Annotated in this window: 54 protein-coding genes, 1 tRNA gene and 1 pseudogene (2 of these 56 cut by a window edge); 30 read left to right on the forward strand and 26 right to left on the reverse strand. The window is 67.7% G+C overall.

Annotated features, from left to right (window positions below; translation table 11 throughout):
• Positions 1 to 570: the 5' portion of an ankyrin repeat domain-containing protein gene (locus tag OMW55_RS08015; protein WP_264882252.1), read on the reverse strand. The gene continues 36 nt to the left of window position 1, outside the view; only the first 570 of its 606 coding nucleotides appear in the window; its start codon is at positions 568 to 570; its stop codon lies off the left edge, out of view.
• A gap of 86 nt (positions 571 to 656) precedes the next feature.
• Here OMW55_RS08015 and OMW55_RS08020 point away from each other — a divergent pair, with 86 nt between their 5' ends.
• Together OMW55_RS08020 and OMW55_RS08025 are read left to right on the forward strand one after the other, a co-directional pair.
• Positions 657 to 1100 (forward strand): YcgN family cysteine cluster protein, encoded by a 444-nt coding sequence (locus OMW55_RS08020; protein WP_264882253.1) that lies wholly within the window; start codon positions 657 to 659, stop codon positions 1098 to 1100.
• Complete coding sequence (locus OMW55_RS08025) at positions 1081 to 1779, forward strand: M48 family metallopeptidase (protein WP_264882255.1); 699 nt, start codon at positions 1081 to 1083, stop codon at positions 1777 to 1779. The genes OMW55_RS08020 and OMW55_RS08025 overlap by 20 nt, the downstream gene beginning before the upstream one ends.
• On the opposite strand, the gene OMW55_RS08030 is transcribed toward OMW55_RS08025, so the two are convergent.
• Both OMW55_RS08030 and msrB read right to left on the reverse strand, forming a co-directional pair.
• The gene (locus OMW55_RS08030; protein ID WP_407822129.1) at positions 1732 to 3897 is read right to left on the reverse strand and encodes a transglycosylase domain-containing protein; all 2166 of its coding nucleotides are present in this window, start codon (positions 3895 to 3897) and stop codon (positions 1732 to 1734) included. The two genes, OMW55_RS08025 and OMW55_RS08030, sit on opposite strands and share 48 nt — an antisense overlap.
• A 44-nt stretch (positions 3898 to 3941) precedes the next feature.
• Positions 3942 to 4355, reverse strand: a complete 414-nt coding sequence (gene msrB / locus OMW55_RS08035) for a peptide-methionine (R)-S-oxide reductase MsrB (protein ID WP_264882256.1) — start codon at positions 4353 to 4355, stop codon at positions 3942 to 3944.
• A 93-nt stretch (positions 4356 to 4448) separates the two neighbouring features.
• On the opposite strand from msrB, the gene OMW55_RS08040 reads away from it, so the two are divergent.
• Both OMW55_RS08040 and OMW55_RS08045 read left to right on the forward strand, forming a co-directional pair.
• On the forward strand, positions 4449 to 5930 hold the full coding sequence (locus OMW55_RS08040; protein ID WP_264882258.1) for a DUF2868 domain-containing protein: 1482 nt from the start codon (positions 4449 to 4451) through the stop codon (positions 5928 to 5930).
• Positions 5927 to 7429: a GTPase domain-containing protein gene (locus tag OMW55_RS08045; protein WP_264882260.1), complete on the forward strand. Its 1503-nt coding sequence runs from the start codon at positions 5927 to 5929 to the stop codon at positions 7427 to 7429. Before OMW55_RS08040 ends, OMW55_RS08045 begins: the two co-directional genes overlap by 4 nt.
• Positions 7430 to 7503: 74 nt before the next feature.
• On the opposite strand, the gene OMW55_RS08050 is transcribed toward OMW55_RS08045, so the two are convergent.
• Together OMW55_RS08050 and OMW55_RS08055 are read right to left on the reverse strand one after the other, a co-directional pair.
• Positions 7504 to 7590 (reverse strand) — tRNA-Leu (locus OMW55_RS08050).
• Between the two features lie 53 nt (positions 7591 to 7643).
• The gene (locus OMW55_RS08055; RefSeq protein ID WP_264882262.1) at positions 7644 to 8660 is read right to left on the reverse strand and encodes a zinc-ribbon domain-containing protein; all 1017 of its coding nucleotides are present in this window, start codon (positions 8658 to 8660) and stop codon (positions 7644 to 7646) included.
• A 117-nt stretch (positions 8661 to 8777) separates the two neighbouring features.
• Here OMW55_RS08055 and ftsE point away from each other — a divergent pair, with 117 nt between their 5' ends.
• From ftsE to OMW55_RS08075, 4 genes are read left to right on the forward strand one after another with little or no spacing between them, the layout of a single operon-like run.
• Positions 8778 to 9500, forward strand: coding sequence for a cell division ATP-binding protein FtsE (ftsE, locus tag OMW55_RS08060; protein ID WP_264882264.1), 723 nt, complete (start codon positions 8778 to 8780; stop codon positions 9498 to 9500).
• The gene (locus OMW55_RS08065; protein WP_264882265.1) at positions 9500 to 10366 is read left to right on the forward strand and encodes a cell division FtsX domain-containing protein; all 867 of its coding nucleotides are present in this window, start codon (positions 9500 to 9502) and stop codon (positions 10364 to 10366) included. Before ftsE ends, OMW55_RS08065 begins: the two co-directional genes overlap by 1 nt.
• Entirely contained in the window at positions 10363 to 10896 is a 534-nt protein-coding gene (locus OMW55_RS08070) for a YdcF family protein (protein WP_264882267.1), read from the forward strand. Before OMW55_RS08065 ends, OMW55_RS08070 begins: the two co-directional genes overlap by 4 nt.
• A 2-nt stretch (positions 10897 to 10898) precedes the next feature.
• Complete coding sequence (locus tag OMW55_RS08075) at positions 10899 to 11621, forward strand: lysophospholipid acyltransferase family protein (protein ID WP_264882268.1); 723 nt, start codon at positions 10899 to 10901, stop codon at positions 11619 to 11621.
• On the opposite strand, the gene pheT is transcribed toward OMW55_RS08075, so the two are convergent.
• The 3 genes from pheT to OMW55_RS08090 are packed head-to-tail and all read right to left on the reverse strand — an operon-like array spanning position 11583 to position 16484.
• Positions 11583 to 13961, reverse strand: a complete 2379-nt coding sequence (pheT, locus tag OMW55_RS08080) for a phenylalanine--tRNA ligase subunit beta (RefSeq protein WP_264882270.1) — start codon at positions 13959 to 13961, stop codon at positions 11583 to 11585. The two genes, OMW55_RS08075 and pheT, sit on opposite strands and share 39 nt — an antisense overlap.
• Positions 13958 to 15022: a phenylalanine--tRNA ligase subunit alpha gene (gene pheS / locus OMW55_RS08085; RefSeq protein WP_264882272.1), complete on the reverse strand. Its 1065-nt coding sequence runs from the start codon at positions 15020 to 15022 to the stop codon at positions 13958 to 13960. The genes pheT and pheS overlap by 4 nt, the downstream gene beginning before the upstream one ends.
• A 46-nt stretch (positions 15023 to 15068) precedes the next feature.
• Positions 15069 to 16484, reverse strand: coding sequence for a helix-turn-helix domain-containing protein (locus tag OMW55_RS08090; protein ID WP_264882273.1), 1416 nt, complete (start codon positions 16482 to 16484; stop codon positions 15069 to 15071).
• A gap of 129 nt (positions 16485 to 16613) precedes the next feature.
• Between OMW55_RS08090 and aceA the strand changes: the two genes are divergently transcribed.
• The 3 genes from aceA to aceB are packed head-to-tail and all read left to right on the forward strand — an operon-like array spanning position 16614 to position 19682.
• The gene (gene aceA / locus OMW55_RS08095; RefSeq protein WP_264882275.1) at positions 16614 to 17894 is read left to right on the forward strand and encodes an isocitrate lyase; all 1281 of its coding nucleotides are present in this window, start codon (positions 16614 to 16616) and stop codon (positions 17892 to 17894) included.
• Positions 17895 to 17919: 25 nt separating this feature from the next.
• Entirely contained in the window at positions 17920 to 18117 is a 198-nt protein-coding gene (locus OMW55_RS08100) for a DUF4170 domain-containing protein (RefSeq protein WP_264882276.1), read from the forward strand.
• Entirely contained in the window at positions 18114 to 19682 is a 1569-nt protein-coding gene (gene aceB, locus OMW55_RS08105; RefSeq protein WP_264882278.1) for a malate synthase A, read from the forward strand. The genes OMW55_RS08100 and aceB overlap by 4 nt, the downstream gene beginning before the upstream one ends.
• Here aceB and OMW55_RS08110 read toward each other — a convergent pair whose 3' ends face one another.
• The 4 genes from OMW55_RS08110 to hemC all read right to left on the reverse strand — a co-directional run bounded on the left by OMW55_RS08110 (position 19683) and on the right by hemC (position 23202).
• Entirely contained in the window at positions 19683 to 20738 is a 1056-nt protein-coding gene (locus OMW55_RS08110) for a serine hydrolase (RefSeq protein WP_264882279.1), read from the reverse strand.
• 90 nt (positions 20739 to 20828) lie between these two features.
• Positions 20829 to 21629 carry a hypothetical protein gene (locus OMW55_RS08115; protein WP_264882280.1) on the reverse strand — a complete coding sequence of 267 codons (801 nt, stop codon included), beginning with the start codon at positions 21627 to 21629 and terminating at the stop codon, positions 20829 to 20831.
• Positions 21626 to 22279, reverse strand: coding sequence for a uroporphyrinogen-III synthase (locus OMW55_RS08120; RefSeq protein WP_264882281.1), 654 nt, complete (start codon positions 22277 to 22279; stop codon positions 21626 to 21628). Before OMW55_RS08120 ends, OMW55_RS08115 begins: the two co-directional genes overlap by 4 nt.
• An 8-nt stretch (positions 22280 to 22287) precedes the next feature.
• Positions 22288 to 23202 (reverse strand): hydroxymethylbilane synthase, encoded by a 915-nt coding sequence (gene hemC, locus OMW55_RS08125; protein ID WP_264882282.1) that lies wholly within the window; start codon positions 23200 to 23202, stop codon positions 22288 to 22290.
• A gap of 52 nt (positions 23203 to 23254) precedes the next feature.
• On the opposite strand from hemC, the gene tsaD reads away from it, so the two are divergent.
• Both tsaD and OMW55_RS08135 read left to right on the forward strand, forming a co-directional pair.
• A complete protein-coding gene (tsaD, locus tag OMW55_RS08130; protein WP_264882283.1) occupies positions 23255 to 24286 on the forward strand; it encodes a tRNA (adenosine(37)-N6)-threonylcarbamoyltransferase complex transferase subunit TsaD in 1032 nt (343 codons plus the stop codon).
• Positions 24283 to 25263, forward strand: a complete 981-nt coding sequence (locus tag OMW55_RS08135) for an NAD(P)H-dependent glycerol-3-phosphate dehydrogenase (RefSeq protein WP_264882286.1) — start codon at positions 24283 to 24285, stop codon at positions 25261 to 25263. Before tsaD ends, OMW55_RS08135 begins: the two co-directional genes overlap by 4 nt.
• Positions 25264 to 25269: 6 nt before the next feature.
• Here OMW55_RS08135 and OMW55_RS08140 read toward each other — a convergent pair whose 3' ends face one another.
• A complete protein-coding gene (locus tag OMW55_RS08140; RefSeq protein WP_264882287.1) occupies positions 25270 to 25437 on the reverse strand; it encodes a DUF1674 domain-containing protein in 168 nt (55 codons plus the stop codon).
• A gap of 17 nt (positions 25438 to 25454) precedes the next feature.
• Here OMW55_RS08140 and OMW55_RS08145 point away from each other — a divergent pair, with 17 nt between their 5' ends.
• From OMW55_RS08145 to purH, 4 genes are read left to right on the forward strand one after another with little or no spacing between them, the layout of a single operon-like run.
• Entirely contained in the window at positions 25455 to 26702 is a 1248-nt protein-coding gene (locus OMW55_RS08145; protein ID WP_264882290.1) for an RsmB/NOP family class I SAM-dependent RNA methyltransferase, read from the forward strand.
• Between the two features lie 21 nt (positions 26703 to 26723).
• A complete protein-coding gene (rpe, locus tag OMW55_RS08150; protein WP_264882291.1) occupies positions 26724 to 27380 on the forward strand; it encodes a ribulose-phosphate 3-epimerase in 657 nt (218 codons plus the stop codon).
• Positions 27377 to 29011, forward strand: a complete 1635-nt coding sequence (locus OMW55_RS08155; protein WP_264882292.1) for a heparinase II/III family protein — start codon at positions 27377 to 27379, stop codon at positions 29009 to 29011. The genes rpe and OMW55_RS08155 overlap by 4 nt, the downstream gene beginning before the upstream one ends.
• A 12-nt stretch (positions 29012 to 29023) precedes the next feature.
• On the forward strand, positions 29024 to 30616 hold the full coding sequence (gene purH / locus OMW55_RS08160; protein WP_264882293.1) for a bifunctional phosphoribosylaminoimidazolecarboxamide formyltransferase/IMP cyclohydrolase: 1593 nt from the start codon (positions 29024 to 29026) through the stop codon (positions 30614 to 30616).
• Positions 30617 to 30630: 14 nt separating this feature from the next.
• Here the strand turns inward: purH and OMW55_RS08165 are convergent, their stop codons facing one another.
• The gene (locus OMW55_RS08165) at positions 30631 to 32178 is read right to left on the reverse strand and encodes a lipopolysaccharide biosynthesis protein (protein ID WP_264882295.1); all 1548 of its coding nucleotides are present in this window, start codon (positions 32176 to 32178) and stop codon (positions 30631 to 30633) included.
• Entirely contained in the window at positions 32175 to 34958 is a 2784-nt protein-coding gene (gene polA, locus OMW55_RS08170; protein WP_264882297.1) for a DNA polymerase I, read from the reverse strand. Before polA ends, OMW55_RS08165 begins: the two co-directional genes overlap by 4 nt.
• 155 nt (positions 34959 to 35113) lie before the next feature.
• On the opposite strand from polA, the gene OMW55_RS08175 reads away from it, so the two are divergent.
• Complete coding sequence (locus OMW55_RS08175) at positions 35114 to 35560, forward strand: hypothetical protein (protein WP_264882299.1); 447 nt, start codon at positions 35114 to 35116, stop codon at positions 35558 to 35560.
• A 58-nt stretch (positions 35561 to 35618) separates the two neighbouring features.
• Here OMW55_RS08175 and nadB read toward each other — a convergent pair whose 3' ends face one another.
• Both nadB and OMW55_RS08185 read right to left on the reverse strand, forming a co-directional pair.
• A complete protein-coding gene (nadB, locus tag OMW55_RS08180; RefSeq protein WP_264882300.1) occupies positions 35619 to 37199 on the reverse strand; it encodes an L-aspartate oxidase in 1581 nt (526 codons plus the stop codon).
• Complete coding sequence (locus OMW55_RS08185) at positions 37196 to 38113, reverse strand: ABC transporter ATP-binding protein (RefSeq protein ID WP_264882301.1); 918 nt, start codon at positions 38111 to 38113, stop codon at positions 37196 to 37198. Before OMW55_RS08185 ends, nadB begins: the two co-directional genes overlap by 4 nt.
• Before the next feature lie 57 nt (positions 38114 to 38170).
• Between OMW55_RS08185 and OMW55_RS08190 the strand changes: the two genes are divergently transcribed.
• From OMW55_RS08190 to OMW55_RS08200, 3 genes are read left to right on the forward strand one after another with little or no spacing between them, the layout of a single operon-like run.
• The gene (locus OMW55_RS08190; protein WP_264882303.1) at positions 38171 to 38371 is read left to right on the forward strand and encodes a zinc-finger domain-containing protein; all 201 of its coding nucleotides are present in this window, start codon (positions 38171 to 38173) and stop codon (positions 38369 to 38371) included.
• Complete coding sequence (gene tldD / locus OMW55_RS08195; protein ID WP_264882305.1) at positions 38368 to 39792, forward strand: metalloprotease TldD; 1425 nt, start codon at positions 38368 to 38370, stop codon at positions 39790 to 39792. Before OMW55_RS08190 ends, tldD begins: the two co-directional genes overlap by 4 nt.
• A complete protein-coding gene (locus tag OMW55_RS08200) occupies positions 39789 to 40010 on the forward strand; it encodes a DUF2007 domain-containing protein (protein ID WP_264882307.1) in 222 nt (73 codons plus the stop codon). The genes tldD and OMW55_RS08200 overlap by 4 nt, the downstream gene beginning before the upstream one ends.
• Here OMW55_RS08200 and OMW55_RS08205 read toward each other — a convergent pair.
• The 5 genes from OMW55_RS08205 to OMW55_RS08225 are packed head-to-tail and all read right to left on the reverse strand — an operon-like array spanning position 39979 to position 45639.
• Positions 39979 to 40386: a TIGR01244 family sulfur transferase gene (locus OMW55_RS08205; RefSeq protein ID WP_264882309.1), complete on the reverse strand. Its 408-nt coding sequence runs from the start codon at positions 40384 to 40386 to the stop codon at positions 39979 to 39981. The genes OMW55_RS08200 and OMW55_RS08205 overlap by 32 nt on opposite strands.
• Positions 40370 to 41305 carry a sterol desaturase family protein gene (locus OMW55_RS08210; protein ID WP_264882310.1) on the reverse strand — a complete coding sequence of 312 codons (936 nt, stop codon included), beginning with the start codon at positions 41303 to 41305 and terminating at the stop codon, positions 40370 to 40372. Before OMW55_RS08210 ends, OMW55_RS08205 begins: the two co-directional genes overlap by 17 nt.
• 8 nt (positions 41306 to 41313) lie before the next feature.
• Positions 41314 to 41694, reverse strand: coding sequence for a hypothetical protein (locus OMW55_RS08215; protein WP_264882312.1), 381 nt, complete (start codon positions 41692 to 41694; stop codon positions 41314 to 41316).
• Complete coding sequence (gene recQ / locus OMW55_RS08220; protein WP_264882314.1) at positions 41691 to 43451, reverse strand: DNA helicase RecQ; 1761 nt, start codon at positions 43449 to 43451, stop codon at positions 41691 to 41693. Before recQ ends, OMW55_RS08215 begins: the two co-directional genes overlap by 4 nt.
• A gap of 40 nt (positions 43452 to 43491) precedes the next feature.
• Positions 43492 to 45639 (reverse strand): M3 family metallopeptidase, encoded by a 2148-nt coding sequence (locus OMW55_RS08225; protein WP_264882316.1) that lies wholly within the window; start codon positions 45637 to 45639, stop codon positions 43492 to 43494.
• 155 nt (positions 45640 to 45794) lie between these two features.
• Between OMW55_RS08225 and OMW55_RS08230 the strand changes: the two genes are divergently transcribed.
• Positions 45795 to 47237, forward strand: coding sequence for an ATP-binding protein (locus OMW55_RS08230; RefSeq protein ID WP_264882318.1), 1443 nt, complete (start codon positions 45795 to 45797; stop codon positions 47235 to 47237).
• Positions 47234 to 48010, forward strand: coding sequence for a hypothetical protein (locus tag OMW55_RS08235; protein WP_264882320.1), 777 nt, complete (start codon positions 47234 to 47236; stop codon positions 48008 to 48010). The genes OMW55_RS08230 and OMW55_RS08235 overlap by 4 nt, the downstream gene beginning before the upstream one ends.
• A 1-nt stretch (position 48011) precedes the next feature.
• Here OMW55_RS08235 and OMW55_RS08240 read toward each other — a convergent pair whose 3' ends face one another.
• Complete coding sequence (locus tag OMW55_RS08240; protein WP_264882322.1) at positions 48012 to 49820, reverse strand: ABCB family ABC transporter ATP-binding protein/permease; 1809 nt, start codon at positions 49818 to 49820, stop codon at positions 48012 to 48014.
• Between the two features lie 121 nt (positions 49821 to 49941).
• Here OMW55_RS08240 and OMW55_RS08245 point away from each other — a divergent pair, with 121 nt between their 5' ends.
• The 6 genes from OMW55_RS08245 to OMW55_RS08270 all read left to right on the forward strand — a co-directional run bounded on the left by OMW55_RS08245 (position 49942) and on the right by OMW55_RS08270 (position 52601).
• Positions 49942 to 50196, forward strand: a complete 255-nt coding sequence (locus OMW55_RS08245; RefSeq protein WP_264882323.1) for a hypothetical protein — start codon at positions 49942 to 49944, stop codon at positions 50194 to 50196.
• A 34-nt stretch (positions 50197 to 50230) separates the two neighbouring features.
• On the forward strand, positions 50231 to 50449 hold the full coding sequence (locus OMW55_RS08250; RefSeq protein ID WP_264882324.1) for a hypothetical protein: 219 nt from the start codon (positions 50231 to 50233) through the stop codon (positions 50447 to 50449).
• Positions 50450 to 50453: 4 nt separating this feature from the next.
• Positions 50454 to 51311 (forward strand): SDR family oxidoreductase, encoded by an 858-nt coding sequence (locus OMW55_RS08255; RefSeq protein ID WP_264882325.1) that lies wholly within the window; start codon positions 50454 to 50456, stop codon positions 51309 to 51311.
• Between the two features lie 287 nt (positions 51312 to 51598).
• On the forward strand, positions 51599 to 51784 hold the full coding sequence (locus OMW55_RS08260) for a PspC domain-containing protein (RefSeq protein WP_264882327.1): 186 nt from the start codon (positions 51599 to 51601) through the stop codon (positions 51782 to 51784).
• 72 nt (positions 51785 to 51856) lie between these two features.
• Positions 51857 to 52255 (forward strand): hypothetical protein, encoded by a 399-nt coding sequence (locus tag OMW55_RS08265; protein WP_264882328.1) that lies wholly within the window; start codon positions 51857 to 51859, stop codon positions 52253 to 52255.
• A 52-nt stretch (positions 52256 to 52307) separates the two neighbouring features.
• Positions 52308 to 52601: a hypothetical protein gene (locus tag OMW55_RS08270; RefSeq protein WP_264882330.1), complete on the forward strand. Its 294-nt coding sequence runs from the start codon at positions 52308 to 52310 to the stop codon at positions 52599 to 52601.
• 64 nt (positions 52602 to 52665) lie between these two features.
• Here the strand turns inward: OMW55_RS08270 and OMW55_RS08275 are convergent, their stop codons facing one another.
• Entirely contained in the window at positions 52666 to 52965 is a 300-nt protein-coding gene (locus tag OMW55_RS08275; RefSeq protein ID WP_264882331.1) for an SWIB/MDM2 domain-containing protein, read from the reverse strand.
• 135 nt (positions 52966 to 53100) lie between these two features.
• Between OMW55_RS08275 and OMW55_RS08280 the strand changes: the two genes are divergently transcribed.
• Positions 53101 to 53619 carry a peroxiredoxin gene (locus tag OMW55_RS08280; protein ID WP_264882334.1) on the forward strand — a complete coding sequence of 173 codons (519 nt, stop codon included), beginning with the start codon at positions 53101 to 53103 and terminating at the stop codon, positions 53617 to 53619.
• Positions 53620 to 53745: 126 nt separating this feature from the next.
• Here the strand turns inward: OMW55_RS08280 and OMW55_RS08285 are convergent.
• A pseudogene (locus OMW55_RS08285) lies at positions 53746 to 54318 on the reverse strand (HAD family hydrolase); the annotation flags it as partial.
• A gap of 57 nt (positions 54319 to 54375) precedes the next feature.
• Positions 54376 to 54480, reverse strand: the end of a protein-coding gene (locus tag OMW55_RS08290; RefSeq protein WP_264882335.1) for a hypothetical protein. The gene runs 978 nt beyond the window's last position; 105 of the gene's 1083 nt are visible here — the last part of the coding sequence; the start codon falls outside the window, past its right edge; the stop codon is at positions 54376 to 54378.

Genomic DNA, 54480 nt, shown 5'->3' on the forward strand with positions numbered 1-54480 from the left:
GGGCTTGATCGTGTCCATCAGCTGAGTGATCGTCGAACCTGACCGGCTGTCCAGCTTCGCATAATCGCGTGCGCTGCGTCCGCTGGCATTGTCGGTCCGGTTGGGATCAGCCCCAACCTCGAGCAGGCGGCGGATCACCGGCAGTTGCCGGTGCTGCACGGCGACGATCAGAGGCGTTTCGCCCAACCGGTTGGTCGAATCGACCCGTGCGCGCTTGCCGACGAGCAGGTCTACCCCTTCCAGCCATCCATTACGCGCCGCGATGTGCAGTGGTGTGTCGCCGTTCTGGCGATTGGCCAGATTCGGGTCGCCGCCCTGTTGGATGAGGTAGCCCAACCAGGTCAGGTCGCGATTGGAGGTGACCACATGCAGCGCGCTTTCGCCGCTGTCGGTGCGGAAGTTGATCACCGCCGCGCCGTTGGACTGGATGAAGCCGAGCGCCTTGTTGGCGTCCCGGTCGCGCACCGCGGACAGGAACTGATATCCGACGCTGACACTACCCCCGACGCTCGCCGTCTGCGCGTGCCCCGCCGCGGGGAACACCGCGGCCAGCCCAGCGATTACAGCCAACAAGCTCAATTCCTTACGCATTTCATCCTCGACCTTGCCCGTCGCCCTTGAAAGCGTGAACCTAGCAGACCACAGCTGGGTACGCCATGAACACGCCCGCACAGCCGCCCTGGTGGGACAAGCCTCTCTCCGAATTGGACCGCGGGCAGTGGGAAGCGCTGTGCGATGGCTGCGGTCGCTGCTGCCTCCACAAGCTCGAGGACGATGAGACGGGCGAGCTGTTCTCGACCAACGTTGCCTGCAAGCTGCTCGATCGTCGCAGCGGCCTCTGCTCCGACTACAAGCACCGGGCCAGGCACGTCAGCGACTGTGTTCAGCTGTCGCCCGACAAGGCGGAGGAACTGGAATGGCTTCCATCCACCTGCGCCTACCGCCTGCGCGCGGCGGGCGAGCCTTTGCCCGACTGGCATTACCTTAAGACTGGCAGCCGCGAGACGGTGCACGAGGCGGGCATGTCGACCCGGGGATGGACGATCAGCGAAGTGGATGCCGGCGAGCTCGAGTTTCATCTTGTCGACCGCGATCTTTGAGGTGGTCGGGCTGCCGCTGCCGGTTGCAGTGGTGCGCCACCATGCCGCCCGGCGGCTCAGATTGCGGATCGATCACGAACGTGGGCAGCTTCGACTGACCATCCCCCCGCGCGGCTCGGCCCGGGCGGCGTTGCGCTGGGCCGGAGAGCAGCGCGCCTGGGTCGAGGCGCAGCTCTGCAACGCGCCGACCGGCGTTTCCTTTGCCGACCGCGCCATCATGCCCTTTCGGGGTCAACCCGTGACCATCCGAGCGGTCGGAGGCCGCCGCGGGGTTAAGCTTGAGGGCAATGCAATACTGGTCGGCGGGCCAGTCGATTCAATGCGCCGATCGGTCGAGCGCTGGCTTCGCCGCACCGCGGCCGACCAGCTCAGCACGCTTACGGCGGAGGTCGCCCGGTCGGCCGGAGTGAGCGTGCGCTCGGTGTCGGTCGGCGATGCCGCGAGCCGCTGGGGCAGCTGCTCGAGCTCGGGCGCTATCCGCTACAGCTGGCGCCTGATCCTCGCGCCACCCCAGTGCCTGCGCTTCGTGGTCGCCCACGAAGTGGCGCACCGGCTGCACATGGACCATTCGGCTCGCTTCCGGGCGGCCGAGGAGCAGCTGTTCGGCGGGCCGGTCGCGCCGGCCCGCGCCTTATTGCGAGAACTCGGGCCGACCCTCAGGCTGGTCGGCCGGCGCTGACGGGGGCGGCGCCGGCCGCTCCGTCGGACGCGACGGCGGGAAGCGCTCGACTGGAACCGGCGCACCCTCGCGCGGTGGCGGAGTGCCGCCAAATATCCGGTCTAGCTCGGTCTGGTCGGGCGGACCTTGCGGCTGAGCTGGCGCGCCATAGGGCTGCTGCTGGCCGTAGCTGTAGCCTTCGGTCGACTGGCTGGGCAGCGGGTTACCGTCGGCATCCACCAGCGGGGTGTCGCCAGCGAAGGCCTGGTTGGCGTAGGGGTCCTCCTCGGGCGACAGCTGCCAATCGGGCATTGGCACTTCCGTCTCGAACTGCTCCACCGGGCGGTTGGCGACCGCCGCAACCATGAAGTCGTGGAACACGCGCGCTGGGGCAGTGCCGCCCTGCAGTCCGGGGATCGGCCGGGCATCGTCGCGGCCCAGCCATACCCCGGTCGTGATACCGGACGAGAAGCCGATGAACCAACCGTCCTTGTTGCTGGTAGTGGTACCGGTCTTGCCCGCTACTGGCCGCCCGATCTGCGCCGCGCGGCCGGTGCCCGAAAGCACCGCGGTCTGCAGCAGGTCGGTCATCCCGGCCGCCACCCATGGTGCCACCAGGACGCGGTCGTCCGTGCGCTCGTGGCGGTAGAGCAGGCGACCGTCAGCGGTCACGACGCGATTGATGGCATAAGGGAGGACACCCACGCCCTTGTTAGCGACCGCGGCATAGGCCCGAGTCATGTCGATCAACCGCACGTCGGACGTGCCCAGCACCATCGAGGGATAGGTCGAGATCTGGCCGGTGATGCCGAACCGGTGCGCCATGTCGGCGATGGTGGAAAAGCCCAGTTCGGAGCCGATTTTGGCGCTAATCGTGTTGATCGAGCGCGCAAAGGCTTCGCGCAGCGTGACCGGGCCGAGATAGGAGCGGGTCGAGTTGCGCGGCGTCCAGCCCTCGATGGTGATCGGCTCATCGACCAGGGTGGTGGTCGGCTTCATGCCGGATTCCAGCGCGGCCAGGTAGACGAACAGCTTGAATGCCGATCCCGGTTGCCGCTGCGCCTGCGTCGCGCGGTTATAGATGGAGTTCACATAATCGCGGCCGCCGATCATGGCCCGGACGGCCCCGTCGCGGTCCAGCGCGACTAAGGCACCCTGCGCGCCCTTCGGCGCATTGGCGTTGACCGCCCGATCAGCCGCGGCCTGCATCCGGGTGTCGATGGTGGTGTAGACGTCGATCGGGTCGCTGGTCTCGTCGATCAGCGTGTCTAGCTGGGGCAACGCCCAGTCAGTAAAGTAGCGGATGCTGTTCTGCTTCTCGCTTGGCTGGACCACGATCCTCGCGGGGTCGGCGCTGGCGGCCGCGGTCGCGCTGATGAAACCGTTGTCGACCATCGATTTCAGAACCACGTCGGCTCGGCCGCGCGCAGCTTCCACGTCGGCGGTGGGCGAGTAATTGGACGGTGCTTTGACCAGGCCGGCGATGATGGTCGCTTCACCCAGGCCCAGGCGGGTCGCGGAATGGCCGAAGAAGGTGCGGCTGGCGGCATCAATGCCGTAGGCGCCGCCGCCGAAGTACACCCGGTTGAGGTACAGCTCGAGGATCTGGTTCTTGCTGAACTTGCGCTCCAGCGCGAGCGCCAGGATCGCCTCGCGCGCCTTGCGGCCGAAAGTGCGGCTGTTCGTCAGGAAAATGTTGCGGGCGAGCTGCTGGGTGATGGTCGACCCGCCCTGGGTGAAGTGCCCGGTCTGCAGGCGGACCTTGAACGAGCGGGCAATGCCGATCGGATCGACACCCGGATGGCTGCGGAAGCGCTTGTCCTCCACCGCGATCATCGCCGCCCGCATCGGGGCCGGAATCTGCTCGTAGGGGATCCATTGGCCGAAGGTCGGCCCGATGCTGACCAGCAGCCTTCCGTCAGCCGAGCGGACCCGGATCATCTGGCCAAGGTCGTTGCGCCGCGCCAGCTCCCCATAGGACGGCAGCTGGGTCATCGCGACGCCCACGGCCACCGCCAGCGCGATCACGGCCGCGATGCCGGCGATCACCAGCCACTTGAGCAGGGTGACGAACCAGCCGCGCCGCGAGGCGGGCGCCTGGCGGGCGGGTTGAGCGGGTCGGCGAGGAGGCGCAGCCATTGGTGGCCGCAAGGCTTACGGGCTGGACTCCCCGCCCGCAAGCGTCACTCGCGCGTCGCCGAGTCCTCTTGCGGCGCGAAGTCCAGGCTCGCCGAGTTGATGCAGTAGCGCAGGCCCTCCGGGCCCGGCCCATCCGGGAACACGTGGCCCAAGTGGCCTTCGCACTTGGCGCAGCGGACCTCGACCCGGGTCATGCCATGGCTGCGATCCGTGATCTCGGTGACCGCACCCTCGCCGGCCGGGGCGGTGAAGCTCGGCCAGCCCGAACCACTTTCATACTTGGTGTCGCTTTCGAACAGCGGCGCGCCGCAGCCGGCGCAGCGGTATTCGCCCTCGCGCTTGTTCTCGAGCAACTCGCCGGTCCACGGCGCTTCCGTGCCGGCCTGGCGCAGGATGCGATAGCGGTCGGGTCCCAGCTTCTCCCGCCACTCCGCTTCGCTCTTCGGCATGTCGGCCATGTTATGCTCCTTAGTCGTCCTTCTCGCATGTGGGGTCGCGCAAGGCTTGGCGAAAGGGATGCATCCGCTCGGTTGCTCACGGGTTGTTGTGCTGTGCCTCAGCTCCGCCTGCCCGAATCCGCCGCCCGCCAGTTGCTATTGGTTCGCGCCATTGAGAGCGAGGATCGCGAAGGCGCGGTGCTGACCCGGGAGGATCGGCAATATGCCACTTCCGCCGCGCTAGTTGACGGTGCTCCGGACGACGGCGGCCGCCGCGTCGCCAGCTTCCTCCACCGCCGCTCCGCGTTGGCGCTTGACCGGCTGCTGCCCCGCTTTCCCGTGCTCCGCCAGGCTTGCGGCCTGTCGCGCTGGCCGGCGTGGGTGAACTGGGCCGTGCCGCTGGCCGCCCTGGTGCTCGGCTTCGTCAGCCACCGGCTCGACGGCGAGCGCCTGAACATCCTCGCCTTTCCGCTGCTTGGCATGTTGCTGTGGAACGCCGCCGTCTACCTGTGGTCGCTGGTCAGCTGGCTCCGGCCCGGCCGCGAGGGGCACCCGCTGCTTGGAGCGTTGGCGAAGCTTGGTAGTCCGTTCGCGGCGCGCTTGTCGTCCCAGCCGACGCTGGAGCGCGGCGTTGCCCGGTTCGCGCGCGACTGGAGCACCGCCGCCACTCCGCTGACCGCCGCCCGTGCCAAGCGCACGCTGCACCTCGGGGCGGCCCTGTTTGCGCTGGGGATCATTGCCGGCATGCTGATCCGCGCCCGCTACACCGCCGAGTACCGGGCGGGCTGGGCCGGCACCTGGTCCGGCGCGGAGACGGAGATCGGCACCTTTTTGTCGGTCGTGTTTGCCCCGGCTGCGGCGCTGACCGGCCTCCCGCTTCCTACGCCCGAGCGGCTGCGCGCCCTGCGCGGCGGGTCGGAGAATGCCGGCGATTGGCTGCTGCTGTGGGCGACCACCGCCGCCCTGTTCGTGATCATCCCGCGCCTGCTCCTCGCTGCCTGGAGCGCGAGCCGCGCGGCACTGCTCGCCCGTAGTCTCAAGCTGCCAGGGGAGGAGGACTTCTACGTGCGCACCCTGCTCCGGAACGCGCTCGGCCAGCCGGGAACCGCGCGGATCATACCCTACGCCACCACGCCGTCCGTACCCGGCCGCGAGCGGCTTGAGCGACTGCTCGGCCAGGCGCTGGGCGAGAAGGTCCGGGTCGGGTTCGATCCTCCCGTCCCTTACGGCGAGGAGGAACGCTGGCTGGCGAGCGAAGGCGAGCGCCTCGCTCACGCCGACCAGCTCGTCCTGCTGTTCAGCCTCGCCTCCACACCCGAAGCCGAGAACCACGGCGCCTTCGCCCGCGCGGTGGCCACGGCCTTGTCCGGCCGCGGCACCGGCCTGACCTTGCTGGTGGACGACAGTGCCTTCCGCGAGCGCCTTCGTGGCCAGCCGTCGGCCCAGCGCCGTCTTGACGAGCGGACCCAGGCCTGGCGCCAAGTCTTGCTCCCAACCGGGCAGGAGCCGGTGATCCTGTCCCTGGAACTCGGCGAGGAGGAAGTCGGCGCCCGTACGCTCGAAAAGGCGCTGCAGCGCGCACCGGTGCCCGCATGACCGATCCGGTCACCGTCAATCTCAGCCTCGTCAGCCATACCAACGTCGGCAAGACGACGCTGGTTCGCACCTTGCTCAATCAGGACGTTGGCGAAGTCCGTGATGCCGCTCACGTGACCGATGTCGCGACCGGCTACGTCCTGCTCCAGGCCGGTGCCGATACGCTGATGCTGTGGGACACACCCGGTTTTGGCGACACCGCGCGACTGGTCACCCGTCTCAAGCTGACCGGCAATCCGATCGGCTGGCTGCTGACCCAGGTGTGGGACCGCTGGCGCGACCGGCCGCTGTGGTCTAGCCAGCAGGCCGTTCGCAATGCCCGCGACGAGGCCGACGTGATCCTCTACCTCGTCAACGCGCACGAGGATCCGGCCGCCGCCACTTACATCGCGCTCGAAATGGAGGTGCTGGAATGGATCAGGAAGCCGATCCTTATCCTGCTTAACCAGGCCGGCGAGCCGTCTGACCGCACCCGCAGCGAGGAGGAGCGCTGGCGCACCCACCTAGCCGAACGGCCGCTGGTCCGCGGCGTCGTCACGCTCGACGCCTTTGCACGTTGCTGGGTGCAGGAAGGCGAGCTGCTCGAGCGGGTCGCGCCGCTGCTACCGCCTGACAAGCACGCGGCCATGCCGCCGCTGGCGGCCGCGTGGACGACCCGCAACCTCGAACGCTTTCATCGCTCCATGCACGTGCTGGCCGAACAGTTGGCCGAGGCGGTGGTCGACCGCGAGGAGATCCCCGATCGGCGGGTGACCGACCGAATCCGCGGAGCCATCCTCAACCCGGCGGGCGGCGACAACTCGCCCCAGGCCGAGCGCGCCATGGGCAAGCTGGCGGAACGGCTTGATCTGGCCATCCGCCGCTCGACGGACACGCTGATCGAGCTCCATGGCCTGTCGGGCAAGGCGGCCCGCGACGTGCTCAAACGCATGCGCGACGATTATCGCGAAAGCGCCCCGGCGCGCGAAGGCGTGGCGACCCTGCTCGGCGGCATCCTGTCCGGCGCGGCGGGCGGCCTTGCGGCAGATCTGGCGGCGGGCGGACTGACGCTCGGAGGCGGGCTGATCATCGGCTCGGTGTTGGGCGCGGTCGGAGCCAAGGGCGCGGCGCGAGGCTTCAACATGGCGCGGGGCGAGGAGAGCAACTCGGTCCGCTGGTCGGAGGAGTTCATGACCGGCCTCGTCCGCTCGGCCCTGCTCCGTTACCTCGCCGTGGCCCACTTCGGCCGCGGTCGCGGCGAGTGGGAGGAGGGTGAGCATCCGCAGCACTGGCAGGCAGCAGTCGAACGGGCGTTGGAGCCGGAGCGCGGTGCGCTGCGCTCGACGCTGGGGCGCGGCCGCGAGGAAGCCGGACGGGTGACCGGCGAGCTGGAGGACGTGCTGACCCGCGCCGCACGGCGGCTGCTGGTGGGATTGTATCCGGAAGCGGAAGCGATCTTCGCCGCCGAGCCACGGCTGATGGAGCGGGTGGAGTTGCTGGCGCCGCCGGAACGGATTTAAGTCGCGCTGCTCTAATGCCATCCGGCGGAGCAAGCCCGCTGACCTGCCCCCGGCAGGTCAGCTATCCGGCTTGCTGGTGCGGTCGAGAAGACTCGAACTTCCACGCCCTTTCGGGCACAACGACCTCAACGTTGCGCGTCTACCAATTCCGCCACGACCGCATCATGGGGCAGGGCGCGGCCTCTAGCAGCGGCTCCGGGCCCGTGCAACCGGACTATCCGACGCCCTGGCCCGATACATCCGCCGCCTTGCACGGGTCCAGCGGCTTGTTCCGCGTAACCAGCACATCCAGGCAGGCGGCCGACGCCGGAATGTTCAGCTCCGCGCTGTTGAAGCTGGTGCTTCCGCCCGGCTGAAGCGTCGGGGTGGGCGGCGGGATCGTCCACCGGTACACGACCTGCTGGTTCAGGCTGCGCAGCTGCGCCTGCAGTGGCGGCACCGATTGAACCTTGGCGCTCGGATTGATGATCCGCCCGCTGACTTCGAGCAGTTGGTTGCCGCTCGCCAACGTCCGCCGGTTGCGCTCGTCGACCTGCACCAGCAACGGCGTGTCGTTCGCCTCGGCCAGGCCGAGCCGTTCCTTAAGCGTCGTGGGCGCGAAGAACCAGAAAGCCGCCACCAGCACCGCAATCAGCAGCAAAGCGAGTAGCAGGCCGATCAGGCCACGGCCCGACCCCCGTTCCACCGGCCGGCCATTGTCGAAGGCGGCGAAATCGTCCGCGGGCTCGATCGGCTCCGCGCGGACGACGGCTGCGGCAACTGGTTCCGGCGCGTCCTGCGACAATGGATCAAAGCGCTCGGACGGGTCCGACGTGGCTTCGATCGGCGCCTGGTGATCGGATAGCTCGTCCGCGCCGCCCGCCATCGGCGTCGAAGCGCCCGGCATCGGCAGCGGAGCTGCATCCGGGTCCTCGGCCTCCTCGGCGAACCCGTCCCAAGCGGGCTCGTCGGGGTGGGCGTGGTCGGATAGCGCCGCTTCAGCCGGCTTTCCCCCGGGCTCGCCGGCCGGGTGGGTGAACGGCGCCGGGGCGGGAAACTCCTCTGGCGAAGCATGGCCTGCCGACGGGGTTTCCGCTCCGCCTGGCGCCGCCTCGGGGGTACTGACGACCGGTTCCGGATCCTGGTGCCAGCTGTTCTTGCAATTGGCGCAACGGACCTGGCGGCCGCCTGGCGGGATTGCCCCGTCCTTCACGGCATACCGAGTTCCGCACGCCGGACAGGTGAGGATCATCGCGTTGCCCTTTGCCCCTGGTGGTTCATGAAGGCCCGGTAAACCGCACTGTGACTCCATTGGCAAGGCGGCGGGGCCGTGCGAGAGAATCAACGCGGTGAGAAGGGGTGGGCCAAGGTGAGCGGAGCGGACGCCATTGCCGAGTTCGACAGCGTCGGACTGCGCTATGGCACGGGCGCCGAGGTCCTCAAGGACCTCGACTTGCGGTTGTTGCGCGGCGGTTTCACCTACCTCACCGGCGCGTCCGGCGCGGGCAAGACCTCGCTCCTCAAGCTCCTCTATCTGGCGCAGCGGCCGACCCGCGGCCGCATCCGCCTGTTCGGGGAGGAACTGAGCCACGCGCCCCGCGCCGCCCTGCCCGGTTTCCGCCGCCGGATCGGTGTGGTGTTCCAGGATTTCCGGCTGGTCCGCCATCTATCGGCCTTCGATAATGTAGCCCTGCCGCTCAGGATCGCCCGCCGACCGGAAAGCGAGATTGCCGTCAGCGTGCGCGAGCTGCTCGAGTGGGTTGGCTTGGCCGATCGCTCCGCCGCGCACCCGCCGACCCTGTCAGGCGGCGAGCAGCAGCGGGTTGCGATCGCCCGGGCAGTGGTCGGCCATCCCGAACTGCTGGTCGCCGACGAGCCCACCGGCAACGTCGACGCGGACATGGCCAAGCGCCTGCTGCACCTCTTCGAGCGGCTGAACGAACTTGGCACCACCGTGCTGGTGGCCACCCACGACCTATCGCTGATCGCGGCTACCAAGGGAGCACAGTTGATGCGGCTGGACGGCGGCCAATTGGTCGATCCCACCGGCCTGCTGCGCCACCCACCGCCACGCACCCGGGCGGCGGGCTGATGCGCGCGTTCGTGCCCGCGCTAGCCGACCGCCGCCTGCTGCCGCAGGGCGGGACGCGCCTGACGCCGTGGCTGATCGGCGTGCTGATGTTCGTGGCGGTGCTGGTCGGCGCCGCTGGCCTCGCCATCGCCAACGCCGCCGCGACGGTCGCGAGCGGTGCCGAGCAGCGCTGGTCGATTCAGCTGCCCGCGGGCGGCAGGTCGATGGGCGCAGTGGTCGCGGCCGCGGGGCAGGCGCAAGGCGTGGCGGCGGTAAGTCCCGTGCCGGACGAGCAGGTGCGCGGCCTGCTGCAGCGCTGGCTCGGACCCGAGGCCGCCAGCGCCGATCTACCCGTGCCCGGGCTGATCGACGTCGAACTGCGTCCAGGCGCAAATGGGAACGACCTTCAGCGCCGGGTCGCCGTGGTTGCTCCCGGCGCGCGCGTCCAAAGCTTTCCCGAGCAATTGGGGCCGATGCTTCGTGGCCTGCGCACCCTGCAGGGACTGACCTTCGCGCTGCTCGTGCTGCTCGGCGCGGCGATTGCCGCGGCCGTGATGCTGGCCACGCGCGGTGCCTATGACACGCACCGCTCCACGGTGGCCGTGCTGCACGGCATTGGCGCGACCGATCAGCAGCTCGCCGCCTTGTTCCAGCAGCGCATGGCCCGCGAGACGCTGGTCGGCGGCAGCGCCGGCGCGATCGTCGCCCTGGTGCTGGTGCTGCTGATGTTGGCCACTCTCGATGACGGCACGATTGTTGCGGTCGGCGGCTCCCCGCTCAAGCCGCTCGACATCATCCTCCTCGGCGCCCTGCCGTTCGCCACGGCCCTGCTGGCCCTGCTGGTTGCACGCGCGACCATTATCGCGGCATTGCGCGCCGACCCATGATCCTCCGCGCCTCCGCACTGCTGGTGCTGCTCTACGCCCTCGGCTTTGTCCTGTTCAGCGTCACCTTGGGTACGCCGAACGAAGCGACACGGACCCAGGGCATCGTGGTCCTGACTGGCGGTCCGGGACGAATCGAGCGCGGGATCGAGCTGATGCAGCGGCACCAGGCTCAGCGCATGTTGATCGCGGGCGCCGACCCGAGCGTGCGGCCGGCCGATCTCCGCCGGCGCCTAGGCCCGCGAAGCGCGCGTGTGCTGCGTTGCTGCGTCGACCTTGGTTCGGAAAGCGTCGACACCCGCTCCAACGCCGAGGAAGCCGGCCGCTGGATAGGGCGCCGCGGCTACCGCTCCGTGCGGCTGATCACCAGCGACTGGCACATGCGGCGCGCGGAATATGAGTTCCACCATCACCTGGGTAAAGAGGTCACCATCATCCCCGACGCCGTCCCGACCCGCCCTCGCTTTCTGACCCTGTTCGGCGAGTATAACAAATACGTCCTGCGCCGCGCCGCGGTGTGGATGGACATGTGAGAATGGCGATGCAGCGGTTCCGCTCCTTCCTCTACTTTGCCCTCTTCTACCCCGGCACCATCGTCTACTGCATCGCCAGCCTCATCGCCGCCGCATCCAGCCCTCGCGCGCTGCAGCGGGTGGTGCGCGGCTGGTCCGACTTCCACCACCAATTGGTACATCACCTGCTCGGCATTCGCTGGGAACAGGAGGGCGTGGTTCCGCCCGGTCCTTATCTGGTCGCGATCAAGCACCAGGCGATGGTTGAGACGATCGAGTGCCTGCGGCTGGTGGATACCCCCGTGGTCGTGATGAAGCAGCTCTATGTCCAGATGCCGCTGCTCGGTGCCGTCATGCGCCGTTACGGCGTCATCCCTGTCGACCGTGAAGCGGGCGCGAGCGCGTTGCGCGAGATGATGGCCCTGGGCAAGGCGGCCAAGGCGGCGGGACGGCCGATCGTAATCTTTCCCGAAGGCACGCGAGTGCCCGTCGGCCAGGCGCCCGAGCTGCGTCCAGGCTTCGCCGGCTTGTACCGAGCACTCGGTATGCCGGTGGTGCCGGTCGCACTCGACAGCGGCCGGCTATGGCCCAAGGGTCTGCTCAAGCGCGCGGGCACGATTCGCGTGCACATCGGCGAGACGATCCCGCCCGGCCTCAAGCGCGACGAGATTGAACGGCGGGTTCATACGGCCCTGAACCAGTTCGAACTATCCGCGCAGGCGAGCCCCGAGCTTCTCGGCCGCTGACACGATCCGCGCTGAAACCGCGGCGATCTCGTCATCCGTCAGCGTCCGCTCGGTCGGCTGCAGGACAACCTCGACCGCGAGGCTCAACTGACCGCCCTCCGGCTGATAACGGTCGAACACCCGCGCGCCGACGATCAACGCCTTTTCAGCACCGCGCACCGCCCGGACCAGGGCATCCGCGGCAAGCTCGTCTGGAACGATGAACGCGAAGTCGCGGGTGACCGGCTGCAGCGTCGGCGGCGTAAAGGCGGGGCGGGTCCGCGTTGCTCCTCGCGGCGCCGGGATGGCATCGAGGAACAGCTCCGCTGCCTGGGTGCCGGCCGGCACGTCAAACTGGCGCGCCAGCCGCGGATGCAACTCGCCAAAGGCTGCAAGGACTGCTTTGGGACCGAGCCGAACCGTGGCCGAGCGGCCAGGATGCCAGGTCGGACCGGCATCCGGAAACACCTGCAGGTTGGAGACCGGGGCTCCAGCAGCCTCAAGTAGCGCGAGCACCTCCGCTTTGACATCGAACGGCGTGAAGGGCTGCGCCTTGCCGTGCTGCCATCGGCGCGGGGCCGCTTCCCCGGCCAGCACTATGCCCAGCGTCGGACGCTCGGCATCCGCAAGGTAGCGGCGACCGATCTCGAACAGCCGCACGCTTGTCGCGCCCCGGTCGAGGTTGCGACGGGCGGCTGCGAGCAGGCCGGGCAGGAGCGACGGTCGCATGACCTTCAGCTCTTCGCTGATCGGATTGGCGACGATCCAGGCAGCTTCCTGCTGGTCCGGGCCGAACGGCGCGGCCTCGGCCTCGCTCACGAAGCTCCAGGTGATTGCTTCGACGAGGCCGTTGGCGGCGGCGGCGCGTCTGACCCGCCGCTCCAGTCGCTGCGCCGCAGTGGCAGTCGGGCGAGCGACGCCCGCTGGGCGTGGCAGCGGGCTGGACGGAATGCCGTCGAAGCCGTGGATGCGGGCGACTTCCTCGACCAAGTCGGCCTCACCGTCGATGTCGGGACGCCAGCCCGGCGGCAGAACGCCGTCGCCAGTGACCTCGAACCCGAGCCGCTGCAGTATATTGGTCTGCTCGGACGCGGGCAGGTCGAGGCCGGCCAGGTCTGCGGTGCGGTCTGGGCGGAAGCGGACGGTGCGCGGCGCAACGACCTCTCGCCACCGTTCGGTCGTGGCTACTGCAACCTCCGACGCCTCGCCACCGCACAGCTCGACGATCATCGCGGTCGCCGCTTCGGTCATGGCCTCCAGCGCAGTCGGATCGACCCCGCGCTCGAACCGGGCGCGCGCGTCGGAGGTGATGGTGTGCCGCCGGCCGGTCGCGCCAATGCGCTCCGGATCGAACCAAGCGCATTCCAGCAGCAATTCAGTCGTGCGCTCTGAAACGCCGGTCTCCGCGCCACCCATCACCCCGCCAAGGCCGAGCACCGCCTGTTCGTCGGCGATCACGCAATCCTCGCCGGTGACCGCATACTCCTTGTCGTTGAGTGCCAGGAAGCGCTCGCCATTTCGGGCGCGCCGGGCGACGACAGCACCCTTTAGCTTGGCTGCGTCGTATACGTGCAGCGGTCGCGCCTGATCGAGCGAGAAGAAGTTGGTGATATCCACCAGCGCCGAGATCGGCCGCAGCCCGACGGCGATCAGCCGGCGTTTGAGCCATTCAGGCGACGCCCCGTTGCGAACTCCGCGGATCAGCCGCCCGGCGAACGCCTCGCACCCGCTCCCCTCCTCCACGCGGATCGCAATCGGGTTGGGGAACCTCGCCGCAACCGGCCGCACCGGCTGCTCGCGCAGTGTGCCAAGCCCGGCGGCTGCAAGGTCGCGCGCAATGCCGCGCACGCCCAGGCAGTCGGGCCGATTGGGCGTCAGCGCGACGTCGAACACCGGGTCATCGAGCCCCGCATACCTCGCGAAGCTGCTGCCCACCGGCGCGTCGACGGCAAGCTCGATGATGCCGTCGTGCTCTTCGCCCAGCTGAAGTTCGCGCACCGAGCACATCATGCCACGGCTTTCGACGCCGCGAATGGCTGCAACCTTCAAAGTGAGGTCGCTGCCCGGCACATAGGCGCCGGGCGGCCCAAACACGCCCTTCATCCCGGCGCGCGCATTCGGCGCACCGCAGACCACCTGGACCGGACCTTCGCCGGCATCGACACTCAGCACCTGCAGCTTGTCAGCCTGCGGGTGGCGCTCGGCGCTGAGCACCTCGGCCACCCGGAACGGCGCGAGCGCCTCGGCCGGGTTGGTGACCTCCTCGACCTCCAGCCCGATGCGGGTGAGGGTGTCCGCTATCTCGTGGAGAGAGCAGGTGGTGTCGAGGTGGTCGCGGAGCCACGACAGGGTGAACTTCATGCACCCACTCCCTGGGACAAGGTGGGCACGGCTAGGGCGCTGAACCCATAATGCTTCAGCCAGCGGATATCGCCGTCGAAGAACGCCCGCAGGTCGTCCATGCCGTATTTCAGCATCGCCAGCCGATCGACGCCCGTGCCGAAGGCGAAGCCTTGCCATTCGTCAGGATCGAGCCCGGCGGCGGCGATCACCTTGGGGTGGACCATTCCGCTGCCCAGCACCTCCATCCAACCGTCGGAGCCGCCCACGACGCGGCGGCCCTTCTCCTGGCTGTAACCGACGTCGACCTCCGCCGATGGCTCGGTGAACGGGAAGTAGCTTGGCCGCAGGCGCAGTACGATGTCTTCGCGCTCGAAGAACGCCTTCAGGAACGTCTCCAGCGTCCACTTGAGGTGCCCCATGTGGATGGCTCGGTCGATCACCAGTCCCTCGATCTGGTGGAACATCGGCGTGTGCGTCGCATCGCTGTCGGAACGGTAGACCCGTCCGGGCGCGATGATCCGCAACGGTGTCCCGATCGACTGCATCGCCCGGATCTGCACCGGCGAGGTGTGGGTCCTCAGGACCCGGGCGGGCTCCCCGTCGCGCGGCTCGCAGTAAAAGGTGTCGTGCATCGCCCGCGCCGGATGGCTTTCGGGCATGTTGAGAGCGGTAAAGTTGTACCAGTCGGTTTCGATCTCCGGCCCTTCAGCGACTGCGAAGCCCAGGTCGGCGAAGATCTCGGCCAATTCCTCCATCACCTGGCTGACCGGATGCACCGATCCCGTCGGCCGCTCGACAGCGGGCAGGGACAGGTCGACCCGCTCGGTGGCGAGCTTCCGTTCCAGCTCGGCCGCCTCAAGTTGTTCCTTGCGCTCGGCGATCGCCTCGGCGACCCGGCTGCGAATGCCCTGTATTTCGGGGCCGCGGGTCTGCCGCTCCTCAGGGCTCAATTGTCCCAGGGTCTTGAGCAGGGCCGTAACCCAGCCGCTCTTGCCCAGGGCGGCGACGCGGGCGCCATCCAGGGTCTGCAGGTCAACGGCTGCGGCGATCTGCCTCAAGGTGGTATTAAGGTCGCTCATGATGGCCGCGCCTGTAGGCGAAGCGGTCCGGCGCGTCACCCCGCCGCTAATTGGGTACGAACGGGTAGGGCGAGATGGTCTTCCGGTTCTCGTGCACCGCCAAGGCACGGCCCGCCGGCGGAGTCGCGCGGTAGGGACATTGCAGCCGCGGGCAGATGGCGCACGCCGGCCCAACCGGCGTCGCCATACCGCCGCTCAGGTCTAGGCCGTCCGCATAAGCGATGCGCTCGGCATGCCGCACCTCGCAGCCGAGTCCGATGGCGAGCAGTGAGTCATCCCGCAGGTCGGGGCGGATCGGCCGTTCGATGGTGCGGCTTATGGTGAAGAAGCGCTGGCCATCCGGAGTCTCGATGATCTGGCGGATGACCTGCCCCGGCGTCTGGAACGCGGCGTGGAGATGCCACCGTGGGCAGGTGCCGCCGAAGTGGCTGAATGGGAAGTTCTCGCCGGCATAGCGCTTGGAGATGTTCCCAGCCGGATCGACCCGCAGCATGAAGAAGGGCACGCCACGGGCGCTCGGCCGGCCCATGGTGGTCAGGCGGTGCGCCACTTGCTCGACATTGGCGCCGAATTCGGCACACAACCGGTCGATGGCATAGCGATAGCGCTCGGCGGCAGCGAGGAACTTGCCATATGGCATCATGATCGCGCCGGCGGCATAGTTGGCGAAGCTCATGTGCAGCAACCGGCGGCTGCCAGGATCGGGCGGCCGGGCGACCTCGACCATCCGCGCGAGGATCGGGTGAAATTCCAGCAGGGCTAGCTGATAGGCGATGCCGAAGGTCTTGTTTTCGGGCCTCAGCAGCGAGGAAAGCAGCAGCATCCGACGCTGCGGATCGTAGACCTGCGTGGCCTGCTCGAGCTCCTCGGGCGGCGCCACCCGTACCTCGACGCCATACGCTTCCTTGAGCCGGCGGCGCAGCGGCTCCGCCACCGACAGTGCATCGCCAAGGGCGCCGCCCAGCGTTTCGGCACCCTCCTCCAGCTCTGGCCAGTGGTTGCGTTGCGCCTGGATGTAGTCGCGAACCCAGGTCTCCGGCGTGATCAGGACGCGCGGATCGGACCCGCCGGTCGCCGCATCGGGCGGATGCCGGTGCAGTTCGCGTAGCGCCGTGTAAAGCCGGGTCACGCCTTCGGCGAGCGCCGGGCTGTTGTCGGCAAGTTCCACAATCTCCTGGCGGCTGATGCCAAGGTCGCGGAACATGCCGTCGGAGAACACCTCGGCCAGCTGCTCTGCGCCTCCCTGCTCGCCACCCTCGCTCGCGAACTGCCGGATATCGACCTCGAACGCCTCGGCCAGCCGCAACAGGATGCCGGCGGTAACCGGCCGCTGGTTGCGCTCGAGGTGGTTGAGATAACTTGGCGAGATGCCAAGCTCGCCGGCCATGGCGGTCTGCTGCAGCCCTCGATCACGGCGGAGGCGCTTGAGTCGGGCACCAAGGAAGAGCTTACGCTGCGCCATCAGCTGAGAACCTGTCAAGATTTTACAAGTTGCACAAGTCTTTACTTGGCGGCTTCGCACTTTTCACCGAGCCCGACTCGGCGATTCTGCGGTTCTATCGACCTTCAGTTTCCAGTCAGGGGTCAGTTGATGTCCGATTTCAGTCACGTCGTTTCCGCTCCGCCTGGTCGCTTCGATGGGATCGAGCGGCCTTATTCTGTGGAGGACGTGCAGCGCCTTCGCGGGTCGGTTCCGATCGACCACACGCTTGCCCATCGCGGTGCGCTGAAGCTTTGGGAGCTGCTCAATGGCCAGGAAGAGCCGGTCCGCGCGCTCGGCGCCGTCACTGGCAACCAGGCCATGCAGATGGTCCGTGCCGGGCTGCAGGCCATCTACCTGTCAGGCTGGCAGGTCGCGGCGGATGCCAACACCGCCGGCGCCATGTACCCCGACCAGTCGCTCTACCCCGCCAATGCTGGGCCGGAGCTCGCACGCCGCATCAACCGCACGTTGCAGCGTGCCGACCAGATCGAGCATCTTGAGGGCGGGGCTAAGCGAGACTGGTTCGTGCCGATCGTCGCCGATGCCGAGGCCGGCTTCGGGGGTCCGCTGAACTGCTTCGAGATTATGAAGGCCTACATCGAGGCAGGCGCCGCCGGCGTCCACTTCGAAGACCAGCTCGCGTCCGAGAAGAAGTGCGGCCACCTTGGCGGGAAGGTGCTGATCCCGACCCAGGCGGCCGTCCGTAATCTCGACTCGGCGCGGCTCGCGGCCGACATCTGTGGCGTTCCGACCGTGCTGGTCGCCCGCACTGACGCGGAAAGCGCCAAGCTCATCACCTCCGACGTCGACGAGCGCGATCGCCAGTTCATCACCGGCGAGCGGACGCCCGAAGGCTTCTTCCGGCTGCGTGATGGCAGTGGCCTCGACCATTGCATCGCCCGCGGGCTGGCCTTCGCGCCCCATGCCGACCTCCTGTGGTGGGAAACATCGCACCCGGACCTGGACGATGCGCGCAAGTTCGCCGAGGCGGTCAAGAAGGAATATCCAAACAAGCTGCTCGCCTACAATTGCTCGCCGTCGTTCAACTGGGCGGCCAAGTTGGACGCGGACACCATTGCCAAGTTCCAGCGCGAGCTCGGCGCCATGGGTTACAAGTTCCAGTTCGTGACCCTGGCGGGCTTCCATGCGCTGAACCACGGCATGTTCGAGTTGGCGAGCGGCTACCGCGATCGCGGCATGGCGGCTTACTCCGAGCTGCAGCAGGCCGAGTTCGCGTCCGAAAAGGACGGCTACACCGCCACTCGCCACCAGCGCGAAGTCGGCACCGGCTATTTCGACGCGATCGCCACGGCGGTCAGTGCCGGCCAGGCCTCGACGACGGCGCTCGGCGAATCCACCGAAGCCGCCCAGTTCGTGGCTGCCGAATAACTCCGGACCAGTAAGGAGAAGAACCATGGGACAGCGTTTCTGGGTCGTCGGGGGCGAGTATTCGGATTGCGCCTTCAGCCGGCTTGAGCCGGGCAAGAGCAAGGTCAGCGGACCTTTCCAGGACGAGCTTCGCGCGCGCATGGAATGGCAGCGGCTGACGTTCCGTGACGGCTGCGCCGCGACCGAACGCTACGCCATCTGCGCGGAGCCGGCAGCCCAGTGAGCACCGTCCTTGAGCGACCCCGGGTCGCGGTTGCACCATCCGGGGTCGCCGGCGCGGAGGAAATCCTCACCGCCGACGCCCTGGAGTTCCTGACCGAACTCCACGAGCGGTTCGAGGCGCGCCGGCAGTCCCTGCTTGCCGCCCGGGCGGAACGCCAGCGCAAGTTCGACGGTGGCGATCTGCCAGACTTCGCGCAAGCGACTGCCGACATCCGCTCGGGCGAGTGGCGTGTCGGGGAGATCCCCGCCGACCTCCTTGATCGTCGGGTGGAGATCACAGGGCCGACCAATGCCAAGATGGTCATCAACGCGCTGAACAGCGGCGCGCGGGTGTTCATGGCCGACTTCGAGGATGCGACGGCCCCGACGTGGGACGAGCTGCTGCAAGGACAGCTCAATCTTCGGGCACGATGGCAGGGCCGCCTCGGCTTCACGGACCCGGGCACCGGCAAGGACTATCGCCTCGGCGACACACCAGCGGTGCTCAAGGTCCGGCCGCGCGGCTGGCACCTCGACGAGCGTCATCTAACGGTAGATGGCGTGGCCATCAGCGGCGGGCTGTTCGATTTCGGCCTCTACTTCTGGCACAACGCCAGGGCCGCGCTTGCGGCCGGCTCGGGTCCTTATTTCTACTTGCCCAAGCTCGAAAGCCGGTTCGAGGCCGAACTGTGGAGCGAGGTCTTCGCCATCGCGGAGGCCAAGCTCCGCCTGCCGCGCGGCACGATCAAGGCAACCGTCCTGATCGAGACCCTGCCTGCTGCCTTCGAGATGGACGAGATCCTGTTCGCGCTGAAGGAGAACATCGTTGGCCTGAACTGCGGACGCTGGGACTATATCTTCAGCGCTATTAAGCGGCTCGGCAACCGGCCCGATCGGCTGACTCCCGATCGGTCGGCGATGACGATGGATAAGGCGTTCCTCGCGGCCTACTCGCTGCGGCTGATCGATACCTGCCATCGCCGCGGTGCCTTTGCGATGGGGGGCATGTCGGCCTTCATCCCCGTGAAGGGTGACGAAGCGGCCAATCAGGCTGCGATGGACAAGGTGCGGCAGGACAAGTTGCGTGAAGTCGGCAACGGCCATGACGGCACCTGGGTCGCGCACCCGGCGCTGGTGCCCGTTGCCATGGACGCCTTTGCGCAGATGAGCGGCCCCAACCAACTCGACCGGCGGCCGGAACGTGTGCCCGGCCGAGACGAGATGCTGCAGATGCATACCGGCCCGCGGACCGAGGCTGGTGCGCGCGAGAACATCCGCGTCGGCGTTCAGTATATGGCCGCGTGGTTGTCAGGTCGGGGTGCCGTGCCGCTCTACAACCTCATGGAGGATGCGGCGACGGCGGAAATCTGCCGCACCCAGCTGTGGCAGTGGCTGCGGTTCAAGGCGCCTCTCGACGACGGCCGAACCTTCGACCGGGGGTTGTTCGAGCAGCTGTTCGACGAGGAATTGGCCGCCATCCCCGACCAGCCCAACCTGTCCGAAGCGGCCGGCCTGTTCCGCAACATGGTGCTCGATGAGCGCTGCGAGGAGTTCCTGACCCTTCCGGCCTATCCGCTACTGCCGTAACTAGAGCGTGAGGCCACCGCTGTAGGTGGCCTCATGTTGCGCGATCACCGCGCGAACCACGTCGTTCATCAGGTTCATGCGCATGATCAGCGGCGTCGACGTCTTCTTGATCATCACCGCAACAGCGTAGCTGCGGCCATTCGGCGCGGTTAGCACGCCGATGTCGTTGTAGCCGGCCTGCACGCCGCCGAGCTCCTGCCCGGTCCCGGTCTTGTGCGCGAGCGTCCAGCCCGGCTTGAGCCCGCCGCCCAATCGGTTCTTGCCGGTCGAGGTATTGCTCATGATGGTCAGCAGCTTGGCGGTTGACGCTGGTGACAGCAACTCGCCGCGTTTCAGCCGGGCCAACGTGTTGACCAGCGCGGACGGTGCCGCACCGTCATACGGATCGTCGATGTAGCGGTTGAACAGGGCCTGGCGACGGTTCAGCGGCAGGGCGTCGCGGGCCTTGAAAAAGGCGTCGCCGATCGAGTAGCTCGGGTTCCAGTTCAGCCCGGCGATCCGCGACTGGAGAGCGCGCTCGCCGTTGTAGAAGCGGATGGCGCCAAGCCGGCGGCCGGCGATGAAGTCGCGCACCGCATCCGGCCCGCCGGCCAGCCGCATCAGCTTGTCATTGCAGGTGTTGTCGCTCTTCTGCATGGCCTGGGTGAGCAGCGCCTCGACCGTCGTCGTATAGCTGCCGCCATTGCCTAGGATTCGCTCGCGGATCGGCTGGTGGAACACGGTCAAGTCGGCGAGGGTCAGCGTGACCGGCTCGGCCAAGCTACGTCGCCCCTGGTCGACTTGGTTCATGGTGGTCAGCGCCACCATGAACTTGCTGACGCTCTGCTGGGGGTAGAATTCATCCGCCTTCCAGCCGGCCCGCCACCCTTGGTCCACGGACTCGACCGCAATGCCTACCCGGCCCGCGAAGCTGGCCCCAAGTGCCGCGATGCGGGCGGACAGTGCGGCCGGAGCCGTCGCCACCAAGGCATTCGGCGTCGGCTGAGCCCCAGCTGAGCAGCTGGCTGGAGCGAGGGCCAGGCCTAAGGCGGCAATTCGCAGCCCAAGTGACGTCATGACGCTCTTCCCCAATGCACGCGTGGCAAACCGCGCCGAAGTCGCCGTTCGTGGGAGAATCGCAAATCGTCGACGTGCTCGCAAGAGCGCTCAGCGGGCGAGCAGCGCTGCGCTTTCTAGCTCGTCCAGCGCGCGGTGCACCGCGACATAGCGCCGTGCGCGGTCCACCCATGGACCCGTAGCCCCAATGCCCGGCAGCCGCATCGCTTCGGCCAGCGCCTGGTCTACCTGCCCCGCCTGCAGCCGCGCGCGCGCCCGATCATACGTGGCCGACGGTCTCGGGCTGGGGCGGTCGGCGCGACGGATGGCGACCAGCGATCCCAATTCGCGCCGGGTTGCTTCCCAGAAGCCGACGTTCGGACCACCCCCACGGAGTTGCGGTCCGAGGGCGTCGAACTCCACCGTCAGCTGATCCAGCCGCACCGGTGCCCGCGCCCCGGTGATCACGGTCGCCACCGCCTGGCGGTTGCTCCCGCCGAACCGCTGCGCCAGCAGGGGTTCGAGGTAGCCCAGCGGTACGCCCCGATCGACCGCCCGGCGCGCCGCGAAGCTGACCAGCAAGGCGTCGGCCCGGCCGGCCGATCCCGCGACCTGCTGCGTTGCATTTTCCAACCGTGCGACCCGTGCCTCGAGCACCGCATCCCGCGCGGTGTCCACTGTCGCTGCGGCGGTCGGGGCGGGTAGTTCTACGGCAGGCTGAGCCAGGGCAAGCTGCGGCGCCCCACCAGGCGCGCCCGTCACCGCCGGCGCGGCGCCAAGCCCTACGAAACGGGCGACTTCGTTCCAGCGCTTGAGCCCCCACACCGCCGCCGCCGCACCGGCAAGCAACAGGACGACGATCAGCAGCAGCCAACTGGCGGGGCCGAGACGACGGTGAGGCGCGCTGGTCATTTCGGGTCCGACTGTTGGCACAGCCGGGCAGCAAGGGAAAGCAGGGCGGCGTCGGTCGGCTCGGGCGCGGCCTCCAGCGCCGCCCAGCCCGTGCCGCAGGCGTCCGCCGCCGACTTGCTGATCGCGGCGACACGGACGTCCTGCCGCTCGCCGGCCACCTCCGCCAGTCGGCGTCCGGCCCGCGGTGAATGAACCAGCGCGACTGAGCCTGGCAGACGATCCAGCCCAGTCGGAGCGTCGATCGGGGCAGCCCGGTAGACCGGTATGCAATCAACGGACACCGGCGTTGGTTCGGCGGTCCGATCCGCTCCGCACAGGTGGAGCAGCCGCAAGTCCCTTGGTACGCCCGCGAGCAGCTCCTTTACCCCGCCTCTACCGACCTCGACGACGTGCAGGCCCGCGGCGCGAGCCGCAGCCCCCGTCGCTTCGCCGACCGCGTAGACCGGAAGCCCACGCAGCAGGTCCAGCTGCGGACCAGCTTCGCGCGGCGCATTGGCGCTGGTCAGCAGCAAACCGTCGAAGGTACCGGTGGCGGGCGGTTGCCACTCGAGGGGTTCAACCGAGAACAGGTGAATGGCGATCGCCGGCAGCCCCATGCCGGCGGCGCGGGCAAGGGTTGCCGACGCCCCCGGCTGCGGCCGCAGAACCACGACCGTCCTCAAGCGAACAGCGCCCGAACACTGGGCGGCGCCCGGTCCAGCAGGTCGCGGGCAAGCTGTCGCGGGGTTTCGGGAGCATTGTCCGGATCGTAGCGCACCTCGCCCGCGACCTGCTCGCTACCGTCGGTGCTGAGCAGCTCCGCGCGCAGCCACAAACGCCCGTCCGGCCCCGCGATGGCAAGCGCCGCGACAGGCGAATGGCAGGAGCCCCCGACCTCGCGGGCGAAGGCGCGCTCGGCATGGACCGCAGCGCAGGTAGGGAGGTGGTTGATCGCCGCAAGCAGCGCGCGCATGCCCTCATCCTCGCTGCGACACTCGGCACCTACCGCCGCTTGGGCGGGCGCCGGCAGCATAAAGTCCGTCTCGATTGCGCAGCCCTCGCTGATCCCCAGCCGGTCGAGCCCCGCCGCTGCCAGCAAGGTGGCGTCGACCTCCGTCCCGACCTTCCCCAGCCGGGTTGCGACATTGCCGCGGATGGACACGGTCTGCAGGTCTGGCCTCCGCCTTAGCAGCTGTGCAGCGCGCCGAGGCGACGAGGTGCCGACCAAGGCGCCTTGGCTAAGATCGTTGATGGATGATGCCCCCACCACACGGTCGCGGACATCGGCCCGGGGCAGCATGGCGGCAAGGTGCAGTTCCGCCGGCCGTACGCTCTCCACATCCTTCATCGAATGGACGGAAAAATCGGTCTCGCCGGCAATCAGATGTTGGTCGAGCTCCTTGGTCCACAGATATTTGCCGCCGACCTCCGCCAGCGGACGATCCTGGATCCGGTCGCCGCTGGTCCTGACCGTGCGCAGCTGGACGAAACCCGGCTCCCATCCATGCGCCTGCTCCAGCGCCGCCGCGACCATTCGCGCCTGGGCGAGTGCCAGGGGAGAGCCACGGGTGCCGAGGATGGGAGGACGCTGCATGACCTGCCCCCTAGTGCATCGGGGCAGCTTCGGGCAAAGGCTTCGCGCATCGATGACCCTGATCCTTGGCCTTGAGTCCTCCTGCGACGACAGTGCGGCGGCGCTGGTCACGTCCGACCGGCGAATTATTGCTCAGGCGGTGATCGGCCAGAACAGCGCGCATCAGCCCTATGGCGGAGTGGTGCCGGAGATCGCCGCCCGGGCGCATGTCGAGGTGCTGCCCGGGCTTATCGAACAGGTCATGGCCGAAGCCGGCGTCCGGCCCGCTCAACTGGGCGCGGTGGCCGCGACGGCCGGTCCCGGCCTGATCGGCGGCGTGATGGTCGGGCTGCTGGCCGGCAAGGGCCTCGCGCTGGCTACGGGCAAGCCGCTGATAGCTGTCAACCACCTGGAGGGACATGCGCTTTCGCCGCGCCTGACCGATCCGGAGCTCGCCTTCCCCTATCTGCTGCTGCTCGCCAGCGGAGGCCACTGCCAATTGCTCGAGGTTCGCGGCGTCGGCCATTATCGCCGCCTTGCGACCACCATCGACGACGCGGCCGGCGAGGCATTCGACAAGGCGGCCAAGCTGCTTGGTCTGCCCTATCCCGGTGGTCCCGCAATCGAAGCGCTGGCCGCGCAGGGAGATGCCGCGGCGGTACCGTTGCCGCGGCCGCTGGTCGGCTCGGGCGAACCACATTTCTCGTTCGCCGGGCTCAAGAGTGCGGTGCAGCGTGCGGCGGCGTCGGGCGCTCACGAGCCGGCCGATGTCGCAGCCAGCTTCCAGCAGGCGGTGATTGACTGCCTCGTCGACCGAACGCGGCTAGCGCTTGAACGCAGCAACGCGCGTACGCTCGTCGTGGCTGGCGGAGTGGCGGCAAACACGTCGGTCGGCGACGCATTACGCCGGCTCGCCCAGCAGCATGGACGGGCCTTCACCAGCCCGCCGGCTTGGCTGTGCACGGACAACGCCGCCATGATCGCCTGGGCGGGGGCGGAGCGCTTCGCGGCCGGGCTCCGCGATGGGCTGGACGCGCCGGCGAGGGCGCGCTGGCCGCTGGACGACACCGCCGATGCGGTCCGCGGAGCGGGGGTCAAGGCATGAAGGTCGGAGTGATCGGGGGCGGCGCGTGGGGCACGGCTCTCGCCCAGGTTGCCGCGGCCAAGGGTGAGACAGTCCTGCTCTGGGCGCGCGAGGCGGAGGTCGTGGAGTCCATCAATGCCGTCCATGAAAATGCCGCCTTCCTGCCGCGCATCCGCCTCGACCCGCTGGTAAGCGCCACCGGCGACCTCAACGATCTCACCGGCTGCGACGCCTGGCTGGTGGTCACCCCGGCCCAGCACATGCGGGCGGTGCTCGCGGCGGCGCCGGGCGGCGCGCGGCGGCTGATCCTTTGTTCCAAGGGCATCGAAGAGGGCAGCGCGCAGTTGCTCCACGCCGTTGCCCGGCAGGCTTGTCCGGGCGCCGACGTCATGGTCTTGTCCGGGCCGACCTTCGCCCATGAGGTCGCCGCCGGCCTGCCGACCGCGCTTACTTTGGCCGGTGACGATCTTGGCCTTGCGGAGCAGGTGCGCGAGCGCTTGGCGCTGCCGCACTTCCGCTTGTACCTCAGCGACGATGTCGCGGGCGCGGAGGTCGGCGGCGCCGTCAAGAATGTGCTCGCGATCGCCTGTGGCGCGGTGGAAGGGCGTGGCCTGGGTCAGAACGCCCGTGCCGCCCTGATCGCGCGCGGTTTCGCGGAGATGACCCGGTTCGGCCTCGCGATGGGGGCACAGCGCAAGACACTGGCGGGCCTGTGCGGCTTGGGCGACTTGGTGCTGACCTGCTCCTCCAGCAGCAGCCGCAACTTCTCGCTCGGGCTCGGGCTCGGACGCGGACAGGCAGCGGCGGAGCTGATGGCGGACCGCCGGACGGTGGCGGAGGGCGCCTTCACTGCTCCGGTGCTCGACCGCCTCGCGCGGGAGCGTGGCATTGACATGCCGATCGTCGCCGCCGTCGCCGCGTTACTCAGCGGGCAAGCGCGGATCGACGAGGTCCTCGAAGCGCTGCTCAGCCGACCACCGCGGCTGGAGGCGCACTAGGTGACGTCAAAAATCCCAGGCGATGCCGTTCTTCTCCCAGTCCCCATAACGGGTGGGTTCCGGTCGCGGCTTGTCGCCAGCCGGTGGCCCGGCCTGGTGACCCTCATCCGGCGTCGGCACCGGCGGGGACTTGCTGAGGTAGGCGGGCGGGTTGAGGTGCTTGGGCCGTTCCATATCTGGTCAAATGGGCGATGAAGTCGGGCAAGCCAAGAGGGGCGGACGACGGTAGCGGATCCCGGCGGGCGGCTCTTCAGCTACTCGACGCCGTGCTGCGTCGTGGCCAGACCCTCGACGCCGCCGCGCAGCGCTTCACGGGACCCGACCGGGCGCTCGCCCTGGCGATCGCGGGCGAGACGATCCGGCGGCTGCGGGAGATCGACGGGCTGATCGACAGCGTCACGCGGTTGCGACTGGCCGACGATGCCAAGGCACGGATGGTGCTACGGCTAGCGCTGGCGCAGAAGTTGGCGCTGCACGTGCCGGACCATGCAATCGTCACAACGGCCCTCCCGCTCGTGGAAGGAGGACCGCGCCGGCTGGTGCATGGCGTGCTCGGCACCCTGCTGCGTCGCAACCCGACGCCAAGCGAAGCGTCTGCGCTGCCCGCCGCGGTCGAGCATCGCTGGACCTTGGCCTGGGGGGATCAGGTAGTCGCCGCTGCGCGTCGGGCTATCGTTCGTCGTCCCCCACTCGACCTCAGCTTCGTCGACCCGGCCGAGGCGGCAGACTATGCGGCAGGGAACGGTGGAGTGCAGCTCGCCGAGCGCCATGTCCGCCTGAGCGGTGGTCCGGCGGTCACCGACCTGCCTGGTTTCGGCGAAGGGCGCTGGTGGGTGCAGGACCTGGCGGCGTCCCTCCCGGCGCGATTGATCCCGCCGACGGCCGAGCGCGTGCTCGATCTATGCGCCGCCCCAGGCGGCAAGACCATGCAGCTGGCGGCGGCGGGACATCAGGTCACCGCGCTTGATCGCTCCGCAAGTCGTCTCGCACGACTTTCCGACAATCTTGCTCGAACGGGCTTGCGTGCGGAGACGGTCGTCGCCGACGCCGCCGAATGGAACGGCGGCGGTTTCGACGCCATTCTGCTCGACGCGCCTTGCTCGGCCACCGGCACCTTCCGCCGCCACCCGGAAGTTCTCTATCGCGCTTCGCCGCGCATCGTTGCTGAGAGCACCGAACTACAGGCCCGGCTGCTTGCACACGCTGCCAGCCTGCTTCGACCCGGCGGCGTCCTGGTCTATGCAGTTTGTTCTCTCGAACCCGAGGAAGGTGAGCAGATCGTCGCAGCTCAAACCATGCTGGAGCCCGATCCGCCCACCGGCGAGGTGATCCCCGGCATCATGCCCGCTAGCACCGGCGAACTTCGGTTGCTGCCCGGCACCCTTGAAGAACAGGGTGGCCTGGACGGCTTCTTCATCGCGCGGCTTGTCCGCCGCTGATCCCCGCGGCTAATCAGGCTCATGGTCCGCATCGCCCCATCCATCCTTTCCGCCGACTTTGCCAAGCTGGGCGAGGAGGTGCGCGCGATCGACGACGCTGGAGCGGACTGGATTCACATCGACGTTATGGACGGACATTTTGTCCCCAACCTGACGATCGGTCCGGCGGTGGTCAGGGCGCTCCGGCCGCACAGCGCCAAGCCCTTCGACGTCCATCTCATGATTTCGCCGGTGGACCCGTTCCTGGAGGCGTTCGCCGAAGCCGGAGCCGACCTCATCACCGTGCACCCCGAAGCGGGACCGCACCTGCATCGGACGATCCAGCGTATTCGGCAGCTCGGCAAGAAAGCCGGCGTGTCCCTTAATCCCGCGACGCCCGCCAAGGCGCTGGACTATGTGCTGGAGGAAATCGACCTCGTGCTCGTGATGAGCGTCAATCCAGGATTTGGCGGGCAGAAGTTCATCAGTGGCCAGCTTCGGAAGATCGAAGCGATCGCCAAGCGCGTGGCGAAGGAGGGACTTGCGGTCGAAATCGAGGTCGACGGCGGGGTGGACATGACCACCGCGCGGCAGTGCGTGGATGCAGGTGCCACGGTGCTGGTCGCGGGCACCGCAGCCTTTCGCGGGGGACCCGACCATTACGGCGCCAACATCGCGGGGCTGCGGGGAACCGAGTGACCCCGCAGGCGGTCGCCACCCCGGGCCGCGCGCCCCTGCTGAAGCGGCTCCTCGGACGTGGCAAGCGGCCGCTTCGGCTAACCGCCGTGCCGCGCGATCATGTTCAAGGAGACCGCGCCCGCGGCGACCAAATCCTTGCTGGCAAGCTCGTCCGCGGGGCGGAGGTGCTGGACCTGACCGAGATCAACTTCCGGGAAGTCGGCACCACCGGTCCCCTGGCCCAGGAGGCGCAGGCATTTGCCTGGCTGCGCGACCTCGCCGGAACGGCCTCACGCGAACGTGGCGCCCGGGTAGCGGAGGCAGTGGCGGCGCGCTGGCTCGTCGCGCATGGTAACAAGGTCGATACCGCCTGGGCTCCGGCCCTATGGGGAGAACGCCTGCTGTTCTGGGCGGCCTACGCGCCCTACGTCCTTTCCAGCCACGACGCCGCGTACCGGGCGGCCCTGCTCAACACCATGGCCCGCGGGGTACGCCACCTTGGCGCCACGGCCGACCGTGCCGATCCCGGCCTGCAGCGGATCACGGCATGGGCCGGCCTCACCGCAGGTTCGCTGCTGCTGCAAGGCCAAGTGAGTCGGGTCGCGCGGGCCGAGGCGGGCTTGACCCGCGCGTTGGCGACCGGGCAGGCGGACGACGGCGGCCTGCTCTCGCGTTCCCCGGCCGAGCAGGCCTTGCTAGTCGACCGGCTGGGCCTGCTCAGGGCAGCCTATCACGCCGCCAAGCAGACGCTGCCTGAAGCGCTGGAAGGTGCGGCGACGGCGGCGCTGGCCGCCTTGCACGGCGTGATGCTGGGTGACGGCGGCTTGGGCAGCTGGCAGGGCGGCAACCCTGGCGATAGCCTGCGTTTGGCGGCGCTGGTGGAGGGCTGCGGCATGCGGGCCCGGCCGCTGCGGCAGGCCCGTGGCTGGGGCTACCAGCGACTGGATGCGCTCGGGACCGTGCTGGTCATGGATGCAGCGCCGCCAGCGCCTACTCGCATCACCCGCCTCGGGTCCGCTTCGACCCTGGCATTCGAGCTAAGCGACGGTGCGCAGCGGCTGGTGGTGAATTGTGGTGGGCCGGGCCTGCTGCCGACGGGTATCACGGCTGAACTGGCGCAAGCGCTGCGGACCTCCGCCGCGCACAGCACCCTGACCCTTGGTGATAAGAATTCCACGGCGATCCTGCCGAACGGCAACCTGGGCCGGGGCGTCGAGGACGTCACCGTGGACCGGCGCGACGATGACGAGTTCAACCGCTTGGAAGCGGCTCACGATGGCTATGTCAGGGGTTTCGGCCTGGTCCATAGCCGGGGTGTCATGCTTGCCAACGACGGCAAGGAGGTGCGTGGGGCGGATCGCTTGCTTCCGAGCGGCCGTAGAAGGATCCGCGACGCCGTTTCCTTTTCGTTGCGCTTTCACCTGGGCCCCGGCGTCGAGGCGGTCGCAACCGCTGACGGCATGGGGGCCATCCTGCGCTCGCCGGGCGCGCCGCCGTGGAATTTTCGATGTCGCGGCGCCCGCTTGGAGGTTGAGGAAAGCGTTTGGGTTGACGGTCAGGGCCGCCTGACCGGGACGCTGCAGCTCGCCATTGCCGGAGAGGCGACTGCCCAGGGTATCGACCTTGGATGGCAGTTCCGCCGGTCTTCATAATAGGGGATGAAAATGACCGAACTCGTGCCCGTTCGCCGGGCCCTCATCTCGCTTTCGGACAAGCAGGGCATCGAGGAGCTGGCCGCGGCGCTCGCCCGCCATCAGGTCGAATTGGTCTCGACCGGCGGCACGGCGGCGCGGCTACGCGACCTTGGCCACCAGGTACGCGACGTGGCCGAGCTGACCGGTTTCCCCGAGATGATGGACGGGCGCGTCAAGACGCTTCACCCGGCGGTGCACGGCGGACTGCTCGCCGTTCGTGACAATCTCGAGCACCAGGCGGCGGCCGAGCAGCATGGCATCGCGCCCATCGATCTTGTCGTGGTCAACCTCTACCCGTTCGAGCAGACCGTCGCTCGCGGCGCCGGGCGCGACGAGATCATCGAGAACATCGACATTGGTGGTCCGTCGATGGTGCGATCGGCCGCGAAGAACCATGGGCACGTCGTCATCGTTACCGATCCGGGCAATTATGCCGAACTGATCGGTGAACTGGACCGCTCGGGCGGGAGCACGAGCCTGGAGTTCCGCCGCCGCCTCGCGGCCCAGGCCTTCGCCGCCACGGCCGCCTACGACAGCGCAATTGCGAGCTGGTTCGCCTTTTCCGACCAGCAGCAGCAATTCCCTGTGGTGCTGCCGATGGCACTGACCAAAAGCAGTGAGCTGCGTTATGGGGAGAACCCGCACCAGGCGGCCGCGCTGTATCTTCCCCAGAGTTTGTCGGTCGCCGGCATCGCGGGCGCGAGACAGGTGCAGGGAAAGGAACTTAGCTACAACAACCTCAACGACGCCGACGCGGCGCTAGAACTCATCGCCGAGTTCCGGGATGGTCGGCCGGCGTGCGTCATCGTCAAACATGCCAATCCATGCGGAGTCGCCCAAGACGACTATCTCGGCGGCGCCTACCAGACCGCCCTTCAGTGCGACTCGGTGTCCGCATTCGGCGGCATCGTGGCGGTGAACCGCCAGCTGGACAGGGAAACGGCCAGGGCCATCACCGCCATCTTCACCGAAGTGGTGATTGCGCCCGACGCCGACGAAGAGGCCTTGGCGGTTTTCGCGGCCAAGAAGAACCTACGTTTATTGCTGACCGGCAACTTGCCTGATCCACGCCGGGCGGGGCTGCAGCTGAAGACTGTGGCCGGCGGAGTGCTGGTCCAGGCGCGCGACAATGGCGTTATCCTCGACTCCGAATTGCGCGTCGTGACACGACGCCAGCCTAGCGCCCGGGAGGTTGCCGACTGCCGCTTCGCCTGGACCGTGGCCAAGCACGTCAAATCGAACGCCATCGTCTATGCGAAGGATTGTGCCACGGCGGGTATCGGAGCCGGACAGATGAATCGGCGCGATTCTGCGCGAATCGCGGCGGCAAAGGCGCGGGAGGCGGCGGAGTCCCATGGCTGGCCTGAGCCGCGCACCGTGGGTTCGGCAGTGGCCAGCGACGCCTTCTTCCCGTTCGCCGACGGTCTGCTCGCCGCGGTCGAAGCAGGTGCCACTGCGGTCATCCAGCCGGGCGGGTCGATCCGCGACGAGGAAGTGATCGCCGCAGCCGATGAAGCTGGCCTTGCGATGATCTTCACCGGCATGCGGCACTTCCGGCACTAAGCGGTCGGCTTGCGCTAACGGGCGGCGTTGCCCGTGGTGCCCGGCGCAGGCAGCTCGGATTCCTGCAACTCCTGGATGTCTGACTTGCGCATGCGAAACAGCTCACGATCCTCGGGCCCGAAGCCCTTGACCCAGATCACCGCCCCGAACGCAGCCAGGATGGCGGGGATGCCGAGCAGCAGTTCCAGCCACTCCGGCAGCAGGACCGCGACCTGGCCCACGAACGCCGCCGCAACAGCGGCCCAGACCAGTGGCCAGCGCCAGGCGCTCACGGGTGCGCCGAGCAGCGACGACGCCAGCCGGGCCTTGGTGACGGCGGCGAACGCCAAGGCCAGGGTCAGCGCAACCGCCGGCGCCGTCGCCTGCCAGATCGGCGGCCAACCAAGCCGGCGCATAATGAGGATCAGGGCCACGGTGAGCACCGCCTGTAACGCCAGCATCAGCAGCGACAGGAGCATGTTCCGCTTGCGCGCGATGTAGATCAGAGCCGCTTCGCTGGTGGTGGCGGTTGCCGCTACCACCTCGGCTGCGAGCAGGAATGCGAGCGCCCCGGTGCCCGATACGAAGGCCGGACCGACCAGTCCCATGACCCCCTCGCCCGGGATGCCGAGCGCCAATGCCACCGCCGCCTGAGCCGCGATGACCCAGAAGCCGACCTGCTGCACCTGGCGAGCGACGGCCGCCCGGTTCCCCGCCCGGAGGTTGCGGCTGATTACCGGTCCGAGAATCGGGTCGAAACTGGTCTTGAGCTTGCTTGGCAGCGAGGCCACGTTCTGGGCCACGTAGTAGATGCCGACGATCGCCGGTGAGGCGAACAGGCCGAGGATGGCGATGTCTACCCGCCGGCTGCCCCATTCCACGGTGTCGGCGGCGGCGACCGGCAGATAGCGCCGGGCCATCCGCCAAGCTTCGGCGGGGTTGGGTTTCCATCCTCGCGCGAAACCATAGCTGCGCAGGAATGGGATGGCGGAGGCGACCACGGCGCCGACCATGGAGAGGGCGTAGGCGATGATCAGGCCATCGCGTTTTGAAATGAAGGCGAAAGCCAATGCCGCGAGGCTGATCGTCCATGGCTCGACCACTGCGCGGGCGCGGACGGTGGCACCAACGTCGTTGCGGTATGCCAGCGCCGCGAGCATGACGTCGGACCAGGCCAGCGCCAGGACGGAAATCGGCAGCAGCCACTCGAGCCCGTGAATCTGCGAGTTGGGGAACATGGCTTGTGGGAAGGCGAAGAGCAATGTCATGCCGACGGCCGATCCTGCCGCCGCAACCAGCAGCGCATCCCACGCAACGCAGGCATGCGCCTTGGTCGTCTCGCTCAACTGCTGCGCCAGTCCGCGCTTCAGCCCGAGGGTGGCGAGCTGGGCCGCAAACTCCACGATCAGCACGGCATAGGCGAAGCGGCCCAGCGCCTCCGGGCCGTACATGCGTCCCGCAATGAACAGAAAGGGAAGGCGCGCGGCGAGGCGCAGGACAAAGCCGAAAAAGTTGATCCGGCCGCCACGGGCGAGGGCGGCCAGGTCGGCGGTAGGCGCGGCGCCCGTTGGTGCCTGGCTCAATGCGCCTTGCCCCAGTTGGCGCCCCAGCCCACCTCCACGTCAAGTGGAACGGTCAGCTCCACCAAAGGCTTCGCAGCATCCGCCATCACCGCGCGGATCACCGCGGCGGCGCGTTCCTCCTGGCCGTGCGGAACTTCGAACACCAGTTCGTCATGCACCTGCAGCAGCATGCGCACGTCCGGCAGTCCAGCCGCGTGCAGCGCTGGTTCGGCGCGCCCCATTGCGCGCTTGATGATGTCGGCGCTGGTGCCCTGGATCGGCGCGTTGATCGCGGCGCGTTCTGCCCCCTGTCGGAGGTTCATCACTCCCGACCGGATGTTCGGAAAATGGGTCTTGCGGCCGAACAGTGTCTCGCTGAACCCGCATTCGCGCACCTGCTGCAGCGTGGTCGAAATGTAGTTCTTGATGCCCGGAAACCGCTCGAAGTAGCGGTTGATCATCGCCTGACCTTCCTCGCGGCTGATGCCCAGGCGACCGGCCAGGCCCCAGGACGAGATGCCGTACAAGATCGCGAAGTTGATCGTCTTTGCCTTGTTGCGGCTGTCCTTGCCCGAGTCGCCGAACAGTTCCAGCGCGGTGATGTTGTGAATGTCCTCGCCAGCGGCGAATGCTTCCTTGAGTTGCGGCACATCCGCGATATGCGCGGCGAGGCGCAGCTCGATCTGGCTATAATCGGCCGACAGCAGGCTGTAGCCTTCCTCGGCGATGAACGCGTCGCGAATGCGGGCGCCGATCTCCGTCCGGATCGGTATGTTCTGCAGGTTGGGGTCGGTCGAGGACAGCCGGCCGGTCTGCGCGGCGGCCAGGCTGTAGCGCGTGTGCACCCGGCCGCTCTGCGGGTCGATCTGCGCCTGAAGGGCATCCGTATAGGTGATCTTCAGCTTGGTCAGCTGCCGCCAGTCGAGCACCAGCCGTGCCACCTGCACTCCGTCCGCCTCCAGCCGCTCCAGCTCGCTCTGGTCGGTCGAATAAGCCCCGCTTTTGCCCTTGCGCCCGCCCTTCAGACCCAGGCGCTCGAACAGCACGGAGCCGAGCTGCTGGGGTGAGCCGATGGTGAAGGGGCCGCCGGCCGCCTCGTACACCTGCTCTTCCAAGCCGGCGATCTCGCGGGCGAAGGTATCGCTCAGCTCGGCGAGATAGGCGCGGTCGACCTTGACGCCGTGCCGTTCCATGCCGCCCAGAATGCCGATCAAGGGCAGGTCGACTAGCCGGTAGACGCGCGTTGCATGTTCGCTCGCCAGCCGCGGCTGCAGGCGCAGCCACAGGCGCACGGTAAGGTCGGCGCGCTCGGCGGCATATTCCGCTGCGCGCGCGATGGCGGCGTCGGCGAAGCGGATCGCCTTCTGGCCGGTGCCGCAGACCGCCTTGAGTGACATGGGAGCATGTTCAAAGTGCGCCTTGGCCAGGTCTTCGAAACTCTGCCCAAGCCGGCCCGCATCAAGCGCGAAGCTCATCAGCTGGATGTCTTCGACCGGCGCGACGGCGATGCCGCTGTCGCACAGCAGCTTCAATTGGTCCTTGGGGTTGAAGCCGATCTTGAGGATCGACGAGTCTTCGAGGACGGGCCGGAGCAACGCCAATGCTTCGTCGCGGCCGAGCTGGATCGGCGCATCGCCCAGCAGGTCACCGCCGGCGTGGCCGAATGGTATGTAGGCCGCGCGGCCGGGCTGCAGCGCCAGCGCGATCCCGGCGAGGCCCGCCGCGAGGCCACCCGTGCCATCCCATTGCAGGTCGATCCCGAGCCAGCCCTGCGCTCGGGCCTCGTCCAGCCAGGTCTGCACGTCCGTTGCCTGCGCCAGCACGGCGTAGCGCGCCCGGTCGATCTCGATCGGTTCGGGTGCACCGGGACCGGCTGTGCGGTTTGGCTGGGGCGCAACACTCGGCGCGCCGGGGCGGGCTCCGCCATCGCCCACCATGCGGTTCATCAGGGTCTTGAACCCCATGTCCTCCAGGAACTCGCGCAGCGGCTCCTTGGGAATGCCTTGCAGCGCCAGCGCCTCCAGCGGCTCGGGCAGGTTGGCGTCGCACACCAGTCGCACCAGCTCCCGGCTAAGGCGGGCCGCTTCGGCATGCTCGAGCAGGTTCTGGCGCAACTTGGGCCTCTTGATCCCGTCGGCGGCGGCCAGCACGGCCTCCAGCGAGCCATGCTCCTGGATCAGCTGGGTGGCGGTTTTCGGCCCGATCCCGGGTACACCGGGCACGTTATCGACGCTGTCGCCCATCAACGCGAGCACGTCCCCGACCAGCTCCGGCCCAACGCCGAACTTGTCCATCACATAAGCGCGATCGATCCGACGGTCGTTCATCGTATCGAGCATGTCGACCGAGCCGTCCTCGATCAGCTGCATCAGGTCCTTGTCAGAACTGACAATGGTCACCTTCCACCCGGCCGCCCGTGCGGCCGTGACGTAGCAGGCGATGATGTCGTCCGCTTCCAGTCCTTCCTCCTCGATGCAGGGGATCGAAAAGGCACGGGTCGCCACTCGGATCAGCGGGAATTGCGGAATCAGGTCCTCGGGCGGCGGCGGCCGATGCGCCTTGTACTGGTCGTACATCTGGTTGCGGAAGGAGCTCGACCCCTTGTCCAGGATCACCGCCATGTGGGTGGGACCGTCCGCCTTGTTCAGCCCGTCCGCGAGCTTCCACAGCATGGCGGTATAGCCGTACACCGCACCCGCATTGATGCCGTGCCGGTTGGTGAGCGGCGGCAGCCGGTGGTAGGCACGGAAGATGTAGCTCGATCCGTCGACGAGATAGAGGTGGGGCTGGGGGTCAGGCATGCGGCACGGGATGTAGCCAGCATCCCCGGACGATGCCAGCAAGCTGTTCGAACTGCCGGCACGTCCGTACAAGTGCGTAGGGGCAGGTTGACGAGGATCAATCGTCGACTCGCCGGCCGCGGGTAGAGATTGGGAACGCCAGCAAGGAGCGCCCCATGACCGCCCGCATCGACCAACTCGACCTGCTCGCCCGCGAGGAAATCGTCTCTGCTCCCGTGCTCTCCGCGCAGGCAGAGGCACTGAGCGAAGGCTGCACGGACCGCAACTTCGGCCTGCCCGCGCCGCTGCTGCTCGGCTCGTTCGCCCTGTTCATGGCCTATCTTGCCGTGATGAGCATCGGCTTCATGGCCGACGGGCTGGTTCTGCCGATGGCGGTAAACGTCATCTTTGTCGCGGCCTTTGCCTATGTGCCGGCGAAATGGGCGACCATGAAGCCTCGGCACGATGACCGCGCGCTCAGCTGGGCCGAGTTCAAGGCCCGCGGCATCGACACGCTGACCGGCCGTACGGGTGCGGGTGAAGCGGCCACGCTGGTGCTGCTGCTGCCGGCCTGCATCTTCTTCTGGGGGGTCGCCACCGTCACCATCGCGGCGCTGGTCTGAGCCCGGTCATCAACAACCCGTCAGGCGGTGCCGGAGCCATCCCGCGCCGCCTGTTCCTTCAGGGGACGAGCACTGTGTCCTTCGGCTCCGGCGCCAGCCGAGGGTAGTCCAGCGTATAATGCAGGCCGCGGCTCTCGTGGCGATGAAGGGCGGAGCGGATGATCAGGTCCGCGACTTCCACCAGGTTGCGCAGTTCGATCAGGTCCGGAGTGACCCGGAACTTGCCATAATAGTCCTGCACTTCCTGACGCAGCATGTCGACGCGGCGCTTGGCCCGCTCCAGCCGCTTGGTGGTGCGGACGATCCCGACATAGTTCCACATGAAGCGGCGGATTTCACCCCAAGTCTGCGTGATCACGACCTCCTCGTCGGAGTTGGTGACGCGGCTTTCATCCCACTCCCGCACCTCGGGCACGGGGGGCAATTCTTCCCAGCGCCGCAGGATGTCCCTGGCCGCGGCCTCCCCGAACACCAGGCATTCGAGCAGCGAATTGGAAGCGAGGCGGTTGGCCCCATGCAAGCCGCTCTCCGTCACCTCGCCGGCGGCATAGAGGCCAGGCGCGTCGGTGCGTCCGTCGCGGTCCACGACAACCCCGCCGCAGGTATAATGCTGGGCGGGCACCACCGGGATAGCCTCGCGGGTGATGTCGATGCCAAGCCCCAGCAGCTTGTCGTAGATGGTCGGGAAGTGCGCCCGCACGAACTCCGCCTCGCGATGGCTGATGTCGAGGTGCACGTAATCAAGGCCGTCGCGCTTGATCTCGCTGTCGATCGCGCGTGCTACCACGTCGCGTGGGGCCAGTTCGGCGCGCTCGTCATAGTCTGGCATGAACCGGTGGCCGGTCAGCGGATGCTTGAGGTGTCCGCCTTCGCCGCGCACCGCTTCGGTGATCAGGAAGTTTTTCGCCGCCAGGCTGTAAAGGCAGGTCGGATGAAACTGCATCATCTCCATGTTGGAGACGCGGCATCCGGCGCGCCACGCCATCGCGATGCCGTCGCCCGTGGCGCCCCGCGGTGCCGTGGAGAAGAGGTAGGTCCGCCCCGCGCCGCCCGTCGCCAGCACGGTTGCGCGGGCCGTCAGCGTCTCCACCCGCTTGCGCTTCCGGTTGTAGGCATAAAGGCCGTGAATGGTGCCTTCAGTCGAGAAGCGGCTGGCGTTGCGGCCGGTCACCAGGTCGATCGCCACCATGTCAGGCACCAGCGTGATGTTGGGGTGTGCACCGGCCGCCTTCTCCAGTGCCTTCTGGACAGCCGAACCGGTGGCGTCGGCGACATGGACGATCCGCCGGTGGCTGTGCCCGCCTTCGCGGGTGAGGTGCAGGGACCCGGCTTCCTCGGCAAAGGGCACGCCCAGCTCAATCAGGCGGCGGATGGCGGCGGGCGCGCCGCTGACCACATGCTCCACCACCGCGCGGTCGTTGAGGCCGGCGCCGGCCACCATCGTGTCCTCGACGTGGCTTTCGAAGCTGTCGCCCTCTTCCAGCACCGCCGCGATACCGCCCTGCGCCCAGCCAGTCGCCCCCTCGCCCAGCGCGCCCTTGGCGATCACCGCCACCTTGCGCTCTTCCGCAAGGTTCAGTGCCGCCGTCAGCCCGGCCGCGCCGGAGCCAATGACCAGGACGTCGAAGGCTTGGCTCACGCCTGGCGGACCAGGCTGAGGAACACGTCCTCCAGGTCGGGGTCGCGGGTGGTCACGTCGACGATGCCGAGCCCCTGCGCCTGCAGCGCGCCGAGCACCTCGCCCGCATTCACCCGATCCTTGCGGTAGGTGATGGTCAGCTGCCGCTCGCCCGACACCGCAATCTGCTCGAAGCAGGATGCCTCCGGCGCCGCCATGACGTCACGATCGACGGTCACCACAACATTCTTCTCCTGCGCGCGGCCGAGCAGCTCGCGGGTGGGCTCGTTGGCGACCACCTTGCCATGGTTGATGATGGCGATGCGGTCGCACAGCTGCTCGGCTTCCTCCAGATAATGGGTGGTCAGGACGATGGTGACACCCTCGGCGTGCAACTCACGGACATATTCCCACAGCTGCTGGCGCAGCTCCACGTCGACGCCGGCGGTGGGCTCGTCCAGCACCAGGATCGGCGGCGAGTGGACCATCGCCTTGGCGACCAGCAGCCGCCGCTTCATCCCGCCGGACAGAGTCCGCGCGTAGGCGTCGGCCTTGTCGGTGAGGCGCATCGCGGCGAGCAGCGCGTTACTCCGACGCTGGCTCCTGGGTACGCCGTATAACCCCGCCTGAATCTCCAGCGCTTCGCGAGGAGTGAAGAAGGGGTCGAATATGATCTCCTGTGGCACCACGCCGATGGACAGCTTGGCGTTGCGCGGGTGCTGGTCGATGTCGAACCCCCAGACGGACACCTGTCCCTGCGACTTGGTCACCAGCCCCGCGAGAATGTTGATCAGCGTCGACTTGCCCGCGCCATTCGGTCCGAGCAGGCCGAATATCTGCCCTCGCGGCACGTCGAAGCTGACCCCGTCCAGCGCCCTCTTGCCGCCTTCGTAGGTCTTGCCGAGGTTTTCGATCCGGATCGCCGCGTCACTCATGCCCGCAAGCCCTAGCGGCTTATTGAAGGCAGGCAAGCGAGGGGCTACCTCCCGTCCATGTCCGCTATTCCTCCTCCTGAGACCTTTCGCGTCACCACCAATGCCGTGTCCTGCGACGGCGGTGGCCAGATCGACCCATCGCTCGGCCATCCGCGGGTCTACCTCAGAATCGACGAGAAAGGCTTCGTCGAATGCGGCTATTGCGACCGCCGCTTCGTGCTGGCCGGCGGCCCGGCGGACATTGGCGACGCGGCTTGACCCTGCACGACCCCCGCCGCTTCCTCTACCGTGAGGCACTTGATCCCGACCAAGCCAAGCGGCTCGCGGCCCGGCACCTGGCCGGCTGCGACGACGGAGAGCTCTACCTCCAATACCGCGGCGCCGAGGCTTTCGGGTTCGACGACGGCCGGCTGAAGACCGCCGACTACAACACAGGCGGCGGCTTCGGCCTGCGCGGAGTGACGGGTGAGACCACGGCATTTGCGCATGCCAACGAGATCAGTGCCGCCGCGATCGAGCGCGCGGCGCAGACGCTGCAGCTGCTTGACCCCGCCAAGGGTCCGCACGCCGCGCCGCCGCCGCGCACCAACATGGCGATGTACGGTGCCGAGGACCCGCTCAGCCTGGTGCCGTTCGCTCAGAAGGTGGCGCTGTGCCAGCAGATCGACGCGGCTGCCCGCGCCCGCGACCCACGCGTGGCGCAGGTCAGCGTCGGCCTGCAGGCGAGCTGGAGCGTGGTCGAGATCGTTCGCGCCGATGGCTTTGTCGCGACTGACGTCCGCCCGCTGGTGCGCCTCAATGTGACCATCGTTGCCAAGGAGGGGGACCGCCGCGAAACCGGGTTCCATGGGCTCGGCGGCCGTTACCTGTATGATCGGCTGCTCGAGCCGGCGACGTGGAACCGCGCCATCGACATCGCGCTCGCGCAGGCCCTGACCAACCTCCAGGCGGTGGACGCCCCCGCTGGCGAGATGACAGTCGTGTGCGGACCGGGGTGGCCCGGCGTGCTGCTGCACGAAGCGGTCGGCCACACGCTGGAAGGCGACTTCAACCGCAAGGGCACCAGCACCTTCTCCGGTCGGATCGGCCAGCGCATCGCCGCGGCGGGCGTAACGGTGGTCGACGACGGCGCCATGAGCGAGCGCCGCGGCAGCCTCAGCATTGACGACGAAGGCACGCCGACCGGGCGCACTACCCTCATCGAGGACGGCATCCTGGTCGGCTACCTGCAGGACCGCTTGAATGCCCGGCTAATGGGCGTCGAGCCGACCGGCAATGGACGCCGCGAGAGCTTCGCCCATGCGCCTATGCCGCGCATGACGAATACCTTCATGCTTGGCGGGCAGGACGACCCGGCCGAACTGCTCGGTCGGGTCAAGGACGGCATCTATGCCAAGAGCTTCGGCGGCGGCCAGGTCGACATCACCAGCGGCAAGTTCGTGTTCAGCTGCACCGAGGCCTACCGGATCCGCGGCGGCAAGCTGGCCGAGCCATTGAAGGGCGCGACCCTAATCGGCGACGGCCCGACGGTGCTGACCCGGGTCAAAGGCATCGGCAACGACTTGGCGCTCGACGAAGGGGTCGGCATCTGCGGCAAGGGTGGCCAGTCCGTCCCCGCCGGCGTGGGCCAGCCGACCCTGCTCATCGACGGCATCACGGTGGGCGGCACGGCTGCTTGAGCCTGGTCGAGCTCGCCCGGTACGAGAGCCGGGTCGAGGCCGACCTTGCTCGCCTGACCTTGGAACGGGACGGCTATGATGCCGTGCTGTTCGATTCGGAAATGCACGGCTTCCTTGGGGTAGGCTGGCTGTTTCCGGTTCGCCTGATGGTGCTGGCCGCGGAAGCGGATGAGGCTCGCGCGATCCTCAAAGAAGATGGTCTACTGCCGCCAGGCTGAACCCAGCAGCCGCCGCACCCTTCTCCAACTGATCCCGCGGTACGCCCTCCTCACGGCTCGCGACTGCCCAGGCCAGCGTGCTCCGCATGCCCGACCGGCAGAAGGCGAGCAGCTTGCCGTCGCCAGCCCGGGCCATCGCACCGCGCATCAGCTCGACATCCGATGGGCCCATGCCGCGCACAATTGGAATGTGGCAGTAATCCATACCCGCGGCGTGGGCGGCGGCTTCGATCTCATCGCTGGTCGGCTGGCCGGGATCCTCGGCATCCGGGCGATTGTTGACCACCAGCGTGACGCCCTGGGCCTTAGCGTTACTCAGGTCATCGGCCGTGATCTGGCCCGACACCAGCGTTTTGCCGTCAAGCTGCTTGAACATGATCTGCCCCCACCTGCTGTTCTTTGCTGGGTTCGGCCGCAGCCTGGTTCTGCCAGCGCGCCCGAATGGTTTGGCTCGTGTCGCGGCTGCCGTCATGGCTCCAGCCCGGCTCACGTATGAGGTAGCCGAGCTTGGCGTTCCACGGAGCGCTCCACATGTCCCGCGCGATGCCGACCCACTCGTGCACCGCCGCCCACAGGACGTTAAACGACCCTAATTGCTTGACGATGCCGTAGCGGGGGCGGTCGTCCTCCCGCTCCGCCTCGAAAGTGCCGAACAGCCGGTCCCAGACGATGAACACGCCCGCATAGTTGCGGTCGAGGTAGCGCGGGTTGACGGCATGATGAACGCGGTGGTGCGAGGGCGTGTTCATCACCGCCTCGATCCAGCGCGGGCAGCGACCGACCACCTCGGTGTGGATCCAGAACTGGTAGATGAGGTTCAGCCCCGCGCAGAAGAACACCATTGCCGGTGGAAAGCCGAGGAGGAACAGCGGCAGCCGGTAGATGAAGGCCAGACTGAAGAAGCCGGTCCAGGTCTGCCGCAGCGCCGTGGACAGGTTATAATGCTGGCTCGAATGATGGATGACGTGGCTCGCCCAGAACCAGCGAACCCGGTGGGCCGAGCGGTGGAAGACGTAATAGGCCAGGTCGTCCAGCACGAAGCAGAGGACGAACGCCCACCAGGTCCACGGCACGTCCATCAGACGGTAGCCCCACACCCAGGATGCCGTGGCGAACACCAGGCCGAAGCTGAGCGCGCCTGCGATCGTGGACCCGAAGCCCAGCGCCAGTGACGTCAGCGTGTCCTGCGGACAGTAGCGCCGTCGGTCCGCAGCGCAGGCGACCAGCATCTCCGCCAACACCAGCAGGATAAAGCCGGGCACGGCATAATCGACCGGGTTCGGCAGGGTGGCCATGGCTCGTCTTACAGCATAGCGCGCAGCATGTCCCGTTGCGCTTGGTCAAGCCGCAGCCGCAGGGGACCAAACCAACGGTCGCCGGTGTCAACCACGACAAGATCGCCGCACGTGGTGACCGCTGGCGCGCCGGGCAACAGCCTGGTCGCAGGGTGGGCGCCGTGGACCTTCACCGCCACCAGCCTGCCATCCGTGGCGCGGACCAGGGCGGCGCGTCCGTCGAGGCCGATCACCATCCGCTCGACCCTGAACGGGTTATACTCGAACTGCACCCGCTCGGTAACTTGCTCGGGCGCAAGTGGCTCTGATCCCCCGAGGCGTAGCAAGCGCGCGACCCCGCCCAAGGCCAGCACGCCGGCAAGCGAGCCGAGGCTGAGCAGCCAATTCATGCCCCGAACGCGGCGACGGTCTCGATCATCGCATCACCGTAGCGCTGGAGCTTGGCCTCGCCCACGCCCTGCACCCGAGCGAGTTCGTGAAGAGTGGCAGGCCGGGCCGCCGCGATCTCCCGCAGGGTGCTGTCGTGGAACACGACATAGGAGGGGACGCCCTGCGCCGCGGCGAGGCTGCGGCGGGTTTCCCGCAGCGCGTCGAACAGCGGGTCGGCGGGATGGTCCCCGGCATCGCCGCGGCGTCGGCGCTTGCGCTGCGGCGGTACGGCGATGCTGACCGACTCATTGCCCTTCAGGATCGGCTTGGCGCCCGGGCCGAAGCTCAGGCCGCCGTACGCATCGGCCCGCAGCGCGTCGCGCGCCACCAGCGCCCGGGCGACCGGGCGCACCAGCGGCAGCTCCTCGTCGCCGCAGATGCCGAACACGGACAGCCGGTGGTGACCATTGGCGTGCACCTTGTCTGTCTCCTTGCCGGCGAGCACGTCGGCCAGGTGCCCGACGCCGAACCGCATCTCGGTGCGAAAGGCGGCGGAGAGCAGCTTGCGGGCGACCTCCGTGGCGTCGAGTTGCGCCGGAGGCTCCAGGCAGTTGTCGCAATTGCCGCAACTGGCTGGCGGGTCTTCGCCGAAGTGACGCAGCAGCACTGCACGGCGGCAGCCCGGCGTCTCGACCAGCGCAGCAAGGGCGTTGAGCCGCTCGCGCTCCGATTCGCGGCGCTCCGGCGGGCACTCCTCCTCCAGCCGCTGCCGGGCCAGCGCGAAGTCGCTGGCCGACCAGAACAGCCACGCCTCCGCAGGCTCACCATCACGCCCCGCCCGGCCGGTCTCCTGGTAATAGCTCTCGATTGATTTCGGAATGGCGACGTGCGCGACGGTGCGCACGTCCGGCTTGTCGATGCCCATGCCAAAGGCGACCGTCGCGGCCATCGCCATCTCCTCCGACGCGACAAACGCCGCCTGGTTGCGGGCGCGCACCTCGGAGGCGAGGCCGGCGTGATAGGCAAGCGCCGGCCGACCAGTGGCCGTAAGCGCCTCCGCCGTCCGCTCCGCCTTGTCCCGGCTGGGCGTGTAGACGATCGCCGGACCCGGCCGGTCGCGCAGCAGGTCCTTCAATTGCTTGCCCGTCTGTTCGCGCGGCCGAATGACGTAGCGAATGTTGGGCCGATCGAAGCCCGCGACGATCAGCCCGTCGCCGGGTAGCCCGAGTTGCTGCAGAATATCGGCCCGCGTGCGCCGATCGGCAGTCGCGGTCAGCGCCAGCCGCGGCACCTTGGCATGGTCGTCGAGCAGGCTCTTCAGCTGGCGGTAGTCGGGGCGGAAGTCGTGACCCCACTCGCTGACGCAATGCGCCTCGTCGATGGCGATCAGCGACAAGGGCGTCCGCTCGATCAGGCGGCGGAAATAGTCCGTCGTGGCCCGCTCCGGCGCGACATAGAGCAGGTCGAGCTCGCCGTTCAGCGCGCGCGCGGTCACCGCCTGTCGATCGTCGGCGCTGGTCAGCGACGCGGCCCGGATGCCCAGTGCATCGGCCGAGCGGATCTGGTCGTGCATCAGCGCGATCAGCGGCGAGACCACCAGCGCGGTGCCTTCCCGCGCCAATGCCGGCAACTGGTAGCACAGCGACTTGCCCGCGCCGGTCGGCATTACCGCCAGCGTGTGCTGTCCGGCCAGCACGCGCCCGACCACCTCCTCCTGCACGCCGCGGAAGTGGTCGAAGCCGAAGACGGATTTGAGCAGCTGATGGGGGTCGGTCACCGAGTCGCTTTCACGTGGCGCGGCCCGGTGTGCAACCCGCTTACTTCTCCCCGCCCGCGCCGGTCAGCCCATAGTAGGTCAGGTACGGATTGATATCCGGATCGCGGCCGGCAAAGGCGCGGTACATCGCGTTGTAGTCGAGCGTGTTGCCGCGCGACAGAACCATGTCGCGGAAACGCTGACCGTTCGCGCGGGTCAGGCCGCCGTTGGCCTCGAACCAGGCGAACGCGTCCTGGCCAAGCATGCGGGTCCACGGATAGGCGTAATAGCCGGCCGAATAGCCGTTGCTCCAAATGTGCAGGAAGTAATTGGAGCGATAGCGCGGCGGCACGTCGGCTACGTCGTACCCGCTCTTGGCCAGCGCCTGCGCCTCGAACTTGTCCACATCCTGCCGCGGAGCGGTCGCCGGCAGGCTGTGCCAGTCGAGGTCGAGCCGCGCCGCTTCCAGCACCTCGCCATTGTCATAGCCCTGGTTGAAGGTGCGGGCCTGCTTGATCTTGTTGATCAGGTCCTGCGGGATCGACTGCCCTGTCTTGTAGTGCACCGCGTAGCGCGGCAGCACCTTGGGATCGAGCGCCCAATTCTCGTTGAACTGCGACGGGAACTCAACGAAGTCGCGCGCCACGCTGGTGCCCGACAGCGTCGGGTAGGTCTGCGCCGCGAACAGGCCGTGCAGGGCATGGCCGAACTCGTGGAACATGGTGGTGACGTCGTCGAAGCTGATCAGCGCCGGCTGCCCGGGCGCCGGCTTGGTGAAGTTCTCGACATTGTAGATGACCGGCTTGGTTCCGCGCAGGGCCGACTGGTTGACCAGGTTCGACATCCACGCGCCGCCGTTCTTGTTGTCGCGCTTCCAGAAGTCGAAATACATCAGCCCGAGCTGCTTCCCGTCGGCATCGGTGACCTCGTAGGTCAGCATGTCGGGGTTCCAGGTTGGCAGGTCGGTGCGCTGCTTGAAGGTCAGGCCGTACAGCTGGTTGGCGGCGAAGAAGACGCCGTCGGTCAGCACCTTGTGGATCTCGAAATACGGCTTCAGCTGGTCATTATCGAGCGCGTACCGCTGCTTGCGGATCTGCTCGGCATAATAGTCCCAGTCGGCCGGTGTGACGCTTGTCACTCCCTTCGAGGCGGCCAATGCCCGGATGTCGGCCGCTTCCTGCTTCTGCTTGGCCGCCGTGGCGGGCGCGAGCCGCTCGAGGAAGCCGACCGCCGCCGCACGGTTCTTGGCCATCTGGTCGAACAGGGCGTAATCGGCCCAATTGGCGTAGCCGAACAGCGCCGCTTTCCGCGCGCGCATTTGGGCGATCTCCTGGATCAGCGGCCGGGTATCGTTCGCGTCGCCATGCTCCGCCCGGGTAAGGCTGGCGTCGAGCAGCTTCTGCCGGGTGGCATGGTCCGCCAGGCTGGCCATCGCCGGCTGGCGCGTGGTGTTCTGCAGCGGTAGAACCCAGCCGGTCAGCTTGCGGTCCTTGGCGGCCTCGGCCGCGGCGGCGACCTGCTCTTCCGACAGGCCGGCCAGCTCGGCCCGGTCGGTGATGTGCACGGCGCCGGCCTTGGCGGCATTCAGCAGCTTCTGGGTGAACGAGGTCTGCAGCGTGCTCAGCCGCGTATTCATGGCCTTCAGCTGCGCCTGCTTAGCTGGCGGCAGCTCGGCGCCGGCATGGACCATGCCCTTGTAGTAGACGTCCAGCAGCTTGGCCTGCTCAGGGTTGAGGTTCAGCGAGGCCTGGCGGTCATGCAGGTTCTTCACCCGAGCGAACAACTGCGGGTTCAGGTTGATGTAGTCGGAATGAGCTGCGAACAGCGGCGAGGTCTGGGTGTCGACCGCTTGCAGCGTGTCGTTAGTGTTGGCGCCGTTCACCGCCGAGAAGGCAAGGTTGGCTCGCTCTAGCAGCTGGCCCGAACGCTCCAGCGCGACGATCGTGTTGTCGAACGTTGGCGCGGCCTTGCTGGCGGCGATGGCACGCACCTCCGCCTTCTGCTGGGCCATGCCGGCGAGCAGCGCCGGCAGGTAGTCGCTGTCCTTGATGCGTGAGAAGTCCGGCGCCTGCAGCGGCAACGTGCTGGGCTTGGCGAACGGATTGGACATGGGCAACGTTGCGCCCGTTGCGGCGTGAGCGGGCGCAGCAGGTGCCTGGACCGGCACCAGTGAGACGGCGGCAGTGGCGAAAAGAAGCTTGCGGATCATCAGGTTACCTGCACCTACGGAGAATGAGTCGCCGCTGCTCTAGCGCGTCTCGCCCTTTCAAGGAACTGAACCGGGCTGGTGCCCATCGGCCACTTGGACAGTTTCGCGGCACGGCAGCCTTGATGCGCTGCCCCCGGGCCTCCAAACGGGCAGGCATGACCGTGCGCGTGAACATGGGGGCCGGGCCGGGCAATGAGCCGGCGCTGATCGACCTTGAAGAGCTGCTGGCGACCCGGCTGCTGGTGCAGGGCAATTCGGGCTCGGGCAAGTCGCACCTGTTGCGCCGGTTGCTGGAACAGAGCGCTGGGCAGGTGCAGCAGGTGGTGGTTGATCCCGAGGGCGACTTCGTCACGCTCGCCGAGCGCTACGGACATGTGGTGATCGAAGCGGCGGAAGCGCACGAGAAGGACATCGGCCGGCTGGCCGCGCGAGTGCGCGAGCATCGCGCTTCAGTGGTGCTGAGCCTGGAAGGCTTGGAGGCGGAAGGGCAGATGCGCTGCGCCGCGGCTTTCCTGTCCGCCCTGTTCGACGCTCCCCGCGACCATTGGTACCCGGCGCTGGTAGTGGTGGACGAGGCGCAGCTGTTCGCTCCCGCGGGCGGCGGCGAGGTGGCGGAGGAAGTGCGCCGCGCGTCGCTGTCGGCAATGACCAACCTGATGTGCCGTGGCCGCAAGCGCGGGCTGGCCGGCGTGATCGCCACCCAGCGGCTGGCCAAGCTGGCCAAGAACGTCGCCGCCGAAGCGTCCAACTTCCTGATGGGGCGAACCTTCCTCGACATCGATATGGCGCGGGCCGCCGACCTGCTCGGCATGGAGCGGCGCCAGGCCGAGCAGATCCGTGATCTCGCCCGGGGCACCTTTTTGGCGCTTGGCCCGGCGATCTGCCGGCGCCCGCTAACCGTGGCGATTGGCCCGGTGGAAACCCAGGCCCGATCGATGAGCCCCAAGCTGCTGCCCCTGCCGAATGCTCCGGCGGGAGACCTGCAGGGTTTGCTGTTTGCGCCGGGGCCGGAGTTGCCTCCTCCGCCGCCCCGGCCCGAGCCCAAGCCGCTCGCCTCCGACGCGCTGCTGGAGCAGCTCGCCGCCGCGGTGCCGTCGGTCGCGCCGGCCATGCCGGCCAAGAGCACGGCGGAAGGCGAAGCGATCGTCGCGGCTGTGCTGGAGGCGCTGGCGAGCGATCCGGACAGCGGCGGGCGATCGGCCGCGGTGCTCTACCAGGATTTCACCATCCGCTGCCGGATGGCGGGGCTCGCGCCGGCGCCGTTCGACTTGCCCGCCTTCACCCGGCGCCTGTCAATGGCTCGGGCGGGGATATTCAGTGAGGCGGACGGCAGCTGGGCACCGGCGCTGGCAGCGGCCGACGGGCTGCCTGACGACATGCTCGGGCCTTTCCTGCTGCTCGCCCGCGCCGCGCGCGAACAGCAGCCCTGTCCCAGCGACGAGGCGATCGCCGCCAGCTACGGCACGGCCAGCCTCGGCCGGGTCCGGCGCCTGCTCAGCTACATCGAGAGCCGCGAGCTGATCGTCACCCGGGTTGACCTCAGCGGCAAGCGCAGCATTGCGATACCGCGGCTCGGCTGGACCACCGCTGCGGCGTGAGCAGCGTCGCCGACACCTTCCGCATCCCCGCTCGGCGGCGGGCGGCAGGACTGGCCGCGGCCTTCGCCATTGAAGCGCTGCTGGTGCTGGCGCTGCTCACCCTAGGCCGGGAGCGCACGGCGGGCCGGACGGAGCAGCCGCGGGTGGTCAGTTTCGAGCTGAGCCCCGACAAGACACCGGAGCAGCCAACTCCACCCAAGGCGCAGGAGCAGGCGGCTCCGTCTGAGCCGCAGCCCACGCCTACCAAGCCGCAGCCACCCCTCCCCGGCGAGCCAGTCCGAGTGACGAGGCCGATACAGCCGGTGTCGCCCGCGCCACTTCCGCCCCTCGTCGAGCTCCCGCGTGGAGCCGTGCCCTCGATCGACCTACGCTCGCTGCCGTCCGCGCCGGCGGCGCCGGCGAAACCGCGCCGGGCTGCCGGGCCACCATCGGACAGCCGCGACGTCGACACGCCGGTAGTCGGCACCGCTCCGAACGGCGAGCGGCTCTACGCCGCCTCCTGGTACCGCGAGCCTTATGACGACGAGTTGCGCGGCTACCTGTCGACTGCCGACGGTCCCGGCTGGGCACTGATTGCCTGCAAGACGGTGCCAGACTTCCGGGTCGACGACTGCGTCGCGCTGGACGAATATCCTGCCAACTCGCGCATGGCCCGGGCGGTGCTGGCGGCGGCGTGGCAATTCCGGGTTCGCCCCCCGCAACTGGGCGGGCAACTCAAGGTTGGCGAGTGGGTCCGGATCCGGATCGACTATTCGCTGCGGCGGAGTGGGTAGCCTACTCCGCCGCTTCCTCCAGCGCTCGTTCATGCGCCTGTCGCGCCCATAGCTCGGCGTAGAGACCACCTTTGCGCAGCAGCTCGCCATGAGTTCCCCGCTCGGCGACCTGGCCCGCGTCCAGCACCATGATCTGATCGGCCCCGACCACCGTCGAAAGCCGGTGAGCGATGGTGATGGTGGTGCGGTTCGCCGAAACCCGGTTGAGAGTGTCCTGGATAGCCTCCTCGGTGCGGCTGTCGAGCGCGCTGGTCGCCTCGTCCAGGATCAACACGGGCGGGTTCTTGAGCAGGGTACGGGCGATCGCCACCCGCTGCTTCTCGCCGCCCGACAGCTTCAACCCGCGCTCGCCGACCATGGCCTCGTACCCGTCGGGCAAAGCGGCGATGAACCGGTCGATTGACGCGCCGCCCGCCGCCGCCTCGATCTCTGCCTGGCTGGCTCCATCGCGGCCGTAGCCGATGTTGTAGCCAATCGTGTCGTTGAACAGCACCGTATCTTGCGGAACGATGCCGATAGCGGACCGCAGGCTCGCCTGGGTCACGGCGGTGATGTCCTGCCCGTCGATCAGAATTCGCCCGCCCTGCGGATCGTAGAACCGGTAGATCAGGCGGGCGAGCGTCGACTTGCCCGCGCCGGACGGACCCACGATCGCCAGCGTGGTGCCGGGTGGGACGGTGAAGCTGACGCCCTTGAGAATCTCGCGCTCCGGATCATAGCCGAAGTGAACGTCCTCAAAGCGCAGCTCGCCGCGGCCGACGACGAGGTCAGGGGCGCCTGGCCGATCGGTGACCTCTGCCGGCGTGTCGGTCAGATCGAACATCGCCTCCATGTCGATCAAGCCCTGACGGATAGAACGGTAGACCCAGCCGAGCATGTCGAGCGGCCGGAACAGCTGCATCAGGAGGCTGTTGACCAGCACCACGTCGCCCGGCGTGAACCGCCCGCGGGCCCAGCCCCAGACAGTAAAGCCCATGGCACCCGCCATCATCGTATTGGTGATCAGGCTCTGCCCGATGTTGAGCCAGGCGAGCGAAACCTCGTTCTTCACGGCCGCTCGCGTATAGGAGCCAACCGCCTCGTCGTAGCGCCGCGCTTCCCGCTCCTCTGCGCCGAAATACTTCACCGTCTCATAGTTCAGCAGGCTGTCGACGGCGCGGCCGATCGCCTTGTTGTCGACTTCGTTCATCTCTCGCTGCAGCTTGGCTCGCCAGTCAGTGACCCAGCGAGTGAAGCCGATGTAGATCGCAACGATGGCCAACGTGGCGAGCACCAGCCGACCACCAAACTTGACGTAGAAGATGATGCATATCGCGGTGAGCTCGATCACCGTTGGGGCAATGTTGAACAGCAGGAAATAGAGCATCATGTCGATGCTCTTCGTCCCGCGCTCGACGATCTTGGTCAGGCTTCCGGTGCGCCGCTCCAGGTGGAAGCGCAGCGACAGGCTATGGACATGGCGGAAGACGCGGGCCGCCAGGCGGCGAGCGGCACCCTGGCCGACCTTCTCAAAGATGGCGTTCCTGAGGTTGTCGCTCAGCACCCCGCCGAAGCGCGCAGCAGCGTAGGCCACGACCAGCGCCAGAACGACTCCGGCCGCCTGCGTCGGCCCACTCATGCGGTCGATCACCGCCTTGTAGGCGAACGGCATGACCAGGGTCAGCGCCTTGCCGACGAGGACCAGCACGACCGACAGGGTGACGCGCGATTTAAGTTCACGCTCGCCGGCTGGCCACAGCATCGGCAGAAAACGCCACAGCGTGCGGAAGCCCGCCGGCGGGCGGGCGTCGGGTTCGGTCGCTGCGGCCATGCGACACAGGTAGGAAGCCGTTACCAAGCGTGCAAACAAACGGAGGTGAAATGGTGGGAACGGACCGTTAACTGCGCGGTTAAGCAGGCAAGTTCCGGTTGCTTGTCAGTGAGTTCGTATCATGGGTCCAGTCGCCTACGTGATCGCCATTCTGGGTTGTTCGGACGGCTCGGCCGCGTGCACCACGGTGCAGACCATGCCGGCTCACTACGCCAGCGAAGCGAGCTGCAGCGCGGCCACCGGTAGCGTGCTGGCGCAGAGCACCGATTTCGACTTCCCCACCATTGTTGCCGAATGCCGCGCTGTGCGGAGTGTCCCCGCCGCTCAAGCGAAGGAGCGGCCAACGCGCACGGGCGTTCTCACCCTCGAAGGCTGAGCCGCTCCGGCTCGGCGCAAAGCGGAGCCTCATCATGAGCAAGGAAAACAGCCACGCTTCGACCGGCGGGCAGCTGAGCCAGAACCAGAAGAACGCCATGTCGGACGACCCCGGCGACGGCGCCCGGAACAGCTTCACGGCCGGCAAGGACGGCAGCACGCCCGTCGAGAAGGCGCCGAAGAACGACGCCCAGGACGAGTCCACCATAGAGGCGTTCGGGGATGCCGGCGCCGGCGTTGCGGCCAAGGAGTAAGCGCATGGCCGACACCTTCCAGCCAGAGGTCCATCCCAACGACCAGCTGCCCGGCCACGAGAGTCAGCTCGAGCCCAAGCCCGATTGGACGCCCCGGTTTCCTGGGTCTGGACGCCTCAAGGACAAGGTGGCGATCGTCACCGGCGGGGACAGTGGCATCGGCCGAGCCGTTGCGGCGCTGTTCGCTCGCGAAGGGGCCGACGTCGCCATCCTCTACCTCAACGAGCACGATGACGCGGCCAAGACCCGCGACATCGTGGCCGGCGAGGGCCGCCGAGCGATCGTGATTCCGGGGGACCTCGGCGACAAGCAGTTTTGCGAGCGTGCGGTGCAGCAGGTCGTCGATGCCTTCGGGAAGATCGACGTGCTGGTGAACAATGCCGGCGAGCAGCATCACCAGGAGAAGATCGAGGACATTTCGGAGGAGCAACTGAAGCGCACCTTCCAGAGCAACATTTTTTCGATGTTCTTCTTAACGCAGGCGGTCGCGCCGCATCTCAAGGAAGGTGCGGCGATCGTGAACTGCACCTCGGAGACGATGTACAAGGGGGCGCCGATCCTGCTCGACTACAGCGCGACCAAAGGGGCGATCACCGCCTTCACCCGCAGTCTATCCAAGAACCTGGTTGGCAAGGGCATTCGCGTGAATGGCGTCGCGCCCGGACCGATCTGGACACCGCTGAACCCATTCGGAGGCCAGCCCAAGGAGAAGATCCCTGAGTTTGGCAAGGACACGCCGATGGGTCGGCCGGGCCAGCCGAACGAGGTAGCTCCGGCCTTTCTGTTCCTCGCCTGCGAGGACTCGAGCTACATGACTGGGCAGGTGCTACACCCCGATGGAGGCGACACGACATCGAGCTGAGTTGGGATTTCTTCCCAAGCAACGGTGCAAAGTGCGGCGGCGCGGCCTTGGCTTCGCCGCCGCGTCACTGACAAGACTAGAGAATTTCTGTTTGGCACGCTCCCTGCATTGTGAATGGCGTGGGCCGATCGACGGTTCACGAAATTTCACGGGGAGTAGTTCCGATGTTCTTTTCCACCGCCTCCGCCCGCCACATGGCCGTGAGCCTGGCCGGCGCGTTCGTCACCGCCATGCTGTTCGTGTCGGCTGCGGTCGGCCCGCTGCAGCTGGTCTGATCGACTATGGACATGGACAGGAAGTTCACCCTGGACCGCCAGAACGCCAAGCTGATGGGAGTCGGTTCCGGCCTTGCCAATTACAGCGGCGTTGATCCGCTACTGGTCAGGCTCGGGCTGGTGCTCGCGGTCCTGGTCACCGGACCGATCGCCATCATTCTCTACATTGCCACCGGCTGGCTCGCCTCCGACCGCTGAGGCGGGCCAGTCCCGCTGGGCAGGGCCAGTAACACCTGCTAGGCGGCTATTCGTGCCGATGATGGAGGGATTATGCCTGTCCTCACGGCCCTGCTGCTTGCCGCCGCGTCCGTCCGCTCCGATGCAACCCTGATCGTCTATCGGGAATATGCCGAGCCGGTGCTGTTCGCGCCGACCTTGCTGATCGACGGAATGCCGGTGGCCAGGCTCGGCCAGAAGCGAGCGCTGGCGGTGGCCCTTCCAGCCGGCGAGCACCGGCTGGAACTGCGCTGGCCGATGCTGGCGAGCCAGAAGACCGCCCGGCTGCAATTGACGCTGGCACCAGGAAGCGAGCGTTACATCGAGTTGAACGCATTGGCCGGCTTTGGCGGTGGTTCGGCCCTCGTCGAGCAGGCTGCTGACGTGGGTGAGCAAGCACTGGCGCGCTGCCGCCCGGTGGCGGCAGGAACCAGCGAGCAGTTGGAACATTGATACGCCTCGGTAACGGTCACGATCCCGTGGCCGGGACAAACAGGGGATCACCATGAATTCATTCCGCATTCTCGCTGTCGCTGTTGGAATCGCCGGGCTCGCCGCCTGTAACTACAGCCCCCAGGAGCAGAAGGCTGACAACATCGAGGCGAATGCCGAAGCACGCGCCGACAATCTTGAGGAAGCGGCGGACAACGCGTCATCGGAAGCGCGCGAGGACTCGCTGGAGAACCAGGCCGACCGCGTCCGCGAGCAGGGCGAGGAGAAGGCCGACGCCGCCCGCAACTCGGCGGACATCGACGGCAACAGCGCCGACGACACCGTTTCGGGCAACAGCCAGAACTAAGCTGCGCCAGAGCACGCAGGAGAGGCGTCCGCCATACCGGCGGGCGCCTCTTTGCGTTGAGGCGCTACTTGCAGCCGCCGGCCTTTTCAGGTGAGCGGATGTGTTCGTTGACCTTGGCGGTCATCTGGAACATCGACAGCCGCTTCTTGCCGACGATGGTGGCGAGCTTGTCGTCTGGCTCGATCTCGCGGCCGTCATCCTTCGCCTGCAGGTCATTCTTGTGAATGTAATCCCAGATCTTGCTGGTTACCTCACCACGCGCCATTGGCCCCTGCCCGACAATCTCGGCGAGCTCCGGGCTCACGTCGATCTGCTGGTGCACCGCGTCGGGGTTCGTATCGTCCACTTCGACATGCTTGACCATGGTTGCCTCCATCCTGTCCGGAATGCCAACCGGTCTGAGGAAGGCCCGGTTCCCGCACGCAAGCCCGGCAGTTGCCCAAGGCTGTTGTTTGGCTAGACATGGTCGCCACTGCCCCCGTTGCCGGAGCCCCGAGTCATGCGCCGTCTTGCCTTGATCCTTGCTTTCGCCCTCGTTCCTGCCGGCGCCTACGCCGCGCTGCCGGTCGGTGCCAAGGCGCCCGACTTTCGCACCACCGGCGCGCTGGCCGGAAGGCCCTTTACCGTTCACCTCGCCGAGCAGCTGCGTCATGGGCCGGTGGTCCTCTATTTCTATCCCAAGGCGTTCACGTCGGGCTGCACCCTGGAAGCCAAGGCGTTCAGCGATGCCGAGCCCGATTTTCGGAAGGCCGGCGCGCGAGTGATCGGCATGAGTGCCGACGACCTCAAGACCCTGCAGAAGTTCAGCACGGAGGCCTGCCGCGGCCGCTTCCCCGTCGCCACTGCCTCCCCTGCCGTGATCAAGGCCTATGACGTCAAGCTACCGGTTGTCAGCATGACCAACCGAACCAGCTACGTCATCGCTCCGGACCGCCGTATCGCGTTCGTCCATTCCGATCTCAGCTGGAAGGACCATGTTGCCAAAACGCTGGCGGCGGTGCGGGCGCTGAAGCGCTAGGCCGGCTGCGGCGCCAAGCGAGCAGATCGCCTCTGCAAGGTCTGGCAGGCATTCGGCGCTGAGGTCCGGCTGCCGGAACACCGACGACATCGGGCGCTGCACCGCCAGGTAGCCGGTGCGGCAACCAGCTATGGCGGCGCCGTGGATGTCCCATGGGTGCGCCGCCACGAGCATCAGGTCCCCGACCTCGATCCCGGCGCGCTTGGCGCAGTGCCGGTAGACGGAGCCACTCGGCTTGAATGCCTTGATCTCACCGGTGGTAACGATGTCCGTGAAGAACGGATCAATGGCGCCGCTGGCGAGCATGGCCTTGGCCGTGGCGAGGCTGCTGTTGGTGAAGGCATAAAGCGGAATGCCTTGCTCCTTGAGCAATGAAAGGGCGACGGAGGCGCCGCGGCGTGCCGGAAGGGCGAGCATGCGGGTGAACAGCGCTGCCTTGTCGGCCGCGGGCGGGTTGAGCTGCTGTTCGGCCAGGACCTGGTCGAGCGCGCCCTTCAGCACTTCCTCGAACGGCGCGAAGCTGCCGCTGGCGGTCAGGGCAAAGGCGTCACGCAGGCCAGCCGCCACCCAACCGTCGAGCGCAGCACCGGGCAGGCCCATGCGCGTGATCAGGGGGCGCAGGGGGTCGAGGTCGATCAGCGTGCCAATGGTATCGAAGGCAATTGCGCGGGGACGTAGGGATTTCTCGAAACCGAACATGCGCTGCTCCCGTGAAAGGAACAACGCCGGTGGCGGGACCGAGTGCCTAAGCTGCGCTTAGCGGAGCCGCAGCCAATTGCGAATGCGGGTGAGCCAGCCAGGGCGGGGCGCGTCGATCGTCGGCGCGGTCGCGGTCGCGGTCGCGGGCTCGGGCTCGGGTGC

This window comes from Sphingomonas arvum (genome assembly GCF_026013565.1).
GTDB lineage: Bacteria > Pseudomonadota > Alphaproteobacteria > Sphingomonadales > Sphingomonadaceae > Sphingomicrobium > Sphingomicrobium arvum.

What these genes read in the sequence shown, in the direction of transcription:
- OMW55_RS08205 (WP_264882309.1), bottom strand. Translation starts at nt 40,386, where the DNA reads ATGTTCAAGCAGCTTGACGGCAAAACGCTGGTGTCGGGCCAGATCACG.
- OMW55_RS08065 (WP_264882265.1), top strand. Translation starts at nt 9,500, where the DNA reads ATGCGCGCGTTCGTGCCCGCGCTAGCCGACCGCCGCCTGCTGCCGCAG.
- OMW55_RS08135 (WP_264882286.1), top strand. Translation starts at nt 24,283, where the DNA reads ATGAAGGTCGGAGTGATCGGGGGCGGCGCGTGGGGCACGGCTCTCGCC.
- OMW55_RS08240 (WP_264882322.1), bottom strand. Translation starts at nt 49,820, where the DNA reads ATGGCCGCAGCGACCGAACCCGACGCCCGCCCGCCGGCGGGCTTCCGC.
- OMW55_RS08055 (WP_264882262.1), bottom strand. Translation starts at nt 8,660, where the DNA reads ATGATCCTCACCTGTCCGGCGTGCGGAACTCGGTATGCCGTGAAGGAC.
- OMW55_RS08185 (WP_264882301.1), bottom strand. Translation starts at nt 38,113, where the DNA reads ATGAGTGACGCGGCGATCCGGATCGAAAACCTCGGCAAGACCTACGAA.
- OMW55_RS08225 (WP_264882316.1), bottom strand. Translation starts at nt 45,639, where the DNA reads ATGATCCGCAAGCTTCTTTTCGCCACTGCCGCCGTCTCACTGGTGCCG.
- OMW55_RS08090 (WP_264882273.1), bottom strand. Translation starts at nt 16,484, where the DNA reads ATGGCGCAGCGTAAGCTCTTCCTTGGTGCCCGACTCAAGCGCCTCCGC.
- OMW55_RS08020 (WP_264882253.1), top strand. Translation starts at nt 657, where the DNA reads ATGAACACGCCCGCACAGCCGCCCTGGTGGGACAAGCCTCTCTCCGAA.
- purH (WP_264882293.1), top strand. Translation starts at nt 29,024, where the DNA reads ATGACCGAACTCGTGCCCGTTCGCCGGGCCCTCATCTCGCTTTCGGAC.
- polA (WP_264882297.1), bottom strand. Translation starts at nt 34,958, where the DNA reads ATGCCTGACCCCCAGCCCCACCTCTATCTCGTCGACGGATCGAGCTAC.
- OMW55_RS08140 (WP_264882287.1), bottom strand. Translation starts at nt 25,437, where the DNA reads ATGGAACGGCCCAAGCACCTCAACCCGCCCGCCTACCTCAGCAAGTCC.
- pheT (WP_264882270.1), bottom strand. Translation starts at nt 13,961, where the DNA reads ATGAAGTTCACCCTGTCGTGGCTCCGCGACCACCTCGACACCACCTGC.
- OMW55_RS08275 (WP_264882331.1), bottom strand. Translation starts at nt 52,965, where the DNA reads ATGGTCAAGCATGTCGAAGTGGACGATACGAACCCCGACGCGGTGCAC.
- OMW55_RS08190 (WP_264882303.1), top strand. Translation starts at nt 38,171, where the DNA reads ATGTCCGCTATTCCTCCTCCTGAGACCTTTCGCGTCACCACCAATGCC.
- OMW55_RS08115 (WP_264882280.1), bottom strand. Translation starts at nt 21,629, where the DNA reads ATGACCAGCGCGCCTCACCGTCGTCTCGGCCCCGCCAGTTGGCTGCTG.
- OMW55_RS08250 (WP_264882324.1), top strand. Translation starts at nt 50,231, where the DNA reads ATGAGCAAGGAAAACAGCCACGCTTCGACCGGCGGGCAGCTGAGCCAG.
- OMW55_RS08210 (WP_264882310.1), bottom strand. Translation starts at nt 41,305, where the DNA reads ATGGCCACCCTGCCGAACCCGGTCGATTATGCCGTGCCCGGCTTTATC.
- OMW55_RS08270 (WP_264882330.1), top strand. Translation starts at nt 52,308, where the DNA reads ATGAATTCATTCCGCATTCTCGCTGTCGCTGTTGGAATCGCCGGGCTC.
- OMW55_RS08215 (WP_264882312.1), bottom strand. Translation starts at nt 41,694, where the DNA reads ATGAATTGGCTGCTCAGCCTCGGCTCGCTTGCCGGCGTGCTGGCCTTG.
- OMW55_RS08265 (WP_264882328.1), top strand. Translation starts at nt 51,857, where the DNA reads ATGCCTGTCCTCACGGCCCTGCTGCTTGCCGCCGCGTCCGTCCGCTCC.
- OMW55_RS08230 (WP_264882318.1), top strand. Translation starts at nt 45,795, where the DNA reads ATGACCGTGCGCGTGAACATGGGGGCCGGGCCGGGCAATGAGCCGGCG.
- OMW55_RS08145 (WP_264882290.1), top strand. Translation starts at nt 25,455, where the DNA reads ATGAAGTCGGGCAAGCCAAGAGGGGCGGACGACGGTAGCGGATCCCGG.
- OMW55_RS08260 (WP_264882327.1), top strand. Translation starts at nt 51,599, where the DNA reads ATGGACAGGAAGTTCACCCTGGACCGCCAGAACGCCAAGCTGATGGGA.
- OMW55_RS08070 (WP_264882267.1), top strand. Translation starts at nt 10,363, where the DNA reads ATGATCCTCCGCGCCTCCGCACTGCTGGTGCTGCTCTACGCCCTCGGC.
- OMW55_RS08100 (WP_264882276.1), top strand. Translation starts at nt 17,920, where the DNA reads ATGGGACAGCGTTTCTGGGTCGTCGGGGGCGAGTATTCGGATTGCGCC.
- aceA (WP_264882275.1), top strand. Translation starts at nt 16,614, where the DNA reads ATGTCCGATTTCAGTCACGTCGTTTCCGCTCCGCCTGGTCGCTTCGAT.
- OMW55_RS08255 (WP_264882325.1), top strand. Translation starts at nt 50,454, where the DNA reads ATGGCCGACACCTTCCAGCCAGAGGTCCATCCCAACGACCAGCTGCCC.
- OMW55_RS08175 (WP_264882299.1), top strand. Translation starts at nt 35,114, where the DNA reads ATGACCGCCCGCATCGACCAACTCGACCTGCTCGCCCGCGAGGAAATC.
- hemC (WP_264882282.1), bottom strand. Translation starts at nt 23,202, where the DNA reads ATGCAGCGTCCTCCCATCCTCGGCACCCGTGGCTCTCCCCTGGCACTC.
- OMW55_RS08280 (WP_264882334.1), top strand. Translation starts at nt 53,101, where the DNA reads ATGCGCCGTCTTGCCTTGATCCTTGCTTTCGCCCTCGTTCCTGCCGGC.
- OMW55_RS08075 (WP_264882268.1), top strand. Translation starts at nt 10,899, where the DNA reads ATGGCGATGCAGCGGTTCCGCTCCTTCCTCTACTTTGCCCTCTTCTAC.
- rpe (WP_264882291.1), top strand. Translation starts at nt 26,724, where the DNA reads ATGGTCCGCATCGCCCCATCCATCCTTTCCGCCGACTTTGCCAAGCTG.
- OMW55_RS08110 (WP_264882279.1), bottom strand. Translation starts at nt 20,738, where the DNA reads ATGACGTCACTTGGGCTGCGAATTGCCGCCTTAGGCCTGGCCCTCGCT.
- msrB (WP_264882256.1), bottom strand. Translation starts at nt 4,355, where the DNA reads ATGGCCGACATGCCGAAGAGCGAAGCGGAGTGGCGGGAGAAGCTGGGA.
- pheS (WP_264882272.1), bottom strand. Translation starts at nt 15,022, where the DNA reads ATGAGCGACCTTAATACCACCTTGAGGCAGATCGCCGCAGCCGTTGAC.
- OMW55_RS08045 (WP_264882260.1), top strand. Translation starts at nt 5,927, where the DNA reads ATGACCGATCCGGTCACCGTCAATCTCAGCCTCGTCAGCCATACCAAC.
- tsaD (WP_264882283.1), top strand. Translation starts at nt 23,255, where the DNA reads ATGACCCTGATCCTTGGCCTTGAGTCCTCCTGCGACGACAGTGCGGCG.
- OMW55_RS08245 (WP_264882323.1), top strand. Translation starts at nt 49,942, where the DNA reads ATGGGTCCAGTCGCCTACGTGATCGCCATTCTGGGTTGTTCGGACGGC.
- OMW55_RS08030 (WP_407822129.1), bottom strand. Translation starts at nt 3,897, where the DNA reads ATGGCTGCGCCTCCTCGCCGACCCGCTCAACCCGCCCGCCAGGCGCCC.